The 57,292-nt window shown below is 64.6% G+C and carries 55 protein-coding genes and 1 other RNA gene (2 of these 56 only partly in view); 28 read left to right on the plus strand and 28 right to left on the minus strand.

Translation table 11 applies throughout. The features are described 5' to 3' along the window. The 8 genes from LOC56_RS00655 to LOC56_RS00690 form a co-directional block, all read left to right on the plus strand. On the plus strand, positions 1-278 hold the 3' end of the coding sequence (locus LOC56_RS00655; protein ID WP_229949580.1) for an ABC transporter family substrate-binding protein. 1,483 nt of this gene lie to the left of the window's left edge; the window shows 278 of its 1,761 coding nt (coding positions 1,484-1,761); the start codon falls outside the window, past its left edge; its stop codon occupies positions 276-278. 111 nt (positions 279-389) lie between these two features. Beyond that, the gene (locus tag LOC56_RS00660; protein WP_229949582.1) at positions 390-1,922 is read left to right on the plus strand and encodes an ABC transporter permease; all 1,533 of its coding nucleotides are present in this window, start codon (positions 390-392) and stop codon (positions 1,920-1,922) included. Between the two features lie 11 nt (positions 1,923-1,933). Then, positions 1,934-2,977: an ABC transporter permease gene (locus LOC56_RS00665; RefSeq protein WP_229949584.1), complete on the plus strand. Its 1,044-nt coding sequence runs from the start codon at positions 1,934-1,936 to the stop codon at positions 2,975-2,977. Next, the gene (locus tag LOC56_RS00670; RefSeq protein WP_229949586.1) at positions 2,974-4,758 is read left to right on the plus strand and encodes an ABC transporter ATP-binding protein; all 1,785 of its coding nucleotides are present in this window, start codon (positions 2,974-2,976) and stop codon (positions 4,756-4,758) included. Before LOC56_RS00665 ends, LOC56_RS00670 begins: the two co-directional genes overlap by 4 nt. A gap of 268 nt (positions 4,759-5,026) precedes the next feature. After that, entirely contained in the window at positions 5,027-6,526 is a 1,500-nt protein-coding gene (locus tag LOC56_RS00675; protein ID WP_229949588.1) for a CoA-acylating methylmalonate-semialdehyde dehydrogenase, read from the plus strand. After that, complete coding sequence (locus LOC56_RS00680) at positions 6,526-7,608, plus strand: enoyl-CoA hydratase/isomerase family protein (RefSeq protein WP_442860034.1); 1,083 nt, start codon at positions 6,526-6,528, stop codon at positions 7,606-7,608. The genes LOC56_RS00675 and LOC56_RS00680 overlap by 1 nt, the downstream gene beginning before the upstream one ends. After that, positions 7,601-8,548 carry a 3-hydroxyisobutyrate dehydrogenase gene (mmsB, locus tag LOC56_RS00685; RefSeq protein ID WP_229949590.1) on the plus strand — a complete coding sequence of 316 codons (948 nt, stop codon included), beginning with the start codon at positions 7,601-7,603 and terminating at the stop codon, positions 8,546-8,548. The genes LOC56_RS00680 and mmsB overlap by 8 nt, the downstream gene beginning before the upstream one ends. Before the next feature lie 53 nt (positions 8,549-8,601). After that, positions 8,602-9,381 carry an enoyl-CoA hydratase gene (locus tag LOC56_RS00690; RefSeq protein ID WP_229949592.1) on the plus strand — a complete coding sequence of 260 codons (780 nt, stop codon included), beginning with the start codon at positions 8,602-8,604 and terminating at the stop codon, positions 9,379-9,381. A 38-nt stretch (positions 9,382-9,419) separates the two neighbouring features. On the opposite strand, the gene LOC56_RS00695 is transcribed toward LOC56_RS00690, so the two are convergent. Continuing rightward, positions 9,420-9,926, minus strand: coding sequence for a MarR family winged helix-turn-helix transcriptional regulator (locus LOC56_RS00695; protein WP_229949594.1), 507 nt, complete (start codon positions 9,924-9,926; stop codon positions 9,420-9,422). A gap of 311 nt (positions 9,927-10,237) precedes the next feature. Between LOC56_RS00695 and LOC56_RS00700 the strand changes: the two genes are divergently transcribed. Beyond that, positions 10,238-11,371, plus strand: coding sequence for an acyl-CoA dehydrogenase family protein (locus tag LOC56_RS00700; RefSeq protein ID WP_229949960.1), 1,134 nt, complete (start codon positions 10,238-10,240; stop codon positions 11,369-11,371). A gap of 81 nt (positions 11,372-11,452) precedes the next feature. Beyond that, positions 11,453-11,527, plus strand: a complete 75-nt coding sequence (locus LOC56_RS16360) for a 50S ribosomal protein bL37 (protein WP_369299106.1) — start codon at positions 11,453-11,455, stop codon at positions 11,525-11,527. 102 nt (positions 11,528-11,629) lie between these two features. Here LOC56_RS16360 and rsrA read toward each other — a convergent pair whose 3' ends face one another. Further along, the gene (gene rsrA, locus LOC56_RS00705; protein WP_227918317.1) at positions 11,630-11,890 is read right to left on the minus strand and encodes a mycothiol system anti-sigma-R factor; all 261 of its coding nucleotides are present in this window, start codon (positions 11,888-11,890) and stop codon (positions 11,630-11,632) included. Further along, complete coding sequence (locus LOC56_RS00710; RefSeq protein ID WP_227918318.1) at positions 11,887-12,570, minus strand: sigma-70 family RNA polymerase sigma factor; 684 nt, start codon at positions 12,568-12,570, stop codon at positions 11,887-11,889. Before LOC56_RS00710 ends, rsrA begins: the two co-directional genes overlap by 4 nt. Before the next feature lie 311 nt (positions 12,571-12,881). On the opposite strand from LOC56_RS00710, the gene LOC56_RS00715 reads away from it, so the two are divergent. The 6 genes from LOC56_RS00715 (at position 12,882) to LOC56_RS00740 (ending at position 18,772) form a co-directional block, all read left to right on the plus strand. Next, on the plus strand, positions 12,882-13,430 hold the full coding sequence (locus tag LOC56_RS00715) for a DoxX family protein (RefSeq protein WP_229949595.1): 549 nt from the start codon (positions 12,882-12,884) through the stop codon (positions 13,428-13,430). A 5-nt stretch (positions 13,431-13,435) separates the two neighbouring features. Beyond that, positions 13,436-14,752 carry a 3-phosphoshikimate 1-carboxyvinyltransferase gene (aroA, locus tag LOC56_RS00720; protein WP_229949597.1) on the plus strand — a complete coding sequence of 439 codons (1,317 nt, stop codon included), beginning with the start codon at positions 13,436-13,438 and terminating at the stop codon, positions 14,750-14,752. Continuing rightward, complete coding sequence (gene rsgA, locus LOC56_RS00725) at positions 14,749-15,864, plus strand: ribosome small subunit-dependent GTPase A (protein ID WP_229949599.1); 1,116 nt, start codon at positions 14,749-14,751, stop codon at positions 15,862-15,864. Before aroA ends, rsgA begins: the two co-directional genes overlap by 4 nt. A 105-nt stretch (positions 15,865-15,969) precedes the next feature. Next, positions 15,970-16,779 carry a histidinol-phosphatase gene (gene hisN / locus LOC56_RS00730; RefSeq protein ID WP_229949601.1) on the plus strand — a complete coding sequence of 270 codons (810 nt, stop codon included), beginning with the start codon at positions 15,970-15,972 and terminating at the stop codon, positions 16,777-16,779. 2 nt (positions 16,780-16,781) lie between these two features. Continuing rightward, positions 16,782-17,564: a class I SAM-dependent methyltransferase gene (locus tag LOC56_RS00735; protein WP_229949603.1), complete on the plus strand. Its 783-nt coding sequence runs from the start codon at positions 16,782-16,784 to the stop codon at positions 17,562-17,564. A gap of 113 nt (positions 17,565-17,677) precedes the next feature. Further along, positions 17,678-18,772, plus strand: coding sequence for a carboxylate-amine ligase (locus LOC56_RS00740; RefSeq protein ID WP_229949605.1), 1,095 nt, complete (start codon positions 17,678-17,680; stop codon positions 18,770-18,772). A gap of 5 nt (positions 18,773-18,777) precedes the next feature. Here LOC56_RS00740 and LOC56_RS00745 read toward each other — a convergent pair whose 3' ends face one another. Beyond that, positions 18,778-20,484 (minus strand): glycoside hydrolase family 13 protein, encoded by a 1,707-nt coding sequence (locus LOC56_RS00745; RefSeq protein ID WP_229949607.1) that lies wholly within the window; start codon positions 20,482-20,484, stop codon positions 18,778-18,780. Positions 20,485-20,684: 200 nt separating this feature from the next. Between LOC56_RS00745 and LOC56_RS00750 the strand changes: the two genes are divergently transcribed. Then, positions 20,685-21,185, plus strand: coding sequence for a DUF1269 domain-containing protein (locus tag LOC56_RS00750; RefSeq protein WP_229949609.1), 501 nt, complete (start codon positions 20,685-20,687; stop codon positions 21,183-21,185). 91 nt (positions 21,186-21,276) lie between these two features. Beyond that, entirely contained in the window at positions 21,277-21,654 is a 378-nt protein-coding gene (locus LOC56_RS00755; protein ID WP_229949611.1) for a hypothetical protein, read from the plus strand. Positions 21,655-21,711: 57 nt separating this feature from the next. Here the strand turns inward: LOC56_RS00755 and LOC56_RS00760 are convergent, their stop codons facing one another. The 8 genes from LOC56_RS00760 to prfB form a co-directional block, all read right to left on the minus strand. Then, on the minus strand, positions 21,712-22,344 hold the full coding sequence (locus LOC56_RS00760; protein ID WP_227918328.1) for a uracil-DNA glycosylase: 633 nt from the start codon (positions 22,342-22,344) through the stop codon (positions 21,712-21,714). Between the two features lie 240 nt (positions 22,345-22,584). Continuing rightward, positions 22,585-22,956, minus strand: a transfer-messenger RNA (tmRNA) gene (gene ssrA / locus LOC56_RS00765). Positions 22,957-23,019: 63 nt separating this feature from the next. Beyond that, positions 23,020-23,379, minus strand: coding sequence for a hypothetical protein (locus LOC56_RS00770; RefSeq protein ID WP_229949613.1), 360 nt, complete (start codon positions 23,377-23,379; stop codon positions 23,020-23,022). Then, a complete protein-coding gene (gene smpB, locus LOC56_RS00775) occupies positions 23,376-23,849 on the minus strand; it encodes an SsrA-binding protein SmpB (RefSeq protein WP_229949615.1) in 474 nt (157 codons plus the stop codon). The genes LOC56_RS00770 and smpB overlap by 4 nt, the downstream gene beginning before the upstream one ends. A gap of 44 nt (positions 23,850-23,893) precedes the next feature. Next, positions 23,894-25,285, minus strand: coding sequence for a peptidoglycan DD-metalloendopeptidase family protein (locus LOC56_RS00780; protein ID WP_229949617.1), 1,392 nt, complete (start codon positions 25,283-25,285; stop codon positions 23,894-23,896). Between the two features lie 62 nt (positions 25,286-25,347). Continuing rightward, entirely contained in the window at positions 25,348-26,250 is a 903-nt protein-coding gene (gene ftsX, locus LOC56_RS00785) for a permease-like cell division protein FtsX (protein WP_229949620.1), read from the minus strand. Next, entirely contained in the window at positions 26,247-27,011 is a 765-nt protein-coding gene (gene ftsE, locus LOC56_RS00790) for a cell division ATP-binding protein FtsE (protein ID WP_229949622.1), read from the minus strand. The genes ftsX and ftsE overlap by 4 nt, the downstream gene beginning before the upstream one ends. 185 nt (positions 27,012-27,196) lie before the next feature. Next, positions 27,197-28,315, minus strand: a complete 1,119-nt coding sequence (gene prfB, locus LOC56_RS00795; protein ID WP_227933148.1) for a peptide chain release factor 2 — start codon at positions 28,313-28,315, stop codon at positions 27,197-27,199. A gap of 165 nt (positions 28,316-28,480) precedes the next feature. On the opposite strand from prfB, the gene LOC56_RS00800 reads away from it, so the two are divergent. After that, positions 28,481-28,765, plus strand: a complete 285-nt coding sequence (locus LOC56_RS00800) for an antirestriction protein ArdA (protein ID WP_229949623.1) — start codon at positions 28,481-28,483, stop codon at positions 28,763-28,765. A gap of 4 nt (positions 28,766-28,769) precedes the next feature. On the opposite strand, the gene LOC56_RS00805 is transcribed toward LOC56_RS00800, so the two are convergent. The 8 genes from LOC56_RS00805 to LOC56_RS00840 all read right to left on the minus strand — a co-directional run bounded on the left by LOC56_RS00805 (position 28,770) and on the right by LOC56_RS00840 (position 34,832). Further along, positions 28,770-29,243 carry a pilus assembly protein TadG-related protein gene (locus LOC56_RS00805; RefSeq protein ID WP_229949625.1) on the minus strand — a complete coding sequence of 158 codons (474 nt, stop codon included), beginning with the start codon at positions 29,241-29,243 and terminating at the stop codon, positions 28,770-28,772. Beyond that, positions 29,240-29,695: a hypothetical protein gene (locus tag LOC56_RS00810; protein ID WP_229949627.1), complete on the minus strand. Its 456-nt coding sequence runs from the start codon at positions 29,693-29,695 to the stop codon at positions 29,240-29,242. The genes LOC56_RS00805 and LOC56_RS00810 overlap by 4 nt, the downstream gene beginning before the upstream one ends. Then, entirely contained in the window at positions 29,679-30,110 is a 432-nt protein-coding gene (locus LOC56_RS00815; protein ID WP_442860040.1) for a TadE/TadG family type IV pilus assembly protein, read from the minus strand. The genes LOC56_RS00810 and LOC56_RS00815 overlap by 17 nt, the downstream gene beginning before the upstream one ends. Further along, complete coding sequence (locus LOC56_RS00820; protein ID WP_229949629.1) at positions 30,107-30,373, minus strand: hypothetical protein; 267 nt, start codon at positions 30,371-30,373, stop codon at positions 30,107-30,109. The genes LOC56_RS00815 and LOC56_RS00820 overlap by 4 nt, the downstream gene beginning before the upstream one ends. Positions 30,374-30,457: 84 nt before the next feature. After that, entirely contained in the window at positions 30,458-31,396 is a 939-nt protein-coding gene (locus LOC56_RS00825; RefSeq protein WP_229949631.1) for a type II secretion system F family protein, read from the minus strand. Continuing rightward, positions 31,393-32,250 carry a type II secretion system F family protein gene (locus tag LOC56_RS00830; RefSeq protein ID WP_229949633.1) on the minus strand — a complete coding sequence of 286 codons (858 nt, stop codon included), beginning with the start codon at positions 32,248-32,250 and terminating at the stop codon, positions 31,393-31,395. Before LOC56_RS00830 ends, LOC56_RS00825 begins: the two co-directional genes overlap by 4 nt. Beyond that, positions 32,247-33,473, minus strand: coding sequence for a CpaF family protein (locus LOC56_RS00835; RefSeq protein ID WP_229949964.1), 1,227 nt, complete (start codon positions 33,471-33,473; stop codon positions 32,247-32,249). The genes LOC56_RS00830 and LOC56_RS00835 overlap by 4 nt, the downstream gene beginning before the upstream one ends. Positions 33,474-33,632: 159 nt before the next feature. Then, positions 33,633-34,832 (minus strand): hypothetical protein, encoded by a 1,200-nt coding sequence (locus LOC56_RS00840; protein ID WP_229949635.1) that lies wholly within the window; start codon positions 34,830-34,832, stop codon positions 33,633-33,635. A 222-nt stretch (positions 34,833-35,054) separates the two neighbouring features. Between LOC56_RS00840 and LOC56_RS00845 the strand changes: the two genes are divergently transcribed. The 6 genes from LOC56_RS00845 to LOC56_RS00870 all read left to right on the plus strand — a co-directional run bounded on the left by LOC56_RS00845 (position 35,055) and on the right by LOC56_RS00870 (position 42,815). After that, on the plus strand, positions 35,055-35,939 hold the full coding sequence (locus LOC56_RS00845; RefSeq protein ID WP_229949637.1) for a glycosyltransferase family 2 protein: 885 nt from the start codon (positions 35,055-35,057) through the stop codon (positions 35,937-35,939). Between the two features lie 322 nt (positions 35,940-36,261). Next, positions 36,262-39,264: a GH25 family lysozyme gene (locus LOC56_RS00850; protein ID WP_229949639.1), complete on the plus strand. Its 3,003-nt coding sequence runs from the start codon at positions 36,262-36,264 to the stop codon at positions 39,262-39,264. Positions 39,265-39,326: 62 nt separating this feature from the next. Beyond that, on the plus strand, positions 39,327-40,070 hold the full coding sequence (locus LOC56_RS00855; RefSeq protein ID WP_229949965.1) for a glycosyltransferase family 2 protein: 744 nt from the start codon (positions 39,327-39,329) through the stop codon (positions 40,068-40,070). Continuing rightward, positions 40,070-40,489 carry a DUF2304 domain-containing protein gene (locus LOC56_RS00860; RefSeq protein WP_229949641.1) on the plus strand — a complete coding sequence of 140 codons (420 nt, stop codon included), beginning with the start codon at positions 40,070-40,072 and terminating at the stop codon, positions 40,487-40,489. The genes LOC56_RS00855 and LOC56_RS00860 overlap by 1 nt, the downstream gene beginning before the upstream one ends. Then, complete coding sequence (locus LOC56_RS00865) at positions 40,490-41,596, plus strand: glycosyltransferase family 4 protein (RefSeq protein ID WP_229949643.1); 1,107 nt, start codon at positions 40,490-40,492, stop codon at positions 41,594-41,596. Positions 41,597-41,621: 25 nt separating this feature from the next. Next, complete coding sequence (locus LOC56_RS00870) at positions 41,622-42,815, plus strand: hypothetical protein (RefSeq protein WP_229949645.1); 1,194 nt, start codon at positions 41,622-41,624, stop codon at positions 42,813-42,815. Here the strand turns inward: LOC56_RS00870 and LOC56_RS00875 are convergent. Genes LOC56_RS00875 through rfbB form a run of 3 tightly spaced genes read right to left on the minus strand, consistent with a single transcriptional unit; the run spans position 42,812 to position 46,277 of the window. Beyond that, on the minus strand, positions 42,812-43,858 hold the full coding sequence (locus tag LOC56_RS00875) for a glycosyltransferase (RefSeq protein ID WP_229949647.1): 1,047 nt from the start codon (positions 43,856-43,858) through the stop codon (positions 42,812-42,814). The two genes, LOC56_RS00870 and LOC56_RS00875, sit on opposite strands and share 4 nt — an antisense overlap. Further along, on the minus strand, positions 43,855-45,282 hold the full coding sequence (locus LOC56_RS00880) for a sugar nucleotide-binding protein (protein ID WP_229949649.1): 1,428 nt from the start codon (positions 45,280-45,282) through the stop codon (positions 43,855-43,857). Before LOC56_RS00880 ends, LOC56_RS00875 begins: the two co-directional genes overlap by 4 nt. Beyond that, positions 45,279-46,277, minus strand: coding sequence for a dTDP-glucose 4,6-dehydratase (gene rfbB / locus LOC56_RS00885; protein WP_229949651.1), 999 nt, complete (start codon positions 46,275-46,277; stop codon positions 45,279-45,281). Before rfbB ends, LOC56_RS00880 begins: the two co-directional genes overlap by 4 nt. 53 nt (positions 46,278-46,330) lie before the next feature. On the opposite strand from rfbB, the gene rfbA reads away from it, so the two are divergent. Further along, on the plus strand, positions 46,331-47,218 hold the full coding sequence (gene rfbA / locus LOC56_RS00890) for a glucose-1-phosphate thymidylyltransferase RfbA (protein ID WP_229949653.1): 888 nt from the start codon (positions 46,331-46,333) through the stop codon (positions 47,216-47,218). Then, on the plus strand, positions 47,215-49,227 hold the full coding sequence (locus LOC56_RS00895) for a DUF6541 family protein (RefSeq protein ID WP_229949655.1): 2,013 nt from the start codon (positions 47,215-47,217) through the stop codon (positions 49,225-49,227). The genes rfbA and LOC56_RS00895 overlap by 4 nt, the downstream gene beginning before the upstream one ends. Positions 49,228-49,307: 80 nt before the next feature. Here the strand turns inward: LOC56_RS00895 and LOC56_RS00900 are convergent, their stop codons facing one another. The 5 genes from LOC56_RS00900 to LOC56_RS00920 all read right to left on the minus strand — a co-directional run bounded on the left by LOC56_RS00900 (position 49,308) and on the right by LOC56_RS00920 (position 56,265). Next, the gene (locus tag LOC56_RS00900) at positions 49,308-50,033 is read right to left on the minus strand and encodes an ABC transporter ATP-binding protein (protein ID WP_229949657.1); all 726 of its coding nucleotides are present in this window, start codon (positions 50,031-50,033) and stop codon (positions 49,308-49,310) included. 2 nt (positions 50,034-50,035) lie between these two features. Next, positions 50,036-50,929 (minus strand): ABC transporter permease, encoded by an 894-nt coding sequence (locus LOC56_RS00905; RefSeq protein WP_229949659.1) that lies wholly within the window; start codon positions 50,927-50,929, stop codon positions 50,036-50,038. 11 nt (positions 50,930-50,940) lie between these two features. Then, positions 50,941-52,962, minus strand: a complete 2,022-nt coding sequence (locus LOC56_RS00910) for a glycosyltransferase (protein WP_229949661.1) — start codon at positions 52,960-52,962, stop codon at positions 50,941-50,943. Further along, positions 52,959-54,146 (minus strand): UDP-galactopyranose mutase, encoded by a 1,188-nt coding sequence (gene glf, locus LOC56_RS00915; protein WP_229949663.1) that lies wholly within the window; start codon positions 54,144-54,146, stop codon positions 52,959-52,961. The genes LOC56_RS00910 and glf overlap by 4 nt, the downstream gene beginning before the upstream one ends. A 64-nt stretch (positions 54,147-54,210) precedes the next feature. Then, positions 54,211-56,265 carry an acyltransferase family protein gene (locus LOC56_RS00920; RefSeq protein WP_229949665.1) on the minus strand — a complete coding sequence of 685 codons (2,055 nt, stop codon included), beginning with the start codon at positions 56,263-56,265 and terminating at the stop codon, positions 54,211-54,213. A gap of 199 nt (positions 56,266-56,464) precedes the next feature. On the opposite strand from LOC56_RS00920, the gene LOC56_RS00925 reads away from it, so the two are divergent. Further along, positions 56,465-57,292: the beginning of an FtsK/SpoIIIE domain-containing protein gene (locus LOC56_RS00925; RefSeq protein ID WP_229949667.1), read on the plus strand. It continues 3,189 nt past the right edge of the window; the window shows 828 of its 4,017 coding nt (coding positions 1-828); its start codon is at positions 56,465-56,467; its stop codon lies beyond the right edge, outside the window.

Genomic DNA, 57,292 nt, shown 5'->3' on the forward strand with positions numbered 1-57,292 from the left:
AGTCGATCTACGTCTCCGACGGCGAGCAGAACTACGGCAAGTTCGCCAACGCTGAACTCGACGAGCTCTGGGACCAGATCGCCAGCTCCACTGACGCGGAAGAGGTCAAGGAACTGAAGACCAAGGCCGAGGAAATCCTCGCCGCCGAGGTCTACAACGTGGTCCTGTACGCAAACTCCGGTGTGGTTGCACACTCCTCCAAGCTGGAGAACGTGGAACTGAACCCGAGCCAGAACGGCATCACCTGGAATGCCTACAAGTGGACAAAGCAGGTCTAGCCGCAGCACCACGCTAGCCGCAGCATAAGCGGGGATGGGCAGACGCAAAGTCTGCCCATCCCCCTGCTTATGTCCGCGGCGTTCTTTAGTCCCACTCCAAGGAGCCCCACGGTGTTCTACTTCATTCTTAAAAGAGCGGTCAGTTCGTTCTTTATTCTTCTGGCCGCCACGGCACTCATGTTTGTCCTGGCCGTCAATTCCGGCGACCCCCTCCATGACCTCGCCGAGCTGCGCAACGATGACCGGGAATCCCGCATAGCCGCCCGTACCGAAGCCATGCACCTGGATCAGCCGATCCACATCCGTTACCTCCTCTGGCTGCAGGAAATCGGCCGCTGCATCATGCCCGGCGGCGCACAGTGCACGCTGGGCCTGGACCGCGTAGGCAACCCCGTCATCGAGCAACTGGAATCCGCCGTCGGTTCAACCTTCCGCCTGGTGGTCGTAGCAACGGTGCTCGCGATCATCCTGGGCGTGCTCATCGGTGTTGTGACCGCCCTGCGGCAGTACAGCGTGTTCGACTACTCGATCACATTCGTTGCCTTCCTCCTGTTCTCCATGCCGCTCTTCTGGCTCTCCACGCTCCTCAAGCAGTACCTCGCCATCGGGCTCAACACCTGGCTGGTGAATCCAACCATGTCCTATCTGGGCATAGTGCTGCTGGGGTTGGTGGCCGGGTTGATCTGGATGGTTGTCATCGGCGGCGACCGCCGACGACGGATCCAGGTATTCGCGGTGGCAGCCGTGGCAACTTCGGTAACCATGCTCTTGTTGCTGATGTCCGGTTGGTTCAAGACCCCCGGTTTCGGTCCCGTCGGCATCCTGGTGAGCGCCGTCGCCATCGCCCTCGGAACCACTGCCCTGTTCGCCGGGTTCCGGCGCCGCCGGATTGTCTTTGCAGCCCTTGCTACGGCCGCAGCCGGTTTTGTCGGCTATCTGGTCACGATGGGCATCATGAAAGACCCCGACTGGCTGACCATTGCCGGCCTGGCACTGGTGACCGTTGCCGTTTCCGCTGCCATCGGGCACTTCGTGGGCGGACCGTACGCCAAGCAGACCCGGCAGCTCACTGCCGTCGTCGGCCTGCTGATCGGTTCCGTCGTGTTCCTGGATTCACTCCTGCACGCCTACCCGACGCTGTCCCGCAAGACCGGCGGCCGCCCCATTCCCACCACCGGTTCCTCCACGCCCAACCTCGAGGGAACCTTCTGGGAAGTGAATCTCGATTACGCGCTGTACCTGGTGCTGCCGACCATCGCGATCATGCTGATTTCGTTTGCCATGTACACCCGCTACACCCGGGCCAGCCAGCTGGACGTAATGACCCAGGACTACATCCGCACAGCACGGGCCAAGGGGCTCAGCGAACGGACGGTCGTGGTCAAGCACGCGTTCCGCAACGCAATGATCCCGATCACCACCCTGATGGCCTTCGACTTCGCCGGCGTGCTCGGCGGCGCCGTGGTCACGGAATCGGTGTTCGGCTGGAACGGCATGGGCAAGATGTTCACCGACGGACTCACCAACGTGGACCCCAATGTCATCATGGCGTTCTTCCTCGTGACGGGCGTGGCCGCGGTGGCCTTCAACATGCTGGCTGACATCGCGTACGCGTTCCTCGATCCGCGCATCAGCCTGAACTGATTGGTAGAGCAATGACTGATAACAAGATTTCCGCGGACGGGCCGAAGGAAAGCAGCCCGGAGCTGACGGCCATGACGCTGGAGAGCCAGCGGACCGTCACGGCGGACGCACCCGCAACCAGGGGCGTCGTCGCTGAGCCGAAGATCACCGAGGCAAAGAGCCAGTCCAAGCTGGTCCGCGAACGCTTCCTGCGGCATAAGGGAGCCATGGGCGGAATGATCGGCCTGCTGTTCATTGTGCTGCTGGCGTTCTCCTCAATCGGCTTCAACATCGGCCCGCTGCATATTCCGGGCTGGTGGCAGCACACCTTCTACGAGGTGCAGGAAACCTCCGACGGCGGGAAACCGACCCTGTCCTGGACCGGGCTGGGCGACCATCCGTTCGGCCAGGACGCCCTGGGCCGGGACTACTTCGCGATGACCATGCGCGGGGCGCAGATCTCCCTGATCATTGCCTTCATCGTGGGTATTGTCGGAACCGTCATCGGAACCGTCGTCGGTGCCCTGGCCGGGTATTACCGCGGGCGGGTCGAAGCCGTCCTGATGCGCTTCACCGATGTCATCATCACCATTCCCCTGCTGGTGGTCGCAGCTGTGCTGGCCACCATCGTGGCGGACTTCGGAATCGTGGTCTTCGCGGCCTTCCTGGGCATGCTCACTTGGACCGGGCTTGCCCGGATTGTCCGCGGCGAATTCCTGTCCCTCCGGGAGAAGGAGTTCGTCGAGGCGGCCAAGTCCGTGGGTGCCAGCTCGGCCCGGATCATCTTTAAGCACATCCTGCCCAACACCGTAGGCGTCATCATCGTCTCGGCCACGCTGGCCATTTCCGGCGCCATCCTGCTCGAAACCGCCCTCGGTTTCCTGGGCCTGGGCGTGCAGGAACCTGACACCTCGCTGGGCAAGCTGATCAATGACAACCGGTCAGCCATGACCGTGCGCCCCTGGGTCTTCCTCTGGCCCGGCGTGTTTATCGTGGCCATTGCCCTCGCCGTCAACTTCATCGGCGACGGGCTCCGGGATGCGTTTGATCCCCGACAGACAAGGAACAAGCAATGACCTCCACACCGGTATACAGCGACACCCCGGCAACGGGAACCGGTTCCCCCATCCTTGAGGTCACCGGACTCGGCGTCGATTTCAACGTCGACAACGAATGGGTCATGGCCGCCGAAGACGTGAACTACAAGGTCTATCCCGGGGAGATCCTGGCGATCGTCGGCGAATCCGGCTCGGGAAAGAGCATGTCTTCCATGGCACTGCTCGGCCTGCTGCCCGGCAACGGGCGGTCCACCGGCAGTGCGAAACTGCACGGCAAGGAACTCATCGGCGCCCCGCAGTCGGCGCTGCGGAAGATCCGCGGCAATGACATCGCCATGATTTTCCAGGAGCCCATGACGGCCCTGAACCCGGTCCTGACGGTGGGTGAGCAGGTGAAGGAGATCATCGAGCAGCACACCGATGCGTCCCCCGCGGATGCCAAGGCACGCGCCATTGAGCTGCTGCGCATGGTGGAGATTCCTGATCCGGAGACCCGCTACGACAATTACCCGCACCAGTTCTCCGGCGGGCAGCGCCAGCGGGCCATGATTGCCATTGCCATTGCCAATGATCCGATCCTGCTGATCGCCGATGAACCCACGACCGCCCTGGACGTTACGGTCCAGGCGGAAGTACTCGAACTGCTGCGCAGGCTCAACAAACGCCTGAACAGCGCCATCCTGCTCATCACCCATGACATGGGCGTGGTGGCCGACCTTGCGGACAACGTGGTGGTCATGCAAAACGGGCGGATCGTGGAAGCCTCCTCGGTGGTGGATCTCTTCGCCGCACCTCAGCAGGACTACACCAAGGCCCTGCTCGACGCCGTGCCGCACCTCGGTTCCAAGGTGGGCGGTGTGCTGGCAGCCGTCGAGGTGGAGGATGACGGCTCCCTGCAGATCACCGATGCACCCCGGGCGGTTATGAAGGCCTCCGAGGAAGTGGCCGAACCGACGTCGTCGCAGACCCCCGCCCTGCAGCTGGAGAATGTGGCCATCGAGTATCCGGGACGGTTCCGCACCGCGGCCTTCCGTGCGGTATCCGATGTTTCCTTCACGATCATGCCCGGCGAAGTCATGGGTTTGGTGGGCGAATCCGGTTCGGGGAAGTCCACCATCGGACGCGCCGTCACCGGCCTGCTGCCGGTGGCCGAGGGAAGTGTGCGGATCAACGGAACAGACATCGCAGGGCTGTCACCGAAAAAAATGCGGCCCCTGCGGCGGAAGTTCGCCATCGTCTTCCAGGACCCGGCGGCATCACTGAATCCTCGGATGTCCATCGGCGAGAGCATCGGCGAGCCGCTGTTCCTGCATGAGAAGCTGTCCAAGGCCGAGCTGGATAAGCGGGTGGAGAACCTGCTCGATGACGTCCAGCTGCCCAAGAGCTTCCGTAACCGGTACCCGCACGAACTCTCCGGCGGCCAGCGCCAGCGTGTGGGCATTGCCCGGGCGCTCTCGCTGCGGCCGTCCCTGCTCGTGGCGGATGAGCCGACGTCGGCGCTGGATGTGTCAGTGCAGGCACGGGTGCTGGCGCTGCTGCAGGACCTGCAGCAGGAGTACGGCTTTGCCTGCCTGTTCGTCAGCCACGACCTGGCGGTGGTCGAGATCCTGGCCAGCCATATCGCCGTGCTGAACAAGGGCAGGATGGTGGAGCAGGGTTCCACCGAACAGGTCCTGAAGTATCCGCAGGATCCGTACACCCGGCGCCTGCTGGCAGCGGCACCGGTGCCCGACCCGGCCGAGCAGGCCTACCGCCGAGAGCAGCGCTATGCGCTCCTCTCGGCCGGCAGCGAGGAATAGGCTGAACGGCGCCGAATAGGTAAACACAGCACAACGAAACCGCGGCGGCGGCGTCAGTGGCGGAAGACCATCTTCCCCACGGCGCCGCCGTCGTCGTTGCCGGGGTGTTGTTCCAGGGTGCAGCCGGGCCGGTGGATGCCGCTTAGCCGAACCGGCAGTCTGGAATTTAGTTGGATGTCCGACTATGTTGGGGTGGGAAGACAGTGTCGCGGCTCACACTCGGCCGGGGTGCAGCTTCGCAATTTACGGTGCAAAGGAGCATTCCATTATGGTTCGCGAGCTATCGCATTACGTTGACGGACAGCATGTTGGAGGCACCTCCGGGCGCTTCAGCGATGTCTACGATCCCTGCACGGGTGAGGTCTCCGCCAGGGTGCCCCTGGCCAGCACCGAGGAAGTCCGCAACATTGTTTCCAACGCGGAGAAGGGCCAGCTGGAATGGGCGGCCATGAACCCGCAGCGGCGAGGCCGGATCCTGCTTCGGTTCGTCGATCTGGTGAACCGGAACATGAACGAACTGGCCACCCTGTTGTCCTCGGAACACGGCAAGACTCTCCTCGACGCGAAAGGCGACATCCAGCGGGGCATCGAGGTGGTGGAATTCGCCGCCGGCGCCCCGCACCTGCTCAAGGGCGAGTTCTCGGACAACGCGGGGGCCGGCGTCGACGTCCATTCAATGCGCCAGCCGCTCGGCGTCGTAGCCGGAATCACGCCGTTCAACTTTCCGGCCATGATTCCGCTGTGGAAATCGGGTCCGGCACTGGCTGCGGGCAATTCCTTCATCCTCAAGCCCTCCGAGCGGGACCCATCCGTACCCCTGCGCCTCGCCGAGCTCTTTACGGAGGCCGGCCTTCCGGCCGGTGTCTTTAACGTGGTCAACGGCGACAAGGAAGCGGTTGATGCGCTGCTGGAGGATCCGCGGGTCTCTGCCATCGGCTTTGTCGGCTCCACGCCGATTGCGCAGTACATCTACGCCACTGCTGCTGCACACGGAAAGCGCGCCCAGTGTTTCGGCGGCGCGAAAAACCACATGGTGATCATGCCGGATGCCGACCTGGACATGGCAGCCGATGCCCTGATCGGTGCCGGCTTCGGCTCCGCCGGTGAACGCTGCATGGCCATCTCCGTGGCCGTGCCCGTCGGCAAGGACACCGGCGACGCGCTCGTGGCGAAACTTGAGGAGCGGATCGCCGTACTCAAGGTCGGACACAGCCTCGCCAAGGATTCGGATTTCGGCCCGGTGGTCGCGGCTTCCGCGAAGGAACGGATCGAAGGCTACATCCAGGCCGGTGTGGATGAGGGTGCCACCCTGCTGGCCGACGGGCGCGGCCTCGCGGTAGAGGGCTACGACGGCGGCTTCTGGGTGGGGCCCACTCTCTTCGACAATGTCACCAAGGACATGACGATTTACAAGGAAGAGATTTTCGGGCCCGTGCTCAGCGTGCTCCGCGCCGACGACTACGACGAGGCCCTGCGCCTGTGCAGCGAACACGAGTTCGGCAACGGAGTGTCCATCTTCACCCGGGACGGTGACTCCGCCCGCGATTTCGCGAGCCGGGTCCAGGTCGGCATGGTGGGCATCAACGTCCCCATCCCGGTCCCTATCGCCTACTACACCTTCGGCGGCTGGAAGGCTTCCGGATTCGGCGACCTCAACCAGCACGGTGCGGATGCCTTCCGCTTCTATACCAAGACCAAGACGGTCACCACGCGCTGGCCGTCGGGGATCCGCACCGGCGCCAGCTTCGTTATGCCGGAAGGCAGCTGATGGCAGCCATGGACTCCGGGAAGCCTGCCACGGATGAGGTGCTGTTCGAATGCCGCGGCCGGCTGGGGGTCATAACGCTCAACCGCCCGCGGGCCGTCAATGCGCTTACGGCCGGCATGGCATCTGCCATGCTGGAGCAGCTCAGGCTCTGGGCCGGCGACGATTCCGTGGCAGCTGTGCTGGTACGCGGCTCCGGCGAACGGGGATTGTGCGCGGGCGGCGACATCGTGGCCATCTACCGCGACATGCTCGACGGCGGCAACGCCACAGCCGCCTTCTGGGCGGACGAATACACGCTCAACTCGCTCATTTCGAACTACCCCAAGCCGTACGTGGCCTTCATGGACGGTCTGGTGCTCGGGGGCGGAGTGGGAATCTCCGCCCACGGCTCCGTCCGGATCGTCACCGAGCGGACCCGGCTGGGCATGCCGGAAACCACCATCGGCTTCGTGCCCGACGTCGGCGGAACCCTGCTGCTCTCCCGCGCGCCCGGGGAGACCGGCACCCATGCAGCCCTCACCGGCGCCCACCTGAACGCTGCCGACGCGGTGTTCCTGGGGTTCGCGGACCACTTCGTTCCGTCGGCGAAGCTTGAGGACCTCGCCAGGGCACTTGAAAGCGAACCCGTGGACTCCGCCGTCGCACGCTTCGCTGAGGAGGCCCCGCAGTCCGGACTCGCAGGGCAGGAATGGATAGACGCCTGCTACGCCGGGACTGACGCCGAGGAAATTGTGCGGCGGCTGCGGGCTTTCGATGGGCAGGCCCGGGAGGAGGCGGCCAAGGCTGCCGAGGCAATAGCAGCCAAGTCCCCCACCGCGGTGAAAGTTGCACTGGTATCGCTGCGCCGGGTGAAGGGCCTGAGCCTGGAGAAAGCCCTGGAACAGGAGTACCGGGTGGGCCTGCGGTTCCTCGCCGGACCCGATTTCCGGGAGGGCATCCGTGCCCAGGTGGTGGATAAGGACTTTTCCCCGGCCTGGCAGCCCGCCTCGCTGGCAAAGGTCAGCGACGAGGACGTCGAATCGTATTTCGCGCCACTGGGCGACCGTGAACTGATACTTCCCAAGGAGCACAACAATGTCTGAACCATTCGCTTCGGCGCTGAGCCATGGGGAGCAGCCCGCTCCGGTCGCCTTCCTCGGACTGGGCCACATGGGCGGACCGATGGCCGTGAATCTCGTGAACGCCGGATACTCCGTCACCGGGTTCGACGTAATACCCGCGGCCCTCGAAACTGCTGAGGCAAACGGCATCGCCACAGCCGGCAGTGCCGCCGCCGCAGTGGCCGGTGCCGGCGTAGTGCTCACCATGCTGCCCAGCGGCAAGCATCTGCTGGACGCCTATCGGGGCACCGGAGACCAGCCGGGGCTGCTCGCCGCGGCCGCACCCAACACCCTTTTCCTTGATTGCTCCACCATCAATGTGGAGGAGGCCCGGGAGGCAGCAGAACTCGCGGTTGCGGCCGGCCACCGGGCTGTAGACGCGCCGGTCTCCGGCGGCGTCGTGGGCGCCGAGGCAGGCACTTTGACCTTTATGGTGGGCGCACTGCCGGAGGATTTCAAAGCAGTCAGCCCGATGCTCGAGGTGATGGGCCGGCGCGTAGTGCACTGCGGAGAGCACGGTGCAGGCCAGGCCGCCAAGATCTGCAACAACATGATCCTCGGAATCTCCATGATCGCGGTCAGCGAAGCGTTTGTCCTGGGCGAAAAGCTGGGCCTGACCCACCAGGCCCTGTTCGATGTTGCCTCGGCGGCCTCCGGCCAGTGCTGGGCGCTGACCACAAACTGCCCCGTGCCGGGCCCGGTGCCCGCCAGCCCCGCCAACCGCGACTACCAGCCGGGTTTCGCTGGAGCCCTGATGGCCAAGGACCTGAAGCTGGCCCTCAACGCACTCGAAAGCACGGGTGTCGCCGCGCAGTTGGGACCGCTCGCTTCGGCAATTTACGATGACTTTGCCGCGGACGGCGGGGCGGGCCGGGATTTCTCCGGCATCATCACCGATATCCGGGATAAGTCCACGCGCTAGGTTTGCACACCGGACAATCCGAAACACTTGAAACAGCACCTGAGGGGCCAGATATGACCAAGCAGTACACCAATATTCTCGTAGAGCAGCGCGGCCGGGTGGGGCTCGTGACGCTCAACCGGCCCGAGGCACTGAACGCGCTGAACAAGGCCACCATGGACGAACTCGTGCACGCAGTGTCCGCCATGGATGCGGACCCCGCGGTCGGGGCCGTTGTGGTGACCGGATCCGGCAAGGCCTTCGCCGCCGGGGCGGACATCAAGGAAATGCAGTCCAAGGGCTACATGGACATGTATGCCGCGGACTGGTTCCGCGGCTGGGAAGACTTCACCCGCCTGCGTATCCCGGTGATAGCCGCAGTGTCCGGTTTCGCCCTGGGCGGCGGCTGCGAGCTCGCGATGATGTGCGATTTCATCATTGCCGGCGACAATGCCAAATTCGGCCAGCCGGAAATCAATCTGGGAGTGCTCCCCGGCATGGGCGGCTCCCAGCGGCTCACCCGCGCCGTGGGAAAGTCCAAAGCCATGGACATGATCCTGACCGGGCGCTTCATGGGTGCCGAGGAAGCCGAACGCGCCGGCCTCGTTTCCCGCGTGGTTCCTGCAGCGGACGTGGTCGAGGAGGCCATGGAGGCCGCCGCGGTCATTGCCTCCAAATCCAAGCCGGTGGCGATGGTTGCCAAGGAAGCCGTCAACGCGGCGTTCGAGACGGGGCTGGCCCAGGGTGTGCTCTTCGAACGGCGCGTCTTCCACTCGCTGTTTGCCACCGAGGACCAGAAGGAAGGCATGGCGGCCTTCGTCGAGAAGCGCAAGCCGGACTTCACCCACCGCTGAGGCGGTGCGTCCGGCCGCGCCGTTCAGTCGCTGAAGTCTCAGTCGCTGAAGTCGCCGGCGTTCCTGCGGAAGCTGCCGAGGATCTGGATCAGCTGGTCCACATCCTGCTCTCCGAATCCGGATTGCGCGAATACCCCCGAGTTCAGGGCCAGGGTCGCCTGCTTGGCCAGCGTCCGTCCCTCCGGAGTGAGCTCAATCAAGGTGGTGCGCCCGTCTGTGGGATGCGGTGAGCGGATCACCAGTTCCGCGTCCTGCAGACGGTCGACGGCGTTCGTCACCGAGGTGGGGTGCACCTGGAGAAGTGCGCTGGCCTTGTTCATCGGCAGCGCCCCGCTGCGGGCAAAGCTCAGGAGGGCGAGGAGTTCGTAGCGGGCAAACGTCAGCCCGAACGGCTTCAAGACCCCCTCAATCCGGGCCAGCAGGATCTGTTGGGTCCGCATGATGGCTGTGATGGCAGCCATCGGTGCGGCGACGTCGGACCAGCCGTGCCGTTCCCAGTTCAGCCTGGCGTCCGCAATGGGATCACGCGGCAGCGGCGTTGCCACGGCACCTCCGGCTTCCCGTTCTGGATTTCATAGGCCCCAGCCTAGCTTTTCAGTGCCGGAAAGTCGGCTTCGGTAGCTTGCGGGTCCGCCGCCGCGATCCGGTCTCCGGGCCCCGGCCGGCAACCGGCGTAATGGTGATCCATGTCACTCTGCAATATACTAGGACGTCCAAGGGTTAGGAAGAGCCGGTTCATCCATGCCGGGTCGCTACGAAGGGATGCTCGCCCGTGCAGCCACAAAGCCGTGACACCGGACAGAACCTCACAGGGACGGACGACGCGTTCGTCCAGCCTTTCCCGGACGTTGACCTTATGTACATCGTTGACCTGCTTCCTCCGGAGGAACAGTCCCGCTACCGGGAGGTCCGCAGCTTCCTCCAGTCCCGGATCCGGGCGGCTTCGATCGACTACTGGAACAGGGAGGAGTTTCCCTTCGAACTGGTCGCGGAGCTGGGCAAGTACGGCCTCGGCGGTCTGCAGACAGACGGAAGCTCCAAACTGTTCAAGGGACTTATGTACGCGGAGGTGGCGCGCGCCGATGTTTCCCTCTCCGCGCTGGTGGGGATCCACAACGAGCTGATCGTCGGCATGGTGAACCAGCTCGGCTCCGAGGAGCAGAAGGCACGCTGGCTGCCGGGCCTCACCGCCCTCACGCAGATCGGCGCCTTCGCCCTGACCGAACCGGACCACGGATCGGACATAGCCGGCGGGCTGGCCACTACGGCGCGGCTCGACGGGGACGAGTGGGTGATCAACGGCGCCAAGCGCTGGATCGGTGCCGGTACCATCGCCGATTTTGCCCTGGTCTGGGCGAGGGACGTCGCCGACCAGCAGATAAAGTGCTTCCTCGTAGAAACGGACCGTCCCGGTTATACGGCCGCAAAGATCGCAAACAAGATCGGGCTTCGGATCATGCAGAACGCGGATATCGTGCTCGACGACGTCCGCATCCCGGCAGCCAACCTCCTGCCGGGTGCCACCGACTTTTCCAAAGCCAATGAGCTGCTGCGCGATTCGCGCGCATGGGTGGGCTGGCAGGCCGCAGGCATACAGCTGGCCGCGTTCGACGTCGCACGTTCCTACGCCCTGAACCGGAAGCAGTTCGGCAAGGAGCTCGCCCGGTTCCAGCTGGTCCAGCAGCAGCTGGCCGAAATCCTGGGCAATGCCTCCGTCTCGCTCGCGCTGATGGCACAGCTTGCCGGAATCCAGCAGGACGGCAAGCTCGAAATGGTCCAGGCGGCGATGGCCAAGTCCACCACTACCCGGCTGGCCCGGGCATCGGTGGCCATGGGGCGGTCCCTGCTGGGCGGTAACGGCATCAGCACGGACTATGAGATGGGCAAGCTTTTCGGCGATGCCGAAATCCTCTACACCTACGAGGGCAGCTACGAGATCAATTCACTGATCGTCGCGCGGGCCGTGACCGGGAAGTCGGCATTCGTCTAGGCAGCCGGGCACGCGTTAGGCGTGCGCGTGAGGCATGTGGGACACTGGAGGGCAGAACTTTTCGAATCGAAGGAGGCAGCTATGAGCAAGCGTGCACGCAAGCGTCGTGACCGTAAGCGCGGCGGCGCTAACCACGGTAAGCGTCCCAACACCTAAGCGAAGCTTTGGTAGCCGCGTGGCCGGACGGCCAGGCAAAAAGAACCCCCGGAACCGTTTGGTACCGGGGGTTCTTTGTGTCTGCGACGGTGCGCTACGGAATCAGTGGTCCGCCGTCTGGATCTGGCTGATGCGGGTGAGGATGCTGGCCTTCAGCGTCTCGGGCGCTGCCTCGGTGCAGGACCGCTTCACCACCGAACGGATGACGCACTCAAGGTCATGTTCCTGGGCGCATTCGGGGCATCCGTCGAGGTGTTCCTTGATTTCCACCAGGTCCTCGTGGGACAGGGCGCCGTCCAGGTACTCGTACAGCCGTTCGATGCGGGCGTCGTCGCAATCGCCCAGGCTCTGGCAATCGCTCATAGCTCATTCCCCTGTTTCTTGGTTGATGCGCCGGCGGCTTCGGCTGCGGGCACTTTGCCCTTGATACCGCGCTCGTGTGCATACTCCGCCAGGAGCTCGCGGAGCATCTTGCGTCCACGGTGCAGCCGGGACATCACGGTGCCGATCGGCGTATTCATGATTTCTGAAATTTCCTTGTACGCGAAGCCCTCCACATCGGAGAAGTACACGGCAAGCCGGAACTCCTCCGGGATGGACTGCAGGGCATCCTTGACATCGGAATCGGGCAGGTGGTCCAAAGCAACTGCTTCAGCGGACCGCAGCCCGGTTGAGCTGTGTTCGGCCGCACGGGCCAGCTGCCAGTCCTCAACGCCGTCGGAGTTGGCCTGCAGGGGTTCCCGCTGCCGCTTCCGATAGAGGTTGATGTACGTGTTGGTCAGGATGCGGTACAGCCAGGCCTTGAGGTTGGTTCCCGGCCGGTACTGGTGGAAAGCGGAGAAAGCCTTGGTGTAGGCCTCCTGAACGAGGTCCTCCGCGTCCGAGGGATTGCGAGCCATGCGCATGGCCGCTGAATAGAGCTGGTCCACATACTGCATGGCGTCCTGCTCAAAACGAAGCTTGCGTGCCTCATCCGATTCGGTGGCAACGTCGAGTTCGAAGTTTTCCACGTGGGGGCTGCCTTCCGGCGCATCAGTTCTCATCACCTCCCAGTCTACGGTGCGGGCGGGAACCCGTACGCGTAGCTTCGGCCCGCGGATAGTCCGCGCTGTGGTCAGCGTGGCGGCTGGCACGATGCTTTTCTCCTGACTGTCGGCAAAGCACATCCTGATACTGGTGCCAACGACGACGCCGGGCCCGCTATTCCCGCCCCCTCCCGGCGGACGGCGGGAAAGGCCCGACGACGGACCGCGGGACGAAACGTGTGCCGCAGGCCGCAAAATGCCAGACTAAGGTGGAAGCAGCACCAAATGTTGTTTTTTTCGCGTAAGTGATGGATTTCCCAGGAGGCACTATGTCGATAGTCCGTTTGATTGCACGTCCTTTGCTCGCAACCGGCTTCGTGGCCGTAGGCGTGGAGCGCCTTCGCAACGCTGACCAGACCGCCGAACAGCTCGCCCCCACGCTGAAGAAGATCGGCAGCACCGTTCCTGCCGCCGCAGCATTCACGTCCAACCCGGCGCTCGTAGCCAAGGTTGTCGGCTACACGCAGGTCGGCGCTGCCTCGATGCTCGGCACGGGCAAGTTCGCCCGTCTGGCGTCCCTCCTGCTCGCCGGAACCGCCGCACTGAACTCCGTGGTGGAATACCGCAACGCCGAGGCCTCCACCGCGGCCGAGCGCAAGGAACGCCGCAACCAGCTGCTCAAGAACCTCTCCCTGATCGGCGGCGTCCTGCTCGCTGCCGTTGACACCAACGGCCGTCCGGGACTTGCCTGGCGCGCCGGGCACCTTGCCTCCGGCACGAGCCGCAAGACCCGCGCCGTCTCCAAGTCGGTTTCGAAGAGCACGCGCAAGCAGCTCAAGGCAGTGTCCAACGCCGCTTCGGACATCGTCGGTTCCTAGCAGCAATGAGTGCTCCGAATGCCGGGGTGCCGGCTACCTGGCCGGCACCCTTCGTCACCTCGCCCGTAGACGCAACAGTCGCGGTGCCGGGTTCGAAGTCGCTGACCAACCGATACCTGGTCCTTGCCGCCCTTGCAGACGGCAGGTCCCGGCTGCGGGCACCCCTGCATTCGCGGGATTCGGAGCTTATGGTCTCCGCCCTGCGCTCCCTCGGAGCAACAATCACGGAAATCCCCGGCGACGGCCCCTTCGGACCGGACCTGCTCATAGATCCGGTCCCGGCAGCCGCCCGCGGGACGCGGCAGATTGACTGCGGCCTGGCCGGGACGGTCATGCGCTTTGTGCCGCCCCTGGCAGGACTCGTCCCCGGAACCACCGGGTTCGACGGCGACCCGCACGCCCGTAGCCGGCCCATGTCCGCCATCATTGACGCCCTGCGCTCCCTCGGGGTGCAGGTTGATGACGACGGCGCCGGTTCCCTGCCCTTCACCGTCACCGGCTCCGGGCGCATCGCCGGCGGCCGCCTGGAGATCGACGCCGCCGCCTCCTCGCAGTTTGTCTCCGCCCTGCTGCTGGCGGCACCGCGTTTCGACAAGGGCCTGCACCTTGTCCACCGCGGCAGCACGCTGCCGAGCCCGGACCACATTGCCATGACGGTCTCGGTACTGCGCGGCGCCGGAGTGGACGTTGATGATTCCGTTCCCAACGAATGGCGGGTGGCACCCGGCCCCATTGCCGCCTTCGACACCGTGATTGAACCGGACCTGTCCAATGCCGGCCCCTTCCTCGCCGCGGCGCTGGTGGCCGGCGGGACCGTACGCGTGACCGGCTGGCCCGCCTCAACCACCCAGGTGGGCGATAAGTGGCGGAGCATCCTCCCGGCCTTGGGCGCGTCCGTGGACCTGTCCGGCGGCACGCTCACCGTCACCGGCACCGGCCGCATCAGCGGCGCCGATCTGGCAGACACCAGCGAACTTGCCCCCACGGTGGCCGCTCTCTGTGCCCTCGGAAGTTCGCCGTCCCGCCTTACCGGGATAGCGCACCTCCGCGGCCACGAGACGGACCGGCTGGCCGCACTCGTCACTGAAATCAACCGGCTCGGCGGAGACGCGGAAGAAACAGCAGACGGTCTGATCATCCGGCCGGCGACGCTGCACGGAGGCACCTGGGAAACCTACGCCGACCACCGGATGGCCACCGCCGGCGCGCTGATCGGCCTGGCCGTGCCCGGCGTCGTCGTACGCGATATCTCCACAACAGCCAAGACCCTGCCGCAGTTCCCCGAACTCTGGCAGCAGTTGACCCGATCGGCGGAAGCATGACACGCAGTACCAGCGGCTGGGACGAGTCCGATGTCCGCGTCCGGCCCAATAAAAAAGGCTCCCGGCCCCGCACCAAGGACCGCCCCGCCCACGACGACGCCGTCATTGGCCGGATCATCACCGTGGACCGCGGCAGGTATACCGCCGTGGTGGATGAAGACACCGCCAACGAGCGCACCGTCATTGCCGCCCGTGCCAGGGAACTGAGGCGCACCCCGGTGGTGGCCGGGGACCTGGTGGCGCTGGTCGGCGACGTAAGCGGCGCCCCGGACACCCTGGCCCGGCTTGTCCGTGTCGAAGAACGCCGAACCCTGCTGCGCCGCAGCGCCGACGACACGGATCCGGTGGAACGCGTGGTTGTGGCCAACGCCGACCAGCTGGTGATTGTGGTGGCCGCCGCCAACCCCGAGCCCCGCACCGGCTTCATCGACCGCGCCCTCGTTGCTGCGTACGACGCCGGGATCTCCCCCGTCCTCTGCATCACCAAAGCGGACATCAAGGACCCGGCCGATCTGCTGGCGAACTACGAACACCTGGACATGGACGTCATAATCAGCCGCACCGCGGCAGCTGACGCCTCGGGCATCGATGCCCGATCCGACGACGGCCTTTCCGCGCGTCTTCAGGGCACCGCCGTCGAGGCCCTCCACGAGGTGCTGAAGAACAACGTCAGCGTCCTGGTTGGACCCTCCGGCGTCGGCAAATCCACCCTGGTCAATGCCCTGACGGGTTCGGCCCGGGCCACCGGCGGAGTCAACGCCGTCACCGGACGCGGCAGGCATACGTCTTCCTCCGCCCTGGCCCTGCGGCTGAGCGATTCCCCCGCAGGAAGCTGGATCATCGACACCCCGGGCATCCGTTCCTTCGGCCTGGCCCATGTGGACCCGGACCGGATCCTGCAGGCCTTCCCCGACCTTGAGCCGGGCACCGCCGACTGTGAGCGCGGCTGCCGGCACGATTCGCTCGCCGTTGGCTGCGGGCTGGACCCGTGGGTGGAAGGCGGCCATGCCGGGCCCGCCGGCCCCGCGCGGCTCGCTTCGCTGCGGCGGCTGCTGGGCACCGGAACCCGCACGGAGAATAAGTCCTCCGCGAAGGAGCTCGGCGAGCAATAGCCCTCCGTGGCGCCGGGTTCGGCGTCGCTGAGATTTGCCAGGACACCGCCCGCTAACGGGCCTAATGCGGGGCTGTGCCCGCCGAATAAGGATAAGTTGAAGAGTATGCCCTTCGTTCAGAACTACAACGATGACCTGCGCTTGGCCCATGTGATGGCTGATTCCGTGGATGACCAGACCATGTCGCGCTTCCGGGCCCTGGATTTGAAGATCGAGACCAAGCCGGACTTCACGCCTGTCACTGACGCCGACAAAGCCGCTGAAGATGCCATCCGGGGACAGCTCTCCCGCGCCCGGCCCCGGGATGCGGTACTGGGCGAGGAGTTCGGTTCCAGCGGCTCCGGCCCGCGGCGGTGGATCATCGATCCGATCGACGGCACCAAGAACTTCATCCGCGGCGTCCCCGTGTGGGCCACCCTGATTGCACTGGTGGACGACGGCGTCCCCGTGGTCGGCCTCGTCAGCGCGCCTGCGCTGGGCAAGCGCTGGTGGGCAGCCACCGGCACGGGGGCCTACATGGGCCGGTCCCTGGCTGCGGCCACCCGCCTGCATGTCTCCAACGTTTCGCGGCTGTCCGATGCCTCGCTGTCCTACTCCAGCCTCGGCGGCTGGAAGGACCGCGGCAACCTCGAAGAGTTCCTGGACCTGACCGAGTCCGTTTGGCGTACCCGCGCCTACGGCGATTTCTGGTCCTACTGCATGGTGGCCGAGGGCGCCGTGGACATTGCCTGCGAGCCTGAACTGAACCTTTATGACATGGCGGCCCTCGTTCCGATCGTGACCGAGGCCGGCGGCCGCTTTTCCTCACTCGACGGCGAGGACGGCCCCTTCGGCGGAAACGCGCTGGCGACCAACGGGACGCTGCACAGCGAAGTGCTGCAGCGCCTGAATCCCGATCTGGACGACCTCCTGTAGCTGTGGGCACCTCCGGACCACGGCTCGAGGCACTGCGCCGCCGGCAGCTGGCGGACAGCTACCAGGCCGGCGGCGAACACTACGACCGCATCCGCCCCGGCTACCCCGCCGAGGCCGTGCACTGGCTCTTCACCCGGCCCGGCGTCCCCGATGTCCCCGCGGTCCGGGACGTGGCCGACGTCGGCGCCGGCACCGGCAAGTACACCCGGGAACTGCACGCCGCCGGACTGAATGTGTGCGCCGTCGACCCGTCCCGCGACATGCTCGACCAGCTTTCCCGGCTGCTGCCCGACGTTCCGGTGCGGGTCGGCACGGCGGAGCAGACGGGCCTGCCCGCGTCCTCGCTGGACGCCGTTACCGTGGCCCAGGCCTGGCACTGGTGCGATCCTGCCGCAGCGAGCCGGGAGTTCGCCCGGATCCTGCGGCCGCACGGGATCCTTGGCCTGGTCTGGAACCAGCTCGACGTAAGCATCCCGTGGGTCCACCGCTACTCGCGCATCATCCACGCCGGAGATGTCCTGCGGCCGGGCTTCCGGCCTGAGCTGGGGCCGGAGTTCGCGCTGGAAGAGTCCTCCAGCGTGGCCTGGACGCAGCCGATGACCCCGGAAGACCTGTTTGAGCTGGCCCGGTCGCGGGCGTTCTACCTGTCGGCCGGCGCGGCCGCGCGGGAGAAACTGCACTCGAACCTGTCCTGGTACCTCTACGAACACCTCGGACACGCACCGGGGGACATCCTGGAGCTTCCTTACCTCACGCTGACGTGGCGGGCAGTACGGGCGGCATGATGCTGTCTTCCCGCCGCGTTGTCCCGGCGGGGTTGTCCGTCTGACCTCTGGTGCGCCGCTTCCCCCGCCTACCTACAATTGTGCAAGTCCGGCATGGTTGGTGCTTAGGAGAAATGCGTATGGTCTTCACCTTCGGCATCGAGGAAGAGTTCCTCCTCATGGATGCCTCCACCGGGTTCCCCACCGGAGCCCAGGAACTGACACGCGCCCTGATCTCCCCCGAGCACGGCGCCTTCACCAGTTCCGCCGAGCTATTGGACGCACAGGTGGAGAGCTCCACCCGGGTCTGCACCACCCGGGAGGAGGCCCTGGACGCCCTGTTGGGGTTCCGCTCCCGGCTTGCCGAGGCGGCAGCGGCAGTGGGCGTACGGGTTGCCGCCACCGGGGCGGCACCGCGGATCGGGGAGGGTCCGCCGGTGCTCAATTCCTCGGACCGGTACCGGCGGATGGGACTCCTGACCGGAGCCGTTGCACACGAACAGTACGTCAACGGCACCCATATCCACGTGGGCATCCCCTCCCGCGACACAGGAGTACGCGTGTTGAACGGGATCCGCCCCTGGCTCGCGCTGTTCGGTGCCGTTGCCGCGAATTCCCCCTATTGGCGGGGACAGGACAGCAGCTTTGCCAGCTGGCGCATGGTCCATTACCGGCGCTGGTCCGTGCAGGGCTGCCCTCCGCTCTTCGCCGATGCGCGGGACTACGCCCGCAGGCTGGAAAGCCTGCTCGCCACCGACGTGGTGCTCGACGCCGGCCACGTGGGCTGGGCGGCACGGCTCTCCGAGAGCTTTCCCACGGTGGAGGTTCGAATTGCGGATGCCCAGCTCCAGGCCCGCGACTCCCTGCTGCTGGCAATCCTGGTCCGGGCCCTGGTCAGCACGCTGGCATCCGCCGTCCCCGCGCTTCCGGCAGCCGTCCCGGATCCGGAACTGCTCGACGTCGGTCTCTGGCAGGCTGCGCGCTTCGGCATGAACGGGAACCTGGTTTCCCATCCGGGCGGCAGCGTGCCCGCGGCAGATCATCTCACTGCGCTGCTGGAGTTTGTTGCACCCGCACTGGAGGAAGCCGGAGACCGGGAATACGCGGCTGCCGGCGTCGCCCGGGTCCTTGCCGGCGGTACCGGCGCGGAACGGCAGCGCACGGCCTTCCGGTCCGGCGGTTACGCAGAACTCACGGACCTGTACACCCGCAGCCTCAGCGCCGAATAGCCGGCTTAGCCCCCTGCATAGGTGGAGATGTCCAGGATCCGGGCCTCCCAAGGGCGCAAGAGGTGACGGTCGCCGGCGTCGGGGTAGTTGCCCAGGACGAGGATTCCGGCCTCCAGGTCGGACGGCACCCCCAGCTCAGCGCCGGACACGTTGCCCAGGACCAGCAGCGCCTGGTCCCCGAGGGTTCGCTTATAGGCAAACAGTGTTGGATGCCCCGGGTCCAGCAGGTGGAAATCCCCGAGCGACACCAGTTCCGATTCGTGCCGGAGCCGAACCAGCTCCCGGTAGTAGCCGAAGACGGACTGCTCCGCGGCCCGGTCCGTCTCCACGTTGACGGCGGGGTAGTTCGCAGCCACCGGAATCCACGGTTCCACCTCGGAAAAACCGGCATGCCCACCGGCTGTCCACTGCATGGGGGTGCGTGCGTTATCCCTGCTCATCCGGCGCAGCGCTTCCAGGACCCGTTCCCTGTCCATCCCCTGTTCGCGCGCCTCCGCAAAGTAGTTCAGCGATTCCACGTCCCGGTATTGGTCTATCGAGGTGAAACCGGCGTTCGTCATGCCGATCTCCTCGCCCTGGTAGATGTAGGGGGTCCCCCGCTGCAGGTGCAGCAGGGTGGCCCACAGGGTGGCCGATTCGTACCGGTACTGCTGGTCATCACCGAAGCGGGACACGACGCGCGGCTGGTCATGGTTGTTCAGGTACAGGCTGTTCCAGCCCTTTTCGGCGAGTCCGCGCTGCCAGCGGTTCCAGCTCGTTTTCAGGTCCGGCAGGGACAGCGGCCGGTGATCGAATTTGCCGGCGCCCTGGTCGAGGCTGACGTGTTCGAACTGGAACACCATGTCCAGTTCCCGCCGCTGCGCATCGGTGAACAGCAGCGCCTGTTCGACCGTGGCTCCGGGGGTCTCCCCCACCGTCAGGTACTGGCCGCTGCGCACGCCGAAGACCTCCCGGTGCATTTCCTGCAGGAATTCATGGATACGCGGCCCCGAGACGAAGTACGGCGATCCGTCACCCCAGATCCCTGACGAGTCCACCACTCCGTCCGGCAACGCCGGGTCCTTCGAAATGAAGTTGATGACGTCCATCCGGAACCCGTCCACGCCGCGGTCCAGCCACCAGTTCATCATCGCGTAGACCTTCGCCCGGACCCGCGGGTTTTCCCAGTTCAGGTCCGGCTGCTGCGGGGTGAAAAGGTGCAGGTAGTACTGGCTGGTAAGCGGTTCGAAGGTCCATGCCGAGCCGCCGAAAAAGGAGCGCCAGTTGTTCGGCTCCGCCCCCGGTTCCCCTGGTTCGAAGCCCGGGCGGGCGTCCCGCCACCAGTAGCCGTCTCGCTCCGGTGACGTCCTGGAGGACTTGGAGGACTGGAATCCCGGGTATTCGCTGGAGGTGTGGTTGACCACCAGGTCCATGATCAGGCGGATGCCGCGTTCATGCAGGCCCTCCAGCAGGAGGTCGAACTGTTCCTCCGTGCCGAACATTTCATCGATCCGGCGGTAATCACTGATGTCATAGCCGTTATCGAACTGGGGCGACTGCTGGATCGGCGACAACCACACCACGTCCACGCCCAGCTCGGCCAGATGGTCCAGGTGCTCGATGATGCCGCCGATATCGCCAACCCCGTCACCGGTCGAGTCGGCAAAGCTGCGGGGATAGATCTGGTAGACGACGGCGTTCGTCCACCAGGCGGGATCATCGGGAGGCACCATGGACACCCGTCCTTTCACCGTGTCCTGTGCATAATACGTCCGAGCCGTCAGCCCGCACAGGGCTGCCGGGAGTTACGGTGCAGGCTCTGCCCGGGACGGCAGTTTTCCTTGTACGCGTCCAAGCGCGGCACTAGCGTTGGCGCTGCCGACAGGTTCCGTGTACGGACTTGTCCTGAACTCTAACGTTTGGAGTAACTGCCATGGCAACACTGACCGTTTGGAAATTCTCGGATGCGGACGCTGCGGAACGCGCTACGCAAACCCTCGCCAGCCTCCAGTCCCAGGGCCTCATCACCGTCCAGGACGAAGCCATCGTGACCTGGCCCGAAGGGCGCAAGAAGCCCAAGACCATTCAGGAACACAACATGGTTGGGGCCGGTGCCCTGGGCGGCGGCTTCTGGGGGCTTCTCTTTGGGCTCATTTTCTTTGTCCCGCTCATCGGAGCTGCGGTGGGCGCCGCCATCGGCGCAATGTCGGGTTCCATGGTGGACGTCGGAATCAACGACGATTTCATTGCGCGGGTGCGCCAGGAGGTCACCCCCGGTTCCTCGGCGTTGTTCGTCCTGTCCTCAAATGCGGTCGAGGACCGGGTAGCCGAGGCGTTCAAGGACTATTCGGGGGCGAAGCTGATCTACACGAACCTCTCGAAGGACGAGGAAGCCAACCTGCGGGAAGCCTTCTTTGAGTCCACACCCGCCTAAGCCTATTTACCCTGCACGGCGGCGGGGCGGCGGCCAGGCGGCCGCCGCCCCGGTGCATGCGGCGATGCTTCAAACGCGTATCGTTTAACTGATGACTACTCGACGCCAGGCCGCCCAGATCCTTGATATTCCGCTTGAAATGGCCATCCGCCACGGTATTCCCGCGCACATGGATGACGCCGAGCTTGCACGGATGCAGGCCGACCCTCCCGGATGGCTGGTCCAGTCCAGGGCCAACCGGACCGGAAAGCGGCCGGTATGGGTGCAGTTGACCTGCACCGTCTGCGGATACACGGAAGCTGCCCGCCCCAAGAAGTGGTGGCCGGAGTTCACGTTCATAGCGTGCGAAGACCACCGGGTACGGGAGCTCCCCGAGCTGCCTCCCGGAGCAGTCCGCACTGAGTACCCGGGAGTGGGCTCCCGCTTCATCGGGGTTGTGGACGCCGCGGAGGACACTGCCGGCGCCTGACAGCCGCCGTTGCCCGCCGGGGCTGCCCGCCGGAAGTCCCGGCGGGCGCAGCCGCCGCTAGCGTGCCGCGGTCAGCCCGGTGCGGGCCATAGCGTCGGTGTAGGCTGCGCGCATATCGTCCAGCGCCTCCTGCTGACGTTCCGCGGTGGCGCCGAAGGAACGCCCGGAAAGCGAGCGGGCCTTGTAGACCTTGATGCTGCGGCGGTAGATCATCCGGTTCTCGGTCTTGAGGAACAGCGCGGCCAGGCGCTGGGCTTCGGTGCCGTGGGCCACGATGACGGAGGCGCGGGGCACCAGGGCAAGGAAGCGCAGCAGCGGCCGCAGGCCTTCCTGGACCTGTTCCTTGCTCAGCTTGCCGTTGGGTTCGCCCGGTACATGCCAGGGATAGGCGTTCCACGGCATAACGAACTCCGGGCGCAGTCCGGCCTGCCAGTGCACGCCGAGCAGCCGTGCCACCGCCTCATTGTCACCGGCCGTGATGAATCCCGACTCATGTGCAGTGCCGATGTTGGAGAACAGGCTGACGATCCGGCATTCCCCGATATCGTGCATGGGATCGATGTAGGGCACCTGGCTTCCCGGCTTCATTTCAGCCAGGGAGTCGCAAAGCTGGTTCACCTCGGCGACATTGGGCTCATAGCGTCGGTTCCAAAGGTCATCATGCTGGGATTCGAGTGCCGGGCTTTGCATAAAGTGGTGCGTCTCCTACAAGGTCTTCCGACCGGTTATATCGCCCGCTCCGGGTCCTGCCGGCGCGGGTACTGCCTATGACAAAGTTTACCAACGCACCTTGCCCCGCCGGACGGGAAGAGGCCCCGCAACGGCGTAAACCGCACGGGTGTGAGAAACAACTCTCCGGTGTGCGGCCTGGGTTAAACCAGCAAAGCGGGGAACGCACCAGGGCGCTCCCCGCTTTGGGTAGAGATTTCTCAGTGGAGATGGGGGGAATCGAACCCCCGTCCGATGTCGCTTTGTCAGGGCTTCTCCGGGCGCAGTCTGCAGCGGATTTTCTCGGTCCCAGCCATCACGCAGACAAGTGGCTGATCCGGACCCAGCCGTCTAAAAGTCCCGAACACCCCAACGGCGAAGGTGTTCAGCAGTGGCCCTCTAAATGACGCCAGGCACCGGGGCGAGAGCATCCCCGGGCTGACGGACTATGCCTTACTGCTTAGGCAGCAAGAGCGAAGTCAGTGCGCTTTGATTCGGCACTTATTGGTTTACAGAGATCGTTAACGAGATAACCCTGTATCCTCGGCCCGCTTCCCCTGTCTCAACAAAACATCGTCGAAACCGGTCATCCCCTTATTGAGTTACCAATCCGGCCGAAGCCGGAACACCCATTGTACCGCATGATTCATGGGCGGTTCAGAGCCGGATGCCGAAGACCACTACGGGGGAACCCCAGACCACCAGCAGTATCCACGAGACAAGCACGAAGAGAACTGACAGGATGCTCAGCGCGGTCATGCCCGGTGCCTTGCTTCGGAAGGCCCAGGCAAACAAGGCGATGTTCGCCAGAACCAGCACCGGTGCGAGCCATACCAGCACCTGCGCAAGGTAGAGGTAGTACGCCGCAAAGAACGGAACCACTACCAGAATGACCACCGGCAGCACCGCCAGGACAATCAGCAGGTCGACGGCTGTAACGATCCACGTCCAGACCGGCTTGCGGGCGGCGGCTTCCTCGTCCGCTTCTGCCTGCGGTTCCCAAAACGTTCCGCTCATGCGCCGCGGTTCTTGTCGCGCATCGCGCGGAGTGCTTCACGGTTGTCCTGCTTCTCCCGCAGGGTTTGGCGCTTGTCGTACTCCCGCTTACCGCGGGCGACGGCGATCTCCACCTTGGCCCGTCCGTCCAGGAAATACAGCTGCAGCGGCACGATGGTAAAACCCGATTCGCTGGTCTTACGCATAATCTTTTCAAGCTGCTCGCGGTGCAGCAGCAGCTTGCGGCGGCGGCGGGCGGAGTGGTTGGTCCAGCTGCCGTTGAGGTACTCGGGAATGTAGGCGGCTTCGAGCCAGAGCTCGTTGTTGTAGAACGTGGCGAACCCGTCCACCAATGAGGCCCTGCCCTCACGCAGCGACTTCACCTCGGTCCCCATCAAAACCATTCCGGCCTCGTAGGTATCGAGGATTTCGTAGTCGTGCCGGGCCTTGCGATTGGTGGCCACTACCTTACGGCCACTTTCCTTAGGCACGGGGCAACTCCTTAGTAGGTTTTAGCGAAAGCTCTATTGTAGGCCTAGAGCAACGTCCTCGGGTCCACCAGGGCACCATTGAGCACCGTCTCGAAATGCAGGTGGCAGCCGGTGGAGTTTCCGGTGTTCCCCACATATCCGATCAGCTGGCCCTGCTCCACCCACTGATTGACGGACACCGTGAAGCCGTTGAGGTGGTAGTAGTTGGTGGCCAGGGCGTTGCCGTTCACCACACCGTGGTTGAGGACAATCCGGTTGCCTGTTCCGATCATTTCCCCTCCGCCCTGGTCTGCCCGCCAGACATGGCCTGAGGCAGGCGCATAGACGGGTGTGTTGCAGGACGGCGCATAGTCGATGCCGGAGTGCAGGTAACCGCCGTTGCCGAAGAAGTCGATGGATCCGGCCGGGGTTGCGCGCCAGCCGAAGCCGGAGGAAATAGGAGCGCCGACTACCGGAGGGCGAAGCCCGAAGGAGGACGGACTGCCCGGCTGCGGAACGTTCTGGGCCGGCGGGGCGGGGCGGTTGTTCCGGGCCGCTTCTTCAGCTGCCACACGGTTGATTTCGTCGATGCGGGCCTGTTCGCGTTGGCGGTGTTCTTCAAGCAGGACCCGCTGCCGCTCCGCGATATCCGCGGTGACCTGGGCGCTTTCCTCTTCCAGGCTGGCCATCTGGGACTGGAGCTTGGGTTTCTGCGCCTCAAGCTCCTGGTTCATCGCCGTGGTCTGGGCAACCAGGTCGTCCACCTTCTGCTTCTCCGCGGCTGCCGCGTCACGCGCGGACTGCTCAGCCTTGAGCGCCTCTTCCGCCTGGGCCTTGAGCTTGCTGATCTCGTCGGCCACGGCTGACAGCCTCGCCTCGGAGTTCACATTGTTGGCGTTCTGCTGGGACAGCTTTTCCACGGCGGCGTTCTGGCCCTTGAGTGCCTGTTCCGCCATGCCGAGCGAATCGGTGAGGCTGTCCGCGCCCTTGGCGCCGAACATCAGCGAGAGGGTGGAGGGAACACCGCCGTTTTTGTAGGCCTGGGACGCAATCTGTCCGATCGCCTTTTCAGTGGCCGCAATGTTCTCACGGTCCTTCTCGATCTGCGCCGTGATGGTTTCGTGGGTGTTCTGGGCGAGGGCAACCCGTTCGTTCAGGGCGCTCACCTTGCCGGCGGCACTGTCGACGCGTCCCTCGGCATCCGCGAGCTGCTGCTGCGCGGCCGGGAGCTGGCCCTTGTAGATGTTGAGCTTGGCTACCGTCTCGGCAATATCTTCTCCGAGGTACTCGTAGTCTTCCTGGACCTTCTGCTTCTCGGCTTCGATGGCAGCCTTGCGGTCCTCGAGGTCGTCTGCACTTGCTGCGCTGCTGAACGCAACGGAGAGCGTCAGCGTCAGGAGGGCGACAACCGCCGCCAGGGCCCGGGACGCCGGCGCACGTCCGATCCGTTTAGGCACAGCATTATCCATTGATGAGACTCTCCATGATCTTGCAGATTCCATTCCCAGTGCTCATGACTCTAGACCTTCAGGTACCGGCGTAGTGTCAACAGCGAGGATACGCCCGCCAACAGCGCCCCGAGAACAAGTAGGACGGGTGTCAGGTACAGGACCTGTTCCGAGGAAATAAAGGCGGTGGTCGGGTACTGCCGGGCCAGGTTTCCGATGAAGAAGTGCGCGGTGGCCCAGAGTGCCGCTGATGCGAGAACCGCGCCGACGACGGCGGCGATCACGCCTTCCAGCACGAACGGGAGCTGGATGACGGCCTTGGACGCGCCGACCAGGCGCATGATGCCCGTTTCCCGTCGTCGGCTGAACGCCGAAAGCCGGATGGTGGTGGCGATCAGCAGGATGGCGCAGACCAGCATAACGCCGGCGATGGACAGTGCGGCAACGGAGGCAAGGTTCAGGTACGTAAACATCTTTTCGAACAGTTCACGCTGGTCGCTGACCGACTCGACTCCCGGCTTGGAGGAGAACGCCTCGTTGATGACCTCGTACTTTTCCGGATCCACCAGGCTCACGCGGAATGACTCGGGCAGCATGTCGGCGGTGATGCTGTCCACGATCGGAGAGTTCGCGAACTGCTCACGGAAGTGGGTCAGCGCGGTTTCCTGGTCTTCATACTCGATCGTCTCCACGTAGCGGTCCGCCTGCAGGTCCGCCTCGATGGCCTCCCGCTGTTCGTCGGTGACGGCGCCGGAGGCGCAGGATGCGGACGTGTCATTCTCGGTGCACAGGTAGACGGCAACCTGCACGCGGTCGTACCAGTAGCCCTTCATCTGGCCGATCTGCAGCTGCAGCAGCCCTGCCGCCCCCACAAACGTCAGCGACACGAAGGTCACGAGGATTACGGAGACAACCATGGACAGGTTCCGGCGGAGCCCTGAACCGATCTCGCCCAGGACAAATGCGAGCCTCATTCAGCCACCCCGCTCCCGCTGCGGCCCGGCACATCCGGCACTGCTGATCCGCCGTCCGGCTCGCGTTCCGCCTCAGGTTCACCCAGGTAGATGCCCTCATGCTCGTCACGGATGATTTTGCCGTTGCGCAGTTCCACCACGCGCTTGCGCATCGCGTTGACGATGTCGTCGTCGTGCGTAGCCATCACCACCGTGGTGCCGTTCTGGTTCACCCGGTCCAGCACCTTCATGATGCCCAGCGACGTGGTGGGGTCCAGGTTTCCGGTGGGTTCGTCGGCGAGCAGGATGCCCGGCTTGTTGACGATGGCCCTTGCGATAGCAACGCGCTGCTGCTCGCCGCCGGAGAGTTCGTGGGGCATGCGGTTGTCCTTGCCCTCCAGCCCGACGGTCTTGAGGACTTCGGGCACCGAGTCACGGATAACGGCACGGCTGCGGCCGATCACCTGCATGGCAAAGGCAACGTTCGCAAAAACCGTCTTGTTGGGCAGCAGGCGGAAATCCTGGAAGACCACGCCTATCCCCCGGCGCAGCCGCGGCACCCGCCAGCTCGGGATCTTCGCCACGTTGGCACCGGCCACGTAGACCGTGCCCTTGGTGGCGTGCTCCTCTTTCATGATCAGCCGGATAAACGTGGATTTACCGGAGCCGGAAGCGCCCACGAGAAACACGAACTCGCCGCGGTCCACGTCGAGGCTGACCGAGTTGAGCGCAGGCCGGGAGTTCCGGTCATACAGCTTGGTGACATTGTCGAAAGTGATCATCACTACTTAGTGCCCATGAAGCGGCCGGAGACACGGGCCTTGGTTCGGGGTATGGGCACCGGCCTCTCGACTATAGCCAGCTTCCCGCGCAGTGAGCCACAACCCAGCAGCGCGTGTCGGACTGCACACCCCGGTCATGGGGCGGGGAACCGGCCCCGGCCCGGCGGCTGCGGAAAAGGAGCGGCCTATTTGCGGGCGGAAACGCTGCCGTGCGCGCGCCAGCGGATGCCTGCGTCGATGAAGTCGTCAATCTCGCCGTCGAACACCGCGGAGGTGTTGCCCACCTCGTGTTCGGTGCGCAGGTCCTTGACCATCTGGTAGGGGTTGAGCACGTAGGAGCGCATCTGGTCACCCCAGGAAGCCTTGACGTCGCCGGCAAAGGCCTTCTTCTCGGCGTCCTCCTGCTCCTTCTTCAGCAGCAGCAGGCGGGACTGAAGCACGCGCATGGCCGCGGCGCGGTTCTGCAGCTGCGACTTTTCGTTCTGCATGGAGACGACCGTGCCGGTGGGAAGGTGCGTGAGCCGGACGGCGGAGTCGGTGGTGTTCACGGACTGGCCGCCCGGACCGGAGGAGCGGAAAACGTCAACGCGGATTTCGTTGTCCGGGATGTCGATGTGGTCCGTGGGCGCGATCAGCGGAATGACCTCGACGGCGGCAAAGGAGGTCTGGCGGCGGCCCTGGTTGTCGAACGGGCTGATGCGGACCAGGCGGTGCGTGCCGGCCTCCACCACCAGGGTGCCGTAGGCGTAGGGCGCCTTGACCTCGAAGGTGGCGGATTTCAGGCCGGCCTCTTCGGCGTAGGAGGTATCCAGGACGGTGGTGGGGTATCCGTGCCGTTCGGCCCAGCGCAGGTACATGCGCAGCAGCATCTCGGCGAAGTCGGCGGCGTCCACTCCCCCGGCGCCGGAACGGATGGTCACCACGGCTTCGCGTTCATCGTATTCACCCGAAAGCAGGGTGACGACTTCCAGCTGGGACAGGGACCTGCGCAGGGACTCCAGCTCCGTCACGGCCTCGGCCTTGGAATCGGCGTCGGCCTCGTCCTGCGCCAGTTCCACCAGGACCTCAAGGTCATCGATACGGGATTCGATGGTCTGAAGGCGTTCCAGCTCCGACTGGCGGTGCGAGAGCTTGGAGGTGATCTTCTGCGCCTCGGAGGGGTCGTCCCAAAGATCGGGGACGCCGGCCATCTCGCTCAGCTCTTCGATGTCCTCTTTGATCTTTGCCACGTCCGAGACCTCTTCAATGGAGGCGAAAGTGGAGCGGAGGGCGCGGATTTCTGCGGGAAAATCTATTTCTGCCATGGTGCTTACAGACTACGCCATGTCCCTGCGCCGCTGCCCGCCGCCGTCATGCCGGGCCGCGCCGGCCCCGGGACGCGCCGGGGCGGATGCGCGCGGCGGCGTCCGTGGGCGGCGTTAGATTAAGGGGACGGATATGGAATGTACGCCCTTTCGAAGGAGCCTCTCTTGACCCATCCCGAGCGCGGACGCATGTACACCCTGGACGAACTCAACGACCTTGCCGAGCAGGGCGATCCCTGGGCCATGGGGAAAGTGGACGAGTGGGAGCAGCACTTCTCCAACGAGTACGTGGGCAATATGAAGGACAGGTGCCCCGACACCGAGTGCGAACAGTTCGGGGAGCCGGTGACCATTTGCTACGGCGAGGACGGCCGGATCCTGGACGTGGACCACGGCGGCTGGGGCCACGGTCCGGTGCGCGAGGCACAGGAGCAGCGGAAGGCCTCCTAGGGTCTCACTGCAGCAGCCGGGCCCGCGCCTCACTAACCGCAGTGATGGGGATACCGTCCGGCACCAGGAAATTGACGATGGGCGGATGGACCCGCGCCGCCAGCACCACGCGTGCCGTCCGGCCGTCCGCCGTGCCGGTCTCTTCGGTTACCGCAAGCTCCGTGAACCGTTCCTCCGCACCCGTATCGGCAAGATAGCTGCGGGCGGCGCTGCGGACGGCGTCGGCCTCCAGCACCGCTGCCGGCCCCGCTCCTGCGGCGGCCTCGCCGAGGGAGAACGTGTCGGCCGCGGCCATCGCCGCACCGTCGGCGGCTGAGAGCAGCTTCTTCTGCCCTAGATAGACGGACGACGCCGCCATCACCACGGTGACGGTCAGCAGCGCCAGCACGCAGTACCCGATGATCAGCACCCCCACCTGACCCCGCTCCCCGTCCTCCCGCTGCCCGGCCGGCGGTTCTTTCCCAAATGCCCGACTCATCCGAAGCGCTCCACAACCTGCGTGGACTCGGAATCCACCACTACCGGGGACCCGTCGGTCCACGGAAGCCCGGGAAGCGGCACGGCAAAACGGACGCTGACAGTAACGGTGGAGCCGGGCGCCAGACATACCTCGGAGCAGCTGATGTCCATCAGCAGGCCGTCGGTCTGCAGCCCGAAGTCGCTCAGCGCGAGTTCGGCCGCATCCGCCGCCTGCTGTTCACCAACCACGGCGTCTGGTGCTGAGGCATAGACCTTGGCAGCGGCGTCGGCCGCACCGACCACCGCGAAGGACGCCCCCTGGATCTGGCCGACGGTAACCACCAGATACACCACAGGCACCAGCAGGATCAGACCCAGGAAAATGAACTCGACGACGGCGCTGCCGTCTTCGTCCGGTGCCTGCCGGGCCTGCCCCGCCTGCCGGGTTCCTCCCTCACCGCCGCGCCGCATGCCCCTTGACCTCGATTCCGTCACCGGGCCCGATGAAACCGATAACCGGCAGCGGTGCCCGCACCGTGATCTCCAGCAGGCGTGCGCCGTCCACTGTCTGCTCTGCGTAGCTCACGTCCCCGGCGTACTCCTCGCCGAGCGAACTGCCGATCACGGCGGCGGTGCGTGCCACGCCGTCCGCCGGGGTGCGGTCTGCCAGGGTGCCGTAGCGTGCGCCCGTGGCTGCGGCGTCGATCAGGGTGTTGCGAACGTGCAGCACCAGCGCCAACTGCACCACAGCCATAAACACCAGGCTCACCAGCGCGCCGACCATCACGAAGTCGACGACGGCGGACCCCCGTTCCCGCTCCCGGCCGCAGCCGGCAACACCGGACCGGCGCGTCCGGCCGCCCCGGCGCCCCTGCCGGCGGTTTATGGCTGCACCTGTTCTATTGCGGATTCGAACAGCCGCTCCAGGGCGGGCTGCACCAGGAGCAGCAGTCCGGCCACGAGGATCGCGGACATGAGGGTAATCATCACCCACCCGGGTACATCTCCACGCTCCGGATCCCTTGGGTGCGCTGCCGCCTGGAACTGCCGCACCAGCCTGAACCACCATTCCGCCACAACGGCGACGGCTGCTTTCCATCCCGGGGTCCGTGTGCCGTCCCCGTGCCTGCTCGCATTACTGCTGGTCATCTCATCTCCATCCCCTCGACATGCTTCCCCTTTGCCTTTGCTCCCGCGGTGCCGCCGTTTCTCCTCCTGGTTTCTTCTCCTGCCTCACAGCCCCAACCGCAGCAGTGCCAGGCCCGGGAACACCGCAAACAGCACGGTCAACGGCAGGATTCCAAAAACGACGGGCACCATCATGGCTATTTCCTTTTTTCCTGCGGTCTCCATCAGGTCCCGCTTCGCGCTGTCCCGTACGTCCTGGGCCTGTGCACGCATAACATCCGCCAACGGTGTTCCGCGGTCGACGGCAACGGTGACTCCGTCGACGAAACGGGTCAACGGCGCCAGGCGGAGCCGGTCGGAGAACTCCTGCAGGGCTGTGGTGAGCGGGTGTCCTGAGCGGGTCCGGGCAAGGACACGGTTGAACTCGTCAGCCAATTCGCCCTGCGCAGCGGCGGAGACTCGTTCCAGCGCTCCGACGGCGCTTTCCCCGGCGCTGACGGCGAGCGCCATCATTTCGGCAAGGCTGGGGAATTCGGCCAGAATGCGGCTGTTGCGCCGCTCAATCTGCCGGGTAAGCAGGTAATCCCGCAGCAGGAATCCGATAACGGCACAGGCACACGTACCAAGGGCCACCGATACAAGACCCAGGCGACCGCTCCCGACGAGAAGGGCACCCGCAGCTCCCCCGGCCAGGAACCCCGAACCGGCAAACAAGACCTGCTCCGCGCGGTAGTCCGAAACGGACTTGTTCCCGCCGGCCTGCTGCAGCCGCAGCCCGAGGGCCCGGTTGGCCGGAGAGAACCGGGCCAACCGGCGTACGGCGTCGTGGAGCAACGGACGCAGGATCCGCTCCAGCGGGCCGAAAGGCGTGATGTCCGGGGCGGATAGCAGGAGCCCCGACGCGGGGCGCACCGAACGCAGCTGTGGTTCCACCCGGGCAGCGAATGTCCTCTGCCGCAGCAGCGGCAGCCGGTGCAGGACCAGCAACAGTCCGGTGCCCATCAGGGCTCCGGCCAGTACAGCTGCGGCTACCCCGGGCGTCACCGCAGCACCCGCACATCTTCGGGCAGGGCGCCGATCCGCAGCATCAGGCGGTAGCAAAGGACGGAGATGCCGATCCCGGCGACCAGGACCGTCGCGCCGGCAGCGGAGTTGTAGGCTGCAGCTGTCTCCGGGCGCGCCGCCAGCAGCAGCAACACCGCCCAGGGAGCCGCCACGGCCAGCCTCGCCGCGTTGACGGTCCAGGACTGCCGGGCCAGCAGTTCGCTCCGGGTCCGCGCATTCTCCCGGAGGAAACCGGCCAGTGTGCCGAGGAGCCGACCCAAATCGGTGCCGCCTACCTGGCGGGTTATCCGCAGGGCTTCAATGATGCGGTCCGCCACCGGATCCGCCAGATTGTCCTTGAGCCGGGTCAGCGAATCCTCGAAGTTGCCGCCGGACCGATAGTCGGCGGCAAATGTCCGGAAGTATCCCCGCAGCTCCTCCGGGCCGTTCCCGGCCAATTGGATGAGCGCCTCCGGAAGCGACAGGCCTGCCCGGATTGCCGAGCGCAGGTGGTCGACGACGTCGGGCCATAGTTCCGCCAGCGAAGCCCTCCTGCGGCGGGCCTGCATTCGCACCAACGCGTAAGGCAGCCCCGCCCCGAAAAGCGCGAAACAGGCTGCGATGGGTAACGACAGCGTCAGGATGAAAAACAGGAGAAGGACAAAAATGCCCGTGACGGCACAAACGGCGAGGAGTCCGGCGGCCCTGACCCGTTCGATTCCGGCCTGCCGCAGCAGATCGTCCAGGTATCCGGTTCGACGGCGCCGGGACGGGGTATGTGCTGTCGGGATCCAACAGGACTGCCACACCAGCAACAACCCCATGCCCAAGGTCAACCCCGCTGCGGCGCTCATGCTGCCGCCGCGAGCAGGGTGGCGATGTTCACGCCGGCGGAGGCGAATTTGTCAGCCGACGGCATGGAGGAAGCCGTCACGGCCAGCTTGCCGTCCACCGGGCCGAATACCGGGGACGACTCGATGATCCCGCCTTCCACCCGCCGTCCCAAGGCCAGGATTTCGGTGACCTCGCGTCGTCCTGTGCCGGTCCTGGAGCAGTGAACCACCAGGTCGATGCAGGACGCCACGGTGGGAACCACGAAGGCACTGGAAATATTGTTTCCCGCCAGCAGGGGCAGCGTGCACAGCTTGGTTACCGCGTCCCTGGCACTGTTCGCGTGGATGGTGCACATGCCGGGCAAACCCGCGTTAAGCGCAATCAGCATGTCCAGGCTCTCCGCTTCACGGACCTCCCCCACGATCAGCCGATCCGGGCGCATGCGCAATGCTTCCTTCACGAGCCTGCGCAGCGGGATTTCCCCCTGTCCCTCCAGATTCGGCTGACGGCACTGCAGTCCCACCACATCCCGCAGGGGAAGCTGGAGTTCAAAAATTTCCTCGACCGTAACCACCCGTTCCCTCGGTCCGATAGACGCCGCGAGACAGTTGAGCATGGTGGTTTTCCCCGCCTGCGTGGCGCCGGAGACGAGGATGTTCAACCCGGCAGACACGGCGGCTCCGAGAAAGCGGGCGGCTGCCGGGGTAAGCGTGCCCAGCTCCACAAGGTGATCGAGGCGGCGGGCCCGGACTACGAACTTGCGGATATTCACGGCCCAGTGCCGCCTGGTCACGTCGGGGATGGCAACGTGCAGACGGGACCCGTCCGGTAACGCCGCGTCTACGAACGGGGAGGAAAGATCAAGGCGCCGGCCTGAGGACTTCAGCATCCGCTCCACCAGAAGCCGCACCTGCTCGGAAGTCAGCGTCAGGGAAGTCAGCTCGGACCGGCCGTCCCGCGCGAGATAGACCTCGGAGGGTGAGTTGATCCACACTTCTTCGACCGTGGGGTCATCCAGCAGCGGCTGGAGCGCACCGAAGCCGGCAACGGCGTCGAACACCTGCCGGCGAACAGATTCCGGCCGGCCCAGCGGCGGCAGGGTCCCCAGCAGGGAGCGCTCGTCGTAATCGGAGACGGCAGCATCCACAAGCCGCCGAACCTCCGCGGCCTGTTCCTGCGGGTCCAGCCCGCGCACACGGATGAGCTCGCGTACCTCGTCTTCGACTATCCGCGCTGCATCCATCGCTACCCCCGCGATCACCGGGCCAAGGCCCGGTACGAGACTGGTTGCGGCCCTCCTCGGGGCCACGGGCCACACAGTAAGGGCACGGATACAAGGGCGCGAGCGTAGTTTCGCAAGACTGTGGATAACCCGCGCCCCGGGAATGCTGGCGCGCCGAGGTCACGATGCCGCCCCGCGCCGGCCGCTTTTCAGGGCCCGGAAGTGGATGGCGATTCCCGCCATCGGCCCCGTCAGGAGGCTCATGACACAGCGCACCTCCGTGGAATACGGCAGCAGGAGTATCAGAAAGGCCAGCACTGAGGCAGTGACCCAGCCTGCGGTGTACGCCCGGTGACGGCCGGTGGCCAGCAGTGCCGTACCCGTGAGGGTCAGGACGGCCACGCCCGCCGTAGCGACGGTAAGCGCTGCGAGGACCCAGCCCTCGATCCGGTAGTCGCTGCCAAAGAACAGCATCAGCCGCGGGCCGATCCACCAAGCCAGCACAGCCCCGGCCGAGCCCATGAGAAGTACCGCCAGGAGGGGACGGCGCAACGCCCTGAACCCCCGGCCTTCTTCGGCTCTCATTACCGCGGTGATGGCCAGACCCTGAAACGCCACAAGCGGCAGCATGATAGGTGCGCGGGTCAGGGAAATTGCCAGCAGGACCGGAGCTGCCGTGGAGAATTCTTCGGCCGACGTCGTGATCTTGACCAGCAAAGGATAGGAGACCACCAGGGCAGCGGAGGCCGCAGCGGAGGCACAGGCCTGGCCAGTGCGCTTTAGCAGGGCGCCCGGGCGCACGTCTGCCCGTGCCCCCAGCCCGGCACGGGCGGCCGGTGAAAAGAGCACCAGTACCGGCCAGGCCAGCAGTGCCGCCAGGCAGGCGGTCTCCAGCCCGGCCAGGCCCAGCCCCAGCACTGCTGCCGCCGCTACGGCAGCCAGGCGCAGCCCTGACTCCAGCAACAGGAGTTTGGAATAGGCATGCCACTGATCCATGGCCTGCAGCGCTCCGGACAGCCCTGCATGCACGGCAACAAACAAGCTGGCAACCAGCAGGATGATGATGATCAACCACTGCTGAGCGGAGCCGCCGATGCTGAACGGTACGGAGACCCCAGCGATCAGGCAGGCCATGACTGCCCCCGCTACGAGCGCGTTCGCCGCCGTAGATCCCGACGAGCCGGTCTCGACGGGACCCATCAGCCGCTGGCCCACGGCACGCGTCGACTCAGCTGCCACCCCGTTGAGCACTCCGTATACGGCGAAAAGGGCGCCCCAGAAGGCGAGGAAATCGGCATTGTCCGGGGCCGACAGCGTGCGGGCGGCCACGATCAAAATCAGGAAACCGGACAGCGCCGCGAATAACGACACCGTTGCCACGCTTGCGGCCTGTCTGGAATCGATGCCCTGCACGCAGTTTCTCCTGGGTCCGCTTCACTTCCGTCATACGTGTCGTCTAGCGTAGGCCCTGCATCGTCGCACCCTGCAGGATCGGGAACCCGCCAAACACTACGCGCAGACCCGGTTTAGGCGCTACCGCTCGGCAGCGCTTTCCCCGTTCGTTTCCCCCCCTCCAGTCCCGGCGGACGGAAGTAACTGCAAATGGAAACAATTGACGTGCTGCTCCCCTATTACGGGGACGTGGAGTTTCTGAAAAGGGCAACCAACAGCGTCCTGGTGCAGGACTATCCGGCGTGGCGGCTCGTGGTGCTGGACGATGCGTACCCTGATGACGAACCTGCGCGCTGGTTCGCATCACTGACAGACCCGCGGGTCACTTACCTACACAACAGAGTCAATCTAGGTGCGGCTGCCAACTACCGGAAGGCACTGTCCATGGCAGAAGCGCCCATAGCGGTAATGATGGGCGCCGACGACGTTATGCTGCCCTCCTACCTCGGGGCAGTGGCGGAGGCGTTGTCCGCCTACCCGGAAACGGCTGTGGTGCAGCCAGGGGTCGAGGTAATCAATGAACACGGCGCCAGGGCGTTCACCGTTACGGACCTGGTCAAGCGGCTTGCGTCCCCCAGCCCCCGCGGGGTGCGGACCATCGGCGGTGAGGACATGGCCGCCAGCCTCCTTCATGCCGGCTGGCATTACTTCCCTTCCCTCGCCTGGCGGACCGAGGAAATGCAGAGATTCGGCTTCCGCCCGGGGTACGACGTCGTCCAGGACCTTGCGCTGCTGCTCGACATCGCCGCCGTCGGCGGATCCATGGTTCTGCTGGAGGAAACGGTGTTTCAGTACCGGCGGCACATCGGGTCGGACTCCTCCGTGCGGGCAGTGGACGGGCGAAGATTCGTGGAAGAGAAACGGTTTTTCCGGGAAGAAGCCGCCCGGTTCCGGCAGCTGGGGTGGAGGAAAGCAGCGTTTGCCGCCGATCTGCACTGGACATCACGACTGCACGCACTGCTGGTCCTGCTCCGGACCATAAACCACCCGACTCTGCGGGGCACCGTTGTACTCGGCCGGCATGTACTGACCTAGGCGCCGGCCCTGCCTGTTTGCCTTCCATGAGCATCATTTGCCAGCGTTTCTTTGTTCCACCGCCGCATATTCCTTCAGCTCCGTGACACTATGCCCACTATGCCCACTATGCCCACTATGTGCAATGTTGAGCTGAACCGCACATAGTTGGTTTCCCCGAATCCCATAATGCCCTTCACGCTTTCCGGAGAGGGGCCGGGATGATCTATTAATTCCAACATGACATGCCCGGCGTGTGGTCCCCGCATGGCATCAGGTACGCTTTAGCACGTCTTAGATCGAATTCGATAGTTCTAGGTTCTGCGCACTGTCTGGAGAAACCATGAAGAATCCACACGTTTTCCGGATAGGCGCTGCCGCATTAGCACTTGCGCTCGCCTTTGGTGTGGTGGAACCCGCCGCGGGGTGGGCCCAGGACCAAGCTGACCCCGAGCCGGTGCGCTCCGCACCGGCCGTCCCCGGAACGCTTCCCGCGACGGACCCAACCGAACCGTCCGTGACGGAACCGGCGGAAGCAGAAGCTACGAATCCCGCCGCCGTGCCTTCGCCCGGCACGGAGCTGCAGCCGGCAACAGAGCCCACGGAACAGGACCAGCCGTCCCCGAGCGCCTCGCCCGCGGATGAGCTTCCCCAAGAGGAAGAATTGCTGGACGAGGTGGGCTCCCTAGGCGCCCATATGGGGCAGGGCCTGGACCGGCTCCTGACCACCGGCGACCCCCAAGTGGCTACGCCGGAGGAAGTCGAACTGCGCGAGGCCGCCGACGCCGGGGACCTACCGCAGCCAGAGACCATCGCCCCCCAAACACCGGTGCACGACGGCTCCGCGGCATCCGGCCCAGTGTCCGCCGCATCCGCCGCATCCGGGACGGCATACGTCAAGCAGGCCTTTGACAGCGGCTCCGCGATGGCAAAGATTTCCCCTGCAGCTGACTGGCGCCCTGCCGGGATCCAGGGCATGGATGTAAGCAGCCATCAGAAGAATGTCAACTGGACCACGGCATGGAACCAAGGGGCCCGCTTCGCCTACGTCAAGGCAACCGAGGGAACGTATTACAAGAACGAATTCTATGGCCAGCAGTACAACGGTTCGGCCAACGTAGGAATGTACCGCGGGGCCTACCACTTCGCCATTCCCAGCCTGTCGGAAAGCGGCGGCACCCAGGCCAACTACTTCATGAACAACGGCGGCGGCTGGAGTTCCAACACTAAGACTCTTCCGCCGTTGCTGGACATCGAGTACAACCCTTACCCCTCGCTGGGTGATACCTGCTACGACATGTCCCCCTCCCAAATGGTGTCCTGGATAAAGTCATTTTCCGACACTGTCCGGGCACGCACGGGCATATCTCCGATGATCTACACCACCACGGACTGGTGGAAGAGGTGCACGGGGAACTCGGCACAGTTCTCTGATCACCAGCTGCACATCGCCAACTACAACACGGTCGGCGCAGGCACCCTGCCCAACGGCTGGTCTACATACGCCATCTGGCAGTACAGCAGTTCCGGCCCGTTCGCCGGCGACTCCAACGTATGGAACGGCAACGAGGCCAGCCTTGACGCTGCCACCCGTTTCGAGGTTTCCCCTGCCTTCGAGCATGTCCGAAAGGCAAGCGGAGTGGGCAACCCCGTCTCACGGATGGTGTGCGGCCTGAAGGGCGGCGGCTGCCTCCAGGACTTCCAATACGGCACCGTCTACTCGACCCCTTTCAGCGGAGTCCGGGCGGTCAGCGGTTCCATACGTTCCGCTTGGTGGGCCACCAGGGGCCAGGACGGCCCCTACGGCTATCCCGTCTCGGACCTGGTGTGCGGCCTAAAGGGCGGCGGCTGCCTCCAGGACTTCCAGAACGGCACGTTCTATGCCACTCCCGGCAAAGCTGCCCGTGCAGTCAGCGGCTCGATCCGCACGGTCTGGTGGGCCGGCGGCGGCCAGGACGGCCCGCAGGGGTATCCCGTCTCGGACCTCGTCTGCGGATTGGTGGGCGGCGGCTGCCTGCAGGATTTCGAAAACGGAACTTTCTACGCCAGCGCCGCCACCGCTGCGCGCGCGGTCAGCGGCTCCATCCGCACGGCCTGGTGGGCGGCCGGCGGACAGAACAGCACCTACGGCTACCCGGTCTCCGACCAGGTCTGCGGCCTGAAGGGCGGCGGCTGCCTCCAGGACTTCCAAAACGGCACCTACTACACCACTCCCTCCAGCGGCACCCGCGCCGTCAGCGGAGCCATCCGCACCGCCTGGTGGGCCGCCGGCGGACAGAACAGCACCTACGGCTACCCGGTGTCAGACCAGGTCTGCGGCCTGAAGGGCGGCGGCTGCCTGCAGGACTTCCAAAACGGCACGTATTACGCCACTCCCGGCAATACCGCCCGCGCGGTCACCGGTCCCATCCGCACCGCCTGGTGGGCCGCCGGCGGACAGAACAGCACCTACGGCTACCCCGTGTCAGACCAGGTCTGCGGCCTGAAGGGCGGCGGCTGCCTCCAGGACTTCCAAAACGGAAGCATCTACGTCCCCGCAGACAACAAGGAGGCACGCTCTGTAACCGGGTCCATCCGGACCGCCTGGTGGTCAGCGGGAGCAGCGGATAGTTCCTACGGCTATCCAGCGTCGAACCAGGTCTGCGGCCTGTTGGGCGGCGGCTGCCTCCAGGACTTCCAAAACGGCACGTATTACGCCACTCCCGGCAATACCGCCCGCGCGGTCACCGGTCCCATCCGCACAGCTTGGTGGGCCGCCGGCGGACAGAACAGCACCTACGGCTACCCGGTCTCCGACCAGGTCTGCGGCCTGAAGGGCGGCGGCTGCCTCCAGGACTTCCAAAACGGCACCTACTACACCACTCCCGGCAATACCGCCCGCGCGGTCACCGGTCCCATCCGCACCGCCTGGTGGGCCGCCGGCGGACAGAACAGCACCTACGGCTACCCCGTGTCAGACCAGGTCTGCGGCCTGTTGGGCGGCGGCTGCCTCCAGGACTTCCAGAACGGCACCTACTACACCACTCCCTCCAACGGCACCCGCGCCGTCAGCGGAACCATCCGCACCGCCTGGTGGGCCGCCGGCGGACAGAACAGCACCTACGGCTACCCCGTGTCAGACCAGGTCTGCGGCCTGAAGGGCGGCGGCTGCCTCCAGGACTTCCAGAACGGTACTTTCTATTCCACACCTAAGAATGGAACCCGCGGAGTGACCGGCGCGATCCGTTCAGCCTGGTGGGCGGCCGGCGGACAGAACAGCACCTACGGCTACCCGGTATCCGACCAGGTCTGCGGCCGCGACGGGGTCTGCCGGCAGGACTTTGAAAAGGGAACCATCAGGAAATGAGCACCCTCCGTTCGTCCGGCATCGGCAGGCTGGACCCGGACCATGACGAAGTCATTGGTATGATGGCGTCAATGCCTGCCACAACCCGAACCCTAGTAATTATTCCTGCCTGGAATGAAGAAGCCGCGCTTCCGGAGACCATCCGCGAGATCATGGTTTCCGTCCCGGACTGCGACGTGCTCGTCGTCGACGACGGCTCCACCGACGGCACCAGGCAAAGCGCGCTGGCGGCGCAGGTGGACGTACTAACCCTTCCGTTTAATCTGGGCGTGGGTGGTGCCATGCGTGCCGGATTCAAGTACGCCTACTGGGGGGACTACGACGCCGTCATCCAGGTGGATGCCGACGGGCAGCATGATCCCAAGGACATCCGGCGGGTATTGGCCGGACTGGAGCATTCGGATATCTCCATCGGTGCACGGTTCGCTGACCGGGGCAGCTATGAGGTGCGAGGCCCACGGAAGTGGGCCATGCAGTTCCTGGCCGGAGTGATTTCCAGGCTCGCCGGGACCAAGCTCACCGATGTCACCTCCGGCTTCCGCGCCGGCAACCGGAAGGCCATCCGGCAGTATCTGGACCACTACCCGGCCGAATATCTGGGCGACACCATCGACTCCCTTGTCGTCGCCATCCGCAGCGGATGCTCCGTTACACAGGTTCCGGTGGAAATGCGCCCGCGGCAAGCCGGAGTGCCCAGCCATAATCCTTTCAAATCGACTATCTACCTCGCGCGTTCAGGGCTGGCGCTGCTGCTGGCACTGACGCGAAAGCGCACGTCGCTTCCGATCTCAGAAAGCAAGGCCTAATGTCGCCCGGCAGCATAATCACTTTCGTCATCGGTTTCATAACGGTCGCGTTGGTGTTCCGCATGCTCCGGCGGGGCCAGCTGAAGGAAAAATACGCCATCCTGTGGCTGTCCCTGGGCCTGGTCACGCTGGTACTCACCGCCTTCCCCCAGATCCTCCTGTGGACCAGCCAGCTGCTGGGCGTCCAGGTTCCGGCCAACCTCATCTTCGCCGTCGCCCTGACGCTGTTGGTGGGGGTCAGCCTTCATCTCTCCTGGGAACTCTCCACCGTCGAAGACGAGGCGCGGACCCTCGCTGAGGAAGTCGGCATCCTGCGCACTACGGTGTCGCGGATTGAAAATACGCTCAACAGCCCTGCCGTCGGCGGCCCGCGCGAACAATCCGCGGATGAAGCCGACTGCACGGATCAAAGGAACTAAGTGTCTGACCCCCGCCGTTACCATGTTGCTTTCATCGTTAATAACTATCCGCCAAAAGTCGGCGGCCTCGAGCAGCACGTCTTCGCCTTGGCGAAGAGCCTCGCCAAGGCGGGCGTCGAGGTCACGGTAGTAGCCCTGGGCCGCAACAGCGGCGACTGGGATGACAAGGGCGTCAACGTGCTGCGGCTTCGTGCCACTCCCCTGGTGGCCGGTGTTATTTCCTGGCCCCTGCCGGGAACGGCCCTGCGGCTCAGCCGCTACCTGCGCGCCATCGGCGTCACGCATATTTCCACACACACCCGGTTCTTCCCCATGTCCGTGGTGGGTATCCGTGTGGCCCGGCGCCTTCGGCTGCCGTCGATCCACACTGAGCACGGCTCGGATTACGTGCGGGGCGTTTCTCCGCTCGTAGGCGCGGCCAGCAAGCTTGTGGACCGTACCTTCGGCCGGTATGTGCTCAGAACGGCGACCACGGTTTTGGCCATCTCGGAATCGGCACAGGCATTCGTGCAGCAACTCTCCGGACGCCGCGCCCAGGTCTTCCACAACGCAATAGACGTAGCAGCGTTTTCCGGCTCCGCCCGGACCAGCGACAAACTGGTTTTCCTGGGCCGGATCGTTCCCGGTAAGGGCTGGGAACGCTCCTTGGCCGTGGCGAAGCACGTCCTCGCAGCACGTCCCGGTGCCTCCATGCACTTCATCGGCGACGGCGCGGAACGGGCAGCACTCGAGGCAGCCGTGGCGCCGCTCCCCTTCAAGGACCGGATTCACGTGCACGGCTACCTCCGTGCCCCCGAAATCCGAGAGATCCTCAGCGGTGCCGTACTGCTGAATCCCACACAGCTCGCCGAGGGTTTCCAGACCACCCTGCTCGAAGCCGTGTCCGCGGGAGCAGCAGTTGTGAGCACCTCGGTAACGGCGGCAAACTACCTCGCCGCCCAGGTGCCGTCCGTCGTCGTCGTTAACGAAGACAGCGACGCCCCCTGGATAGCGGCAACTGAACGGCTCCTGGCCGAAGGCTGGACGCCTGCACCGGCGGACTTTGTCGCATCCTTCGACTGGTCCGTGCGCGGCAAGGAGTACCTCGCAGTCCTGGAACAGCACTGACCATGGCGCGAACGCTGTGGAACCGGTGAAGGCTTCCCGCTTCAGGCTCGTCCTGCATACCGCCTTCGGGGCCTCGGCCTCCGCATTGGTTCCGGTACTGGCCCTGCTTACGCTCGATGCCGCCGAGTACGGGACGTTTTCGCTCGCGTACCTTATGTTCTCCTTCGGGTGGTCACTGGAGCTGTCCATCATCTGCGATACCTGGGCGAGGTCTGTACGGAATAAGACTTTGCCGAACGGTTGGCGGGAGGTAAGCCAGGCCCTCATCCAACTGTGTCTGTTGGCGGGCCTGCTCGGCGGTGTCCTGGTATTCCTGTTCTTCGGCGACGGTGCGAATGCGGTAGCCATGGGGCTCGCTGTGCTCTTCAACCTGTACCGCCTCGGCGCGCGTTTCTTCACCGCGGCCTCCGCAAACCCGGAACGGGCCGCGGTCTCCGATGCGCTCACCGTTGTCGTGTTCGTGGCGGGATGGGCGCTGGGCCTGCTGCTGGGACAGACCGGACTGTTGTCATTCGCGGTGGTGTGGGGTCTTTCCAACCTGGTTGGCGCGCTGGTGTTCATGCCGGCCTGGGGCGGACGCCCCTACGGCATCGGCAGCTGGATCAGATCCCACCGAAAAACCATCAAGCCTCTGCTCACTGACTCAGTGCTTATGGACGTGGGGGCCATTGCCGTACCCACCTTCTTCGCCCCGTCGCTGGGGGCGGCGAATTTCGGCATTTACCGCGGCATAGCCAGTGTCGCTACGCCCGTGCAGCTCATTCTCGACCCGCTGCGCCCAGTTCTCTCCCACGTTGACCCGAAGACCTCCAGCAGCCCCAAGATCCTCGCCTCAGTGGCAGGCGCGGCCGCTTTCCTGTCCGCCGCCTGCTACGCCGTCCTGGTCTTCCTCGTGCCACGCACGTTCCTTGACGGCACCGTTCTGGGCAGTGTGGCAGCCTATGCGCTGCCTGCCTCGATCTTCGTGGCTTCGAACCTGTTCGGGCACTTCTACTATGTCTGCTCGCGGGGACAGCTCGAGGCCCGGCGGCTCTACACCGGACGCATATTCCAAACCGTACTGAGCGTCCTGGCCCCCACCGCTGGCCTGGTTGCCTCCGGGCTTTCCGGGGCCATCTGGGGCTTCACGCTGGCGAGCGTTGCGTCCTCGCTGTTCTGGTTCGTGCTGCTCAAGCGGCAGGCCGCGACGGTGCCGGAGGCACCGACGGCCTCGCGCTAGGCTTCGACTGCTTTCAGCCACTCACTGCGCCATGCCTGAAAGCTGAACTGCTGGTTCACGGTCGTGAAGGCCTGGGCGCCAAGGGCTGCCCGTTCCGCGTCCCCGGCGTTCAGCAAGTCATGGATTGACGTTTCCCACTCGTCGGCCGTCTCCGGGGCGGCGCCGCCCATGGCCGCCAGCACGGCCCTATTCGTGCCGACCGGGCTGCCAACCACGGGCAGGGCCGCCGCGCCGTACTGGAGGAGCTTGTAAGCGCACTTTCCGCGCGCGAACGGGTCGTCAGCAAGCGGCATGATGCCGAGGTCAGCCCCGCGGAGTTCATGTGCAAAACCCTGCTCGGTCCACTGGACCCGCTCTACGATCTCGTCCAGCGGCCCGAGAGAGCGCGCCCCCGCGCTGATGACCCGCAGGCGGATCGGCCGGACACGGTGCACGCGAAGAAGAGCCTCGGCGATAGGGGGCAGGAACTGTTCGGTTGCCGGGGAACCGAGCCAGACCAGTGTAGGCGTTTCATTCAGGCTGTACTCTGTCTTTTTCGGATACAGCGCAGGGTTGACGCAACTGGGAATCATGGTCACGGCGCGGGAAAACTTCGAGGCTTCTTCGGCCAGATAATCGTTCCCGGCGATCACCCGATCCGCCGCTTCGACAGAGCGCCGCCACACCTTGTCCTTGGGCCACAGGCTGTAAGGAAACGGCGCAGCAGAGTGGAAAATGGCGTCATCGAAGTCGTAGACCGATGTGTCGGCATTGCGGAGCAGCCGGGCCTCCAGGCGTCCGTTGCTCAGCGGGGAGGCTTCACGGCTCATGAGGAGCACGCCGGGTATCCGCCGCGCCGCCAGCCGGCGAAGGGTTGCTTCCGAGCCCAACGCCTTGTCCAGGTTCCGGGCGAGGGTGGATATGCTGTTGTCGCCCTGGTCCGTATAGGTGTACTTCCGTGCGTCCAGCCCTAGGAAATCCAGCCACTCGTAGATCCGGACACGGGCGCTGCTCCCCTTGCGTCCGTAACTGGCCACGGTGGTCAGGGCGCCGGGACGGTTCATTTGGCGGTCTCCAGGGTTGCGACATATCGGGCCAGCCGCTCCTGCGCCGGCGCGGGTGTGAACCCGGTGGCGCGGAGCCGGGACAGGTCCAGTTGGCTATTCAGCGGCCGGGGCGCGGCCTCCCGGCCGGCAAAGTACTCGGCGGTGCTCACACCCGTGACGCTGGCCGCGTGCTTGCCCATCAGCGTAAACACGTCCCGTGCGATGTCTGCCCAGGACTGTGCGGGGCCCTCGTTGCTCACGTTATAGGTCCCGTAGGGCGCCCCTGAGTCCAGCAGGTGGACTATCGCGGCAGCGATATCCTCGGCGAACGTCAGCCGGCCGATCTGGTCATCCACTACGTTCGGGGTAATGTCCCGACCGGCAAGGTTGGCCATCGTCCTGACGAAGTTCTGTCCGTTCCCGATCACCCAGCTGGTCCGCAGGATGTAATGCCGTGGTGCGGTTGCCACGGCAAGGTCGCCTGCCGCCTTCGTCTGCCCGTATACGCCCAGCGGTGAGAACGGTTCGTCCTCAGTGTGGACTTCGCGGGATCCGTCAAAGACGTAGTCAGTGGAAATGTGCACCACCGTTAGGTCGTTCTCCCGGGCAAGGCGTGCCAACTCGGCCACCGAGGCTGCGTTGATGCGCCACGCATCGCTGCGCCCGCTTTCCTCTGCCGCGTCAACGGCAGTGTACGCCGCCGCGTTGATGACCACGGAGTAGTTCTTCCAGTCCACCCGCCCCAGGGAGGCGGGATCTGCGAGGTCCAGCTCTTTCCGCCCGGCGAAGTCAACATCCGCGCGGGATGCCAGCGCCTCGCGCAGCGCGGTGCCCACCTGGCCGTTTGCCCCCAGCACCAGCGTCCTGCGAGGGGGCATGGGCGGAACATCGGCCAGCCGGGGGTGCTCACGGTCCTTCGCCGAAATCTCCGCGTCGGCAAGGTCCACCGGCCACGGAACACTGACGGTTTCGTCTGCAAGGTTCAGGAACACGTACCGCGACTGGGCATCGGCGGACCAGTGGTCGTTGACCAGGTAGGTGTACGCCGTGGAGTCTTCAAGCGTCTGGAACGCGTTGCCAACGCCGCGCGGCACAAAGACCGCCCGCGACGGGTCCAGTTCCGTGAAGTAGGTACGCCCGAAGGTGCTGCCTTCCCTCAGGTCCACCCAGGCGCCGAAAATCCGCCCCGAGGCTACGGAGACGTACTTATCCCAGGGTTCGGCATGGATACCGCGGGTGGCGCCCTTCTTGGTGTTAAACGAAACATTGTTCTGCACCGGGTTGAAGTCCGGCAGCCCCAGCGCAACCATCTTCTCGCGCTGCCAGTTTTCTTTGAACCAGCCGCGGTTGTCACCCATGACCGGCAGTTCGCAGACCAGGAGGCCGGGGATCGGCGTTTCGCTGATGCTCAGCGGCTTGGGGTCCGGGACTGATCCGCTCACTGGCCCTGCTCCAGGTATTTTGCTTCCGTGGCCTGCTTCTGCGGGCGCCACCAATCCTCGTTGCGGCGGTACCAGTCCACAGTGGCTTCGAGTCCGTCCTCGAACCGGCCGTACGCCGGGGTCCAGCCGAGCTCGGCGCGGAGCTTGGATGAGTCAATGGCGTAGCGCAGGTCGTGTCCGGGGCGGTCGGCCACCAGGTCGAAGGCGTCCTGCGGCTGGTCCAGTGCCTTGAGGATCAGCGACACCACGTCCCGGTTGGACATCTCGCCGTCGGCTCCGATCAGGTACGTCTCACCGATCCTGCCCTGCTCGATGATGCGGAGGACCGCGGAGGAATGGTCATCCGCGTGGATCCAGTCGCGGACGTTGGCACCGGAGCCGTACAGCTTTGGCCGTACCCCGTCCAGCACGTTGGTGATCTGCCGCGGAATGAACTTCTCCACGTGCTGGTAAGGCCCGTAGTTGTTGGAGCAGTTGCTGATGGTGGCCTGCAGCCCGAAGGAACGCATCCAGGCCTTCACCAGCAGATCCGAGCCCGCCTTGGTGGATGAGTAGGGGCTCGAAGGGTTGTACGGTGTCTCCTCGGTGAACCGCTCGGGGTCGTCGAGTTCCAGGTCGCCGTAGACCTCGTCCGTGGAGACGTGGTGGAACCGGACCCCGTGGCGCCGCGCGGACTCGATCAGCGTGTAGGTGCCGATGATGTTGGTATCCAGGAACGGCCGCGGATCGTGGAGCGAATTATCGTTGTGGGACTCGGCGGCAAAGTGCACGACGACGTCGGCTGCAGCTACCAGCGGGTCAACAGCGGCGCTGTCGCAGATGTCTGCGACGACCAGGCGGACGCGGTCCTGCGGCAGGGCTTCCAGCGAGCGGGGATTGGCAGCGTAGGTGAGTTTATCCAGGACCGTCACTTGGTAGTCGGTATGCCGAACCAGGTGGTGGACGAAGTTGGAACCGATGAAGCCGGCTCCGCCGGTCACAAGAATATTTCGCATGGATCCAGCCTACTAGTTTGGTGAGGCTCCCTCCGGCACGCCATGATGGACGCATGCGTGGAATAATTCTCGCCGGCGGCACAGGATCCCGGCTTCATCCGATCACCATGGGCATCAGCAAGCAACTGGTTCCGGTTTACGACAAGCCGATGATTTACTACCCGTTGTCGACCCTGATGCTGGCGGGAATCCGCGACATCCTGATCGTCACCACTCCTGCGGACGCGGGACAGTTCCAACGCCTCCTCGGCGACGGCTCCCGTTTCGGCGTCTCCTTGTCCTACGTGGAGCAGAAGTCCCCTGATGGTCTGGCCCAGGCATTCATCCTCGGTGCCGACCACATCGGCAACGGCCCGGTGGGCCTGGTGCTGGGCGACAACATCTTCTACGGTCCCGGCATGGGTTCGCAGCTCCGCCGTTTCACGTCCCCGGACGGCGCCGTGATCTTCGGTTACCAGGTGGCCGACCCTACTGCCTACGGCGTCGTAGAGTTCGCCGAAGACGGCAAGGTCCTCTCGCTCGAGGAAAAACCAGCCGAACCCAAGAGCAACTTTGCGGTTCCCGGGCTGTATTTCTATGACAACGACGTCATCGAAATTGCCCGCAACCTGCGTCCCTCCCCCCGCGGAGAACTGGAGATCACGGACGTGAACTCCACCTACCTCAACGAAGGGCGGCTCAGGGTCGACATCCTGCCGCGCGGCACTGCGTGGCTGGACACCGGAACGTTCGATTCCCTGAGTGAGGCGACCGACTTCATCAAGACGGTCCAGAAACGCCAGGGCCTGTCCATCGGCTGCCCCGAAGAAATCGCGTGGCGGCTCGGCTACCTGAACGACGAGGAACTGCTCCGGCTGGCGGCGCCGCTGGTTAAGAGCGGATACGGCGGGTACTTGCAGAAGCTTGTGCATTCCGGGGAGGAACAGGGCCGCCGTCAGTGATCTGGGTATCCGTTATTCCCTACTTTTTTGTCGGCTTTGCAATTCTCTTCCTACCGGGCCTCGTCTCGGGCCTTGCCCTTGGCCTGAGGGGCATCCCGTTGCTGGGACTCGCTGCGCCGCTGTCCATTTCGATCATTGCCTGCACGGCAGTGGTCGGCGGGATCGTCGGACTGCCCTGGGGCTGGGCCGCCGTCGCGGCTGCGACTGCCGCTGCGGCCCTAGTGATCCTGCTTGTGCGGTTCCTGGCGGGCCGGCTCACGGCGGGGCGCGGGCCCTCCGGCCGCCGGGCTGCCGCGGTCACGGCGGTGGACGGCTCCGCCTGGCGCGGCACGGGGGCGGCAGTGGCCGCCGTTGCCATCGGAGCGCTGATCATCGCCTGGCGCTTCATCCACATGATCCACCGCCCGGAGAACGTGTCCCAGACGTTTGACGGCATCTTCCACCTCAATGCAACCGAGTACATTTCCGAAACCGGCACCGCCTCATCGCTGACGATAGGCCGGATGGTCAATGCCGGAGCGGACATCTCGTTCTACCCTGCCGCTTGGCACGACTACATCTCCCTGCTCGCCTTCACCGGCGGCATCTCCGTACCGGAAGCGATCAATGTAGGGAACATACTGATCGCGGGCCTCCTGTGGACCAGCGGCTGCGTTTTCCTGGTCAGCCGCATCCTGGGCGCGCGGGGGATGCCGCTGCTGCTCACGGGCGTCCTTTCCGCCGCCTTCGCCGCCTTCCCCTACCTGATGATCGATTTCGGCGTCCTGTACCCGAATCTGCTGGCCATCGCCCTCATGCCTGCCTGCATCGGGCTGGCAGTAGTTGCCGCCGGCGCATCGGTACGCAAGGACGTCGGGCGCTGGACGGCCCTTGCGGCCCTGGTCCTTGCCCTGCCCGGTATGCTCCTGGCGCATCCGAGCACGCTGATTTCATTCATCGCCCTGACCCTGCCCCTGGCGGCTGTGGCCACGGCCGGCTGGTGGAACAGCCTGAGGGGCCGCGGCTTCCTCCGGGCGCTGCCGCTCCTGGGGGCTGCGCTCTATGCCGTCGTGACCGTGGCGCTGTGGACCAAGGTCCGTCCGGATCCCACTGCCGCAACCTGGTCGCCGGTGGAAACCGCCGCCCAGGCCGCCGGTGAAGCGTTCCTCAGCGCCCCGCTCGGCCGTCCGGTTCCCCTGCTGGTCGCAGTCCTTACCATCGCCGGCGTCGTCTACTGCTGCCGGAACTTCCAGCGCCTGTGGTGGCTGCTGGCGTCGTTCGGGGTCAGCTGCATGCTGTTCGTCATCGTCGCCGGCTTCCCCTGGGGCGAGACGCGCACCGCTTTCACAGGTGTCTGGTACAACGACCCGTACCGGCTGGCTGCGCTGCTGCCCGTCCTCGGGCTGCCCCTGGCCGCCGTGGGCGCGTGGAGCGTCGTTGAGGCGCTCCTGGGGCGGGTAGCCACCCGCCGGGAGGGGCAGCAGGAACCCGGTGCCGTGACGGCAACGCGGGCAACCCGCTACGGTATGCCCGCCTCCGCCGTCGTGGTCCTGGTCCTGTTGGCGCTCGCCACGCAAGGTAAGAGTGTTGATGTGGCACAGGAGTCCGGTGCAGCGAACTTTGCCCTCTCCGACGACGCCCCGTTGCTTTCGACCGACGAGGCTGAACTGCTGGAGCGGGTTCCGGACGAAGTCCCGGAAGACAGCCTGGTGGTGGGCAGCCCCTGGACCGGGGCGTCACTGGTATATGCCTTGTCCGACCGCGATACGTTGATGCCGCACATCTTCTATTCGCTCTCCCCTGAGGGGCAGATCGTGGTTGACCGCCTGGACGAGATGCTGACGGATTCCACCGTCTGCGCCGCTGTGCAGGAACTCAATGCCGACTATGTCCTTGATTTCGGCAGTAAGGAAGTCCACGGCGGTGACCATCCCTTCAGCGGACTCGACAACGTCAGTAGCGAGTCCGGGTTTGAACTCGTGGATGAGGAAGGCGACGCCCGGCTCTACAGGGTGACCGGCTGCGAGTGACCAGAGGTTAAACAAAGCGGCCCGTTCCCCCTTGAGGGAACGGGCCGGCTTGTTTTAACGGGGGCCTCCCCCGGCGGCCGTTAGGACCGGAGGCGGGCGACGACGTCGTCCACAGGTCCGTCCATGATGACCCTGCCGTGCTCCAGCAGGACACCCCGCTTGCAGATCCGGGAAACCAGGTCCAGGTCGTGACTGACCACAACGAGGGTCTTGCCCTCCCCGGCCAGTTCCTTGATCTTGTCGATGCACTTCTTCTGGAAAGGCTCGTCGCCCACGGCCAGAATTTCGTCCACGAGGAAGACTTCAGGGTCGGTGTGGACCGCCACGGAGAACGCCAGGCGAAGGTACATACCGGAGGAGTAGAACTTCACCTCGGTGTCGATGAACTGGCCGATCTCGGAGAACGCGACGATGGAGTCGAACTTCTCGTCGATCTCCTGCTCGGTCATACCCAGGATGGCGCCGTTCAGGTAGACGTTGTCGCGTCCGCTCAGGTCATGATGGAAACCGGCGCCCACTTCGATCAGCCCCGCTACGCGTCCGCGCGTCCCTACAGTCCCGCTGTCCGGGTGCATAACGCCCGAGATGTGCTTGAGCAGGGTCGACTTGCCGGAGCCGTTCAACCCCAGCAATGCAACGGTCTCGCCCTGCTCAATTTCAAGGGAAACATCCTTGAGCGCATGGAATTTCTCCGACAGATCGCCTTTCCGGCCCTTGATCAGCCATACAAAGGCTTCTTTCATGGAACGGGTATGCCGCAGCACAAACTGTTTGTTGACGTTGCGGATTTCGATGGCATTAGCCATTTTTAGAGCTCCTGGGCAAAACGGCCTTCAAGGCGGCGGAAGACAAACTGGCCGATTATCAGCACCAGCAACGATATTGCCAGCCCGATCGGCAGCCATTGGGACAACAGATGGGGCGGTATCGGCTCGGCTCCATCGGTGGTGGGAAGCCAGAAAGCAAAGTGGAAGGATTCCACGGCGACGGTCAGCGGGTTGAACTGATAGATCGTGAAGGCGACATCGCCGAGCTTGTCCCGAACCATCATCCAGGAATACAGAACCGGAGAAGCCCAGGTCGCGATCATCAGCAGCATGTCCACGAGGTTTTCCGCGTCCCGGAAGTACACGTTGACCGCACCGAACAGAAGGCCCAGCCCTGTTGCGAGGAGAGCGACGACGACGAACCCAACCACGGCTGCAGCGAGCTGCAGCAGGGACGGCCGCCAGCCGTTGAAGAAGCAGGCGACTATGAGGATCACAATCTGCGGCACAAAATGCACGGCTGAGACCCAGACGGAAGCCACCGGGAACAATTGCCGCGGAAGATAGATCTTCTTGATCAGGCCTCCGTTACCGACAATGGAACGGGATGCATTTCCCAGCGCCTCGGTAAAGAAGTTGATCAGCACAATGCCGGAAAACAGGTAAATGGCATAGTTGGGCAGCCCCTTGGGGTTGCCAGGGCTCTGTTCAAGACCCAGGAACACCCCAAGCGCGATGTAGAAGACGACAAACTGCACCCCGGGCTTGACGTAGGACCACAGGATGCCGAGGACTGATCCCCGGTACCGGACCTGGAGCTCTTTTTCGACCAGGAGCCTGAGCAGGAATCGCGACCGCACTACGTCAAGAAGGCCTCTGCCCATCCCCGGCCGGGTCATCGCCGTCGACGATGACCCGGCCCCGGAGTCACTCATTGGTCCCCCGCCTAAGCATTCTTATCCTTTCCCGGGTCCACAGTCATGGCAGCGAATGTCTCGCTCCATGCCGCGGGGGAAGTGTATTCGGGCAGCTCGTTGCGGTATTCAACGGACAACCGGTCCCACTTCTGCAGAAGCTCCTTGTGCAGCTTCAGGCTGCGGGCAATCATTGCCCGGAACTTCTCATTGTCCCGCTTGTACCACGATGCTCCGGTTCCGTCGGCCGAAGACACCAGGGCGGAGTCCAGCTGCGACAGCCTCCACCACCGGGCATCCATTGCCGGCACAACTGCTTCCGGATGTTCCAGGGCCTTGTCCCGCACGGGCATGATCTGCCGCGCCGCACCGGTTACCGCCTTGGTAAAGGCTGCCGGCATGCTGCGCGGCGCCGAAGGCATGATGCCCCGCTTGGGGGGCCGGACCCGCTGCGTGGTCGGGAATGCTCCCACATCGGAGGAGACCTGTGCGTCGGAGAATTCGCTTCGGCGCTTCCGGATCTCCGGCAGCTTGGTCTTAATGGTGTCGTGCAGGTGTCCGGGACCCTTCAGCACATCTTCCAGCGCTTCAAGCCGGAGCTCCACCGCTGAGTACTGCATGGAAAGGAGATGCCGCACGTCGACGGCGAAGCTCTCCTTCATGAGGTTTCCGCCCTTTTTGTACGGCGAGTAGATCATCGCCGCGACCCACCGGTTGCGCTGGTGGAAGTACGCCTGCCAGTCGATGGTGTCGTCCTTCTCGGTCCAGGGCATGTGCCACACAGCGGCACCCGGGAGGGAGACCGTCTTGTAGCCGCATGCCTTGGCACGGATGCCGAACTCTGCGTCGTCCCACTTGATGAAAACGGGAAGGGGAAGGCCGATGTCCCGGATGATCTGGGTGGGAATCAGGCACATCCACCATCCGTTGAAGTCAACGTCCGCGCGGCGGTGCATCCACGGCGTGGTGCGCAGGTTGCTTGCGCTGAAGTCGTGGCCTTCCTTGGTCTCCTGGTTCGGACCCCAGTAGAAGCGCCACTCGTTGATGCTCTCGCCGAAGGTATGCAGCACCGAGCGCTCGTAGAGGTTGAACATGTGCCCGCCGACGATGGTCGGGGTGCGGGTGAAGTCGGCGAACTGGACGGCCCTCAGGACGCCCTCCGTCTCGACCATCACGTCGTCGTCCAGCAACAGGCAGTAGGTGCTCGTGCCGTCGTTGACGGTTTCGTACATTCCGCGCGCAAATCCGCCGGATCCGCCCAGGTTGCCCTGCTCCACCAACCGGAATTTATCTCCCAGTACTGCCGCGGCTTCCTCGTAGCCTTCCTCATCGCGGACCTTCTTGGTGCCCTGGTCCGTGATGATCAAGCGGTCCATGACCGCCAGGAGTTCTTCGGACTCGGCGAAGGTGCCGAGGTGGCGTACACAGAAGTCCGGCCTGTTGAATGTCGTGACGGCAATCGAAACCGTTCCCGGTACAAAGCCTTCCGGCTTCGGTACCGACCACTGGGCGTTCACGAGATTGACGCTGGAAGCGTGCGAGACCAGGTCAAACCAGTACCAGCCGCCGTCGCCGAACTGCTTGAGCGGCAAATCGATGGACAGGACGCCGCCGGTTTCCGTGGTGAGGCTCTCCACGCGGTTGGACGTGCCCCGCGCCGAGGAACGGTACACAACGACCGTCGCTTCGGCATCCGTCTCGACCGTCAGCCGCACCTGCTCGACATCGGTGTGCGCACGCCAATAGCTCGCCGGAAATGCGTTGAAGTAGGTGCCGAAGGATACGCGGCTGTACTCCGAAAGCTGGACCTCGCGGCGGCCCGTGATGAAGTCGGACCGGCTGGACGCGTTGCCGGTGACGGCGCTTACAGCCGCGCCGCTGCGTGAGTTGCGTGAGCCTTCTTCTACAACGCGCTGGGCGGAGTTGAAGTCCACGTAGAGGGGCAGGGTGTCCATGTCGCCGTCAACCGGCAGGACGATCCGGTGAACCGTCTGCCACTGGGTGTCGGCAGCCGTCTCGGCCACCTCAGTTTTGATCTGCGTTGCTGTGCTCACGCGTCAACTCCTCCGCTTTCAAGTTTCGCTCCACCGGTGAAGTGGGGCTTGATCTTATTGTCGTACATCGACAATGCCGAGCCGATCGCCATGTGCATGTCCAAATACTTGTAGGTGCCGAGCCGTCCGCCGAAGAGGACGTCCGTTTCGCCCTTTGCGAGGTCCCGGTACGCAAGCAGCTTTTTCCGGTCCTCCGCGGTGTTCACGGGATAGTACGGCTCGTCGCCCTTTTCCGCAAAGCGGGAGAACTCCCGCATGATTACGGTGGCGTCCTTGGTGTAGTCACGCTCGGGGTGGAAGTGCCGGAACTCATGGATCCGGGTGTAGGGAACGTCCTCGTCGGGGTAGTTCATTACCGAGGTGCCCTGGAAATCTTCGACCGGAAGCACTTCTTCTTCGAGGTCGATCGTGCGCCAGGACAGGTCGCCCTCGGCGTAATCGAAGTAGCGGTCCACCGGACCGGTGTAGATGACCGGAACCTGGCCCACGGCGTTGTTGCGGGAGAACTCATGGCCGTCGTCGAAGAAGTCGGTCTTGAGGTGCACCTGGATGTTGGGATGGTCGGCCATCCGCTCGATCCAGGCCGTGTAGCCGTCCACGGGCAGGCCTTCGTACTTGTCATTGAAGTACCGGTTGTCATAGTTGTAGCGGACGGGCAGGCGGCTGATGATCTCCGCAGGCAGGTCCTTGGGGTCCGTCTGCCACTGCTTGCCGGTGTAGTACTTGATGAAGGCTTCATACAGCGGACGGCCGATGAGCTGGATTCCCTTATCGTTCAGGTTGGCCGGGTCCGTTCCGGCCAGTTCGCCGGCCTGCTCCTGGATGAGCGCCTTTGCTTCCGCCGGGCCCATCGAAGAACGGAAGAACTGGTTGATTGTGCCCAGGTTGATAGGCATGGAGTACACCTCGCCCTTATGGCTGGTGTAGACCTTGTGAACGTAGTCCGTGAACTCGGTAAAGCGGTTGACGTATTCCCACACCCGCTCATTGGAGGTATGAAAGAGATGGGCACCGTAGCGGTGCACTTCGATTCCGGTCTGGGCTTCCTTTTCGCTGTAGGCATTGCCGCCAATGTGGTGGCGGCGATCCAGGACAGCGACCTTGAGGCCCAACTCCTTGGCAGCGCGCTCGGCTACGGTCAGGCCGAAAAAGCCTGACCCGACGACGACGAGGTCAACGTTCACATTTACTCCTGTTTGTTTCCTTGGGGCCTGCGGCCACAATGCCCGCGAGTGTAAGGCTATCCGACTATTGCCCGGCGGGCATGTTGATGGCTGCTTCGCTAAGTGCGGAGCTGAGGCGTTGATCCACAATCGGTGCAAGGGTTTCGACGAACGTGCGCGTGAGGTGATCGTGGTCCATATAGACCACCACGTTGCCGATAACCGCGGGGCAGAACCCATCAGGACAGAGATAGTCGCTGAAGTCCAGATGGACCAGGCGGTCGTGTGTCAGCGCCGTTTCTGCAGGATTGCCGGGGCCGAGGATCCTTGCCGCTTCCAGCCCGCAGGAACCGGCGTCCGGGCTGTCCGCCACGCACGTCGGTACGTCGTACGCGAACCGCGGCGAGTCACGAACCGCCACCACAGCGGTGCCTGCATCAAGAAGTTCCGACACCGCCTGCACCCAACTGTCTTCGACGTACTCCTCACCGTCGAGAACGGTGCGGCTCCCGTTCGTGATTACCAGGTCAGGGGGTGATTCCAGCAGCAACTCCATGGTCCGTGCGTTGAAATCGAGGCAGTCGTCCGTGCCTCCTTCAAAGGTGAGGGGACAACCGCCCTTTACCCGCATTCCGAGATTCCAGTCCCGTTCGGCGGCGATGTCACCGAGTGCGGACACCCACATCTGGGCATGGGAACTTCCCACAATGACCGCTTCGGCGGCTCCCTCTGTCCGGGGAAGCACATCGCAGACAACTTCCATTGCATCGTTTGAATCGCACGCCGCAGGCACATCGGGCCACTGAGTTGAGGCCTGCTCGGGAAGCGGCAGGACCTGCGCCCCCTCATCCGACTGGTCCACGTAACCCGGCAGCAGTGCCGCCGCGCCCGGATTGTTGCGCTCCGCGTCAGCCGCCAGCACGGCGGCTTCATGCTTCAAAGCGCCCTGCCATGCGGCAACCGGAACCGCTACCAGCGTGATGCAGATTGCAATAATGACTCCCGCACGGCGCTTCTTCCGCTCGGCCCATGCTATGGAGCGCAGGGGCCTCTCCACGAACCTTGTTGTGAGGTATGCGAGCAGAATGGAGACTGCAACGATGGCCGTTCCGCCTACCGGTCCCACTTCGTCCCGGCCACGCCAGATCAAGTAGATGATCAGGACCGGCCAATGCCACAGGTAGAGCGCGTACGACATGTCCCCCAGCCGGATCAGCGGCTTCCAGGACAGGAAACGGTCGGCGCTGAAGGCGCTCCCGGTCTGTCCCGCCACGATCACGAGGGTAGCCGCCAGCACCGGCCACAGCGCGACATACCCCGGGAATTGTCCCTGCACGTCGAGGACGAATCCACCGGAGAGCATTGCGGCCAATCCTATCCAGCCGGCAGCAATCCGGACGGGTCGGGGAAGCCGTATGTACGGCAGCGCCAGCACGAGCAGAGTCCCGAAGGCGAATTCCCACAGTCGGGCACGCGTATCAAAGTAGGCGTACGTCTGGTTGGTGTACGTCTCGTAAACCGAAAAGGCGAAGGACGCCGCGAAGACGGTCCCGAACACTCCGAACACAACGCGCCGGAGGCGCAGCTTCGCGGTCCGGGAGATGACTGCTGAGAGGGCAAAAAGCAACGGCCACAGAATGAAAACCTGCCCCTGGACGGACAGCGACCAGAAATGCTGCAGCGGACTGGCTACGCTCTGGTCAGTCGCATAATAATCAACCGAGTTTTCCGCCAGTGCCCAGTTTTGGAAGTAAAAGAGCGAGGACCAGGCCTGTGAGAGGATCTCGCTCCATCTGCTCCTGGGGACGAACAGTGCCGTAGCGGCGAGTGTGCCCACCAAAACAACAGCCACGGTGGGCAGCAGCCTTTTGAATACGTGTGTCCAATAGCGCCCAAGATTCAGCGCCCGTCCACCCTCGATCTTCCGAATGAAGGACAGGGAGAGCAGGAAGGCGGAAATCAGTAGAAAGACATCTACTCCGCCTGAGACCTTGCCGAGCCAAATGTGGTAGCTGGCTACCATGAGCACTGCCAGTGCCCGGAGTCCCTGGACCTCGGGCCGATAGCCGGGTTTGGTTGCACTCACCGTCGCGGTGCGCTGTTCCGCGCCGGGCTGATAAGCCGTATCGAGCTGAGTCACACATGCCTTTCTGGACAAAAATTCTCTTGCATTCTACTGGCAGCGCCTCGACCTTCCCTCCACAGGCGCATGCACAGGGACGGCAACACCCGGGCCCCGGCCGCAGCGGCAGGACCTGGCGCAGCCTGTATAGGCTGATCGCTTCGGCGAGGAACCGAACGTACTTGAAGGAAATTTGGGAGGGATAGTGCTGCTTCACGTGACCCTTACCGCGGCACCCGGCGGGCACCTGCCAGGTACGCCGGAGCGCAGCAGCCCCCGTGCGCTGGTGATGAACATCACTCAGGCCTCTACCGGAAGCAGCGTCGCCGCCCTGCTCGAGGAGCGCTATGGGCAGGCCCTCTATACGGTCCGCGGAACCAGGGTGCAGGATCTGACCCCGGGCACGTCCCCGCTGGTCAACGGGGCGGCGATTCTGTCTTCCCCCGCATCGACGAAAGGACCACCCGCCGGTACGTCCGGCGTCGTTGCGGCCCCGCTGCTTCTGGCGGTCTGCGCCGGGCCGGACGCCGGAAACATCATCTGCCTGCAGCGGGGAACCTACACCATCGGCCGCATGGCTGCAGTGGCGGCAGGAATGGGACCCCGGGTCGGCATCGCAGACCCGGCCCTCTCCCGGAACCACGCGCAGCTTGTGGTGGGAGCGGAGTCCGTGTCCATCCGGGATTCCGGATCGGCCAATGGCACCTGGGTCGATGGACGCCGCATCCGCACGGCCGCTGTGGACACCGGATCAATCATCCGGCTCGGCTACAGCAGCTGCCGTCTGTATATTCCCGGAGCCCGCCGGGAAGTCGAGGCCCCGGCGGATAACCCCTTCGAACCGCTGAGTGTCCGGTTCGCGGAACAGGGGCAAAGGACCGGACTTCTCCTGGCCGGGGCCCTGCTTCCTCTGCTCCTCGGAATAGTCCTGGCGCTGGCCACGGGAATGTGGATGTTCCTGGCCTTCAGCGCAGTTTCCGCGGTCACGGCCTTGATCGCGGCCAGCGGATCCCGGCGCCGACGCCGGGAGCACGCCGCCGACGTT

The sequence above is a fragment of the Arthrobacter sp. zg-Y179 genome (assembly GCF_020907345.1).
Taxonomy (GTDB): domain Bacteria; phylum Actinomycetota; class Actinomycetes; order Actinomycetales; family Micrococcaceae; genus Arthrobacter_B; species Arthrobacter_B jinronghuae.

Coding starts and splice junctions, on each gene's coding strand:
- LOC56_RS00665 (WP_229949584.1), top strand. CDS start 1,934: ATGACTGATAACAAGATTTCCGCGGACGGGCCGAAGGAAAGCAGCCCG.
- LOC56_RS00670 (WP_229949586.1), top strand. CDS start 2,974: ATGACCTCCACACCGGTATACAGCGACACCCCGGCAACGGGAACCGGT.
- LOC56_RS00675 (WP_229949588.1), top strand. CDS start 5,027: ATGGTTCGCGAGCTATCGCATTACGTTGACGGACAGCATGTTGGAGGC.
- LOC56_RS00680 (WP_442860034.1), top strand. CDS start 6,526: ATGGCAGCCATGGACTCCGGGAAGCCTGCCACGGATGAGGTGCTGTTC.
- mmsB (WP_229949590.1), top strand. CDS start 7,601: ATGTCTGAACCATTCGCTTCGGCGCTGAGCCATGGGGAGCAGCCCGCT.
- LOC56_RS00690 (WP_229949592.1), top strand. CDS start 8,602: ATGACCAAGCAGTACACCAATATTCTCGTAGAGCAGCGCGGCCGGGTG.
- LOC56_RS00700 (WP_229949960.1), top strand. CDS start 10,238: ATGTACATCGTTGACCTGCTTCCTCCGGAGGAACAGTCCCGCTACCGG.
- rsrA (WP_227918317.1), bottom strand. CDS start 11,890: ATGAGCGATTGCCAGAGCCTGGGCGATTGCGACGACGCCCGCATCGAA.
- LOC56_RS00710 (WP_227918318.1), bottom strand. CDS start 12,570: ATGAGAACTGATGCGCCGGAAGGCAGCCCCCACGTGGAAAACTTCGAA.
- LOC56_RS00715 (WP_229949595.1), top strand. CDS start 12,882: ATGTCGATAGTCCGTTTGATTGCACGTCCTTTGCTCGCAACCGGCTTC.
- aroA (WP_229949597.1), top strand. CDS start 13,436: ATGAGTGCTCCGAATGCCGGGGTGCCGGCTACCTGGCCGGCACCCTTC.
- rsgA (WP_229949599.1), top strand. CDS start 14,749: ATGACACGCAGTACCAGCGGCTGGGACGAGTCCGATGTCCGCGTCCGG.
- hisN (WP_229949601.1), top strand. CDS start 15,970: ATGCCCTTCGTTCAGAACTACAACGATGACCTGCGCTTGGCCCATGTG.
- LOC56_RS00740 (WP_229949605.1), top strand. CDS start 17,678: ATGCGTATGGTCTTCACCTTCGGCATCGAGGAAGAGTTCCTCCTCATG.
- LOC56_RS00745 (WP_229949607.1), bottom strand. CDS start 20,484: ATGGTGCCTCCCGATGATCCCGCCTGGTGGACGAACGCCGTCGTCTAC.
- LOC56_RS00750 (WP_229949609.1), top strand. CDS start 20,685: ATGGCAACACTGACCGTTTGGAAATTCTCGGATGCGGACGCTGCGGAA.
- LOC56_RS00755 (WP_229949611.1), top strand. CDS start 21,277: ATGACTACTCGACGCCAGGCCGCCCAGATCCTTGATATTCCGCTTGAA.
- LOC56_RS00760 (WP_227918328.1), bottom strand. CDS start 22,344: ATGCAAAGCCCGGCACTCGAATCCCAGCATGATGACCTTTGGAACCGA.
- LOC56_RS00770 (WP_229949613.1), bottom strand. CDS start 23,379: ATGAGCGGAACGTTTTGGGAACCGCAGGCAGAAGCGGACGAGGAAGCC.
- ftsX (WP_229949620.1), bottom strand. CDS start 26,250: ATGAGGCTCGCATTTGTCCTGGGCGAGATCGGTTCAGGGCTCCGCCGG.
- ftsE (WP_229949622.1), bottom strand. CDS start 27,011: ATGATCACTTTCGACAATGTCACCAAGCTGTATGACCGGAACTCCCGG.
- prfB (WP_227933148.1), bottom strand. CDS start 28,315: ATGGCAGAAATAGATTTTCCCGCAGAAATCCGCGCCCTCCGCTCCACT.
- LOC56_RS00805 (WP_229949625.1), bottom strand. CDS start 29,243: ATGAGTCGGGCATTTGGGAAAGAACCGCCGGCCGGGCAGCGGGAGGAC.
- LOC56_RS00810 (WP_229949627.1), bottom strand. CDS start 29,695: ATGCGGCGCGGCGGTGAGGGAGGAACCCGGCAGGCGGGGCAGGCCCGG.
- LOC56_RS00820 (WP_229949629.1), bottom strand. CDS start 30,373: ATGACCAGCAGTAATGCGAGCAGGCACGGGGACGGCACACGGACCCCG.
- LOC56_RS00830 (WP_229949633.1), bottom strand. CDS start 32,250: ATGAGCGCCGCAGCGGGGTTGACCTTGGGCATGGGGTTGTTGCTGGTG.
- LOC56_RS00835 (WP_229949964.1), bottom strand. CDS start 33,473: ATGGATGCAGCGCGGATAGTCGAAGACGAGGTACGCGAGCTCATCCGT.
- LOC56_RS00845 (WP_229949637.1), top strand. CDS start 35,055: ATGGAAACAATTGACGTGCTGCTCCCCTATTACGGGGACGTGGAGTTT.
- LOC56_RS00850 (WP_229949639.1), top strand. CDS start 36,262: ATGAAGAATCCACACGTTTTCCGGATAGGCGCTGCCGCATTAGCACTT.
- LOC56_RS00855 (WP_229949965.1), top strand. CDS start 39,327: ATGGCGTCAATGCCTGCCACAACCCGAACCCTAGTAATTATTCCTGCC.
- LOC56_RS00860 (WP_229949641.1), top strand. CDS start 40,070: ATGTCGCCCGGCAGCATAATCACTTTCGTCATCGGTTTCATAACGGTC.
- LOC56_RS00875 (WP_229949647.1), bottom strand. CDS start 43,858: ATGAACCGTCCCGGCGCCCTGACCACCGTGGCCAGTTACGGACGCAAG.
- rfbB (WP_229949651.1), bottom strand. CDS start 46,277: ATGCGAAATATTCTTGTGACCGGCGGAGCCGGCTTCATCGGTTCCAAC.
- rfbA (WP_229949653.1), top strand. CDS start 46,331: ATGCGTGGAATAATTCTCGCCGGCGGCACAGGATCCCGGCTTCATCCG.
- LOC56_RS00900 (WP_229949657.1), bottom strand. CDS start 50,033: ATGGCTAATGCCATCGAAATCCGCAACGTCAACAAACAGTTTGTGCTG.
- LOC56_RS00905 (WP_229949659.1), bottom strand. CDS start 50,929: ATGAGTGACTCCGGGGCCGGGTCATCGTCGACGGCGATGACCCGGCCG.